Origin of the sequence: Shewanella algicola, assembly GCF_014648035.1 — a bacterium.
Lineage (GTDB): Bacteria > Pseudomonadota > Gammaproteobacteria > Enterobacterales > Shewanellaceae > Shewanella > Shewanella algicola.
The window spans coordinates 57,672-103,696 of record NZ_BMQI01000011.1 but is presented as its reverse complement, the minus strand read 5'-3'; the positions used below and the strand labels follow the sequence as shown (position 1 = coordinate 103,696).

At 42.7% G+C, this 46,025-nt stretch carries 37 protein-coding genes and 1 pseudogene (1 of these 38 only partly in view); 23 read left to right on the top strand and 15 right to left on the bottom strand.

Going from position 1 to position 46,025, the window contains the following annotated elements:
• Positions 1–55: 55 nt before the first annotated feature.
• Both IEY42_RS06800 and cysK read right to left on the bottom strand, forming a co-directional pair.
• Positions 56–385: pseudogene (locus IEY42_RS06800) on the bottom strand (TonB-dependent receptor); the annotation flags it as partial.
• A 655-nt stretch (positions 386–1,040) separates the two neighbouring features.
• Positions 1,041–2,006: a cysteine synthase A gene (gene cysK, locus IEY42_RS06795; RefSeq protein WP_188924547.1), complete on the bottom strand. Its 966-nt coding sequence runs from the start codon at positions 2,004–2,006 to the stop codon at positions 1,041–1,043.
• Between the two features lie 387 nt (positions 2,007–2,393).
• On the opposite strand from cysK, the gene IEY42_RS06790 reads away from it, so the two are divergent.
• Both IEY42_RS06790 and IEY42_RS06785 read left to right on the top strand, forming a co-directional pair.
• The gene (locus IEY42_RS06790; RefSeq protein WP_188924546.1) at positions 2,394–3,515 is read left to right on the top strand and encodes a beta-ketoacyl-ACP synthase III; all 1,122 of its coding nucleotides are present in this window, start codon (positions 2,394–2,396) and stop codon (positions 3,513–3,515) included.
• 37 nt (positions 3,516–3,552) lie between these two features.
• Positions 3,553–4,782 carry a response regulator gene (locus IEY42_RS06785; protein WP_188924545.1) on the top strand — a complete coding sequence of 410 codons (1,230 nt, stop codon included), beginning with the start codon at positions 3,553–3,555 and terminating at the stop codon, positions 4,780–4,782.
• 64 nt (positions 4,783–4,846) lie between these two features.
• On the opposite strand, the gene IEY42_RS06780 is transcribed toward IEY42_RS06785, so the two are convergent.
• Positions 4,847–7,204: a carbohydrate binding family 9 domain-containing protein gene (locus tag IEY42_RS06780; protein WP_188924544.1), complete on the bottom strand. Its 2,358-nt coding sequence runs from the start codon at positions 7,202–7,204 to the stop codon at positions 4,847–4,849.
• A gap of 167 nt (positions 7,205–7,371) precedes the next feature.
• Positions 7,372–8,145, bottom strand: a complete 774-nt coding sequence (gene cysZ / locus IEY42_RS06775) for a sulfate transporter CysZ (protein WP_188924543.1) — start codon at positions 8,143–8,145, stop codon at positions 7,372–7,374.
• Between the two features lie 160 nt (positions 8,146–8,305).
• Here cysZ and IEY42_RS06770 point away from each other — a divergent pair, with 160 nt between their 5' ends.
• From IEY42_RS06770 to IEY42_RS06735, 8 genes are all read left to right on the top strand, one after another.
• On the top strand, positions 8,306–11,731 hold the full coding sequence (locus IEY42_RS06770) for a chromosome segregation protein SMC (protein ID WP_188924542.1): 3,426 nt from the start codon (positions 8,306–8,308) through the stop codon (positions 11,729–11,731).
• A 21-nt stretch (positions 11,732–11,752) separates the two neighbouring features.
• Entirely contained in the window at positions 11,753–12,808 is a 1,056-nt protein-coding gene (zipA, locus tag IEY42_RS06765; protein WP_188924541.1) for a cell division protein ZipA, read from the top strand.
• Positions 12,809–12,944: 136 nt separating this feature from the next.
• Positions 12,945–14,957 carry an NAD-dependent DNA ligase LigA gene (gene ligA / locus IEY42_RS06760; protein ID WP_373292798.1) on the top strand — a complete coding sequence of 671 codons (2,013 nt, stop codon included), beginning with the start codon at positions 12,945–12,947 and terminating at the stop codon, positions 14,955–14,957.
• 54 nt (positions 14,958–15,011) lie between these two features.
• On the top strand, positions 15,012–15,512 hold the full coding sequence (locus IEY42_RS06755; protein ID WP_188924539.1) for a DUF2919 domain-containing protein: 501 nt from the start codon (positions 15,012–15,014) through the stop codon (positions 15,510–15,512).
• A gap of 71 nt (positions 15,513–15,583) precedes the next feature.
• Positions 15,584–16,795: an HD-GYP domain-containing protein gene (locus tag IEY42_RS06750; protein ID WP_188924538.1), complete on the top strand. Its 1,212-nt coding sequence runs from the start codon at positions 15,584–15,586 to the stop codon at positions 16,793–16,795.
• The gene (locus IEY42_RS06745) at positions 16,792–17,598 is read left to right on the top strand and encodes a Rossmann-fold NAD(P)-binding domain-containing protein (protein WP_188924537.1); all 807 of its coding nucleotides are present in this window, start codon (positions 16,792–16,794) and stop codon (positions 17,596–17,598) included. Before IEY42_RS06750 ends, IEY42_RS06745 begins: the two co-directional genes overlap by 4 nt.
• A gap of 50 nt (positions 17,599–17,648) precedes the next feature.
• On the top strand, positions 17,649–17,882 hold the full coding sequence (locus tag IEY42_RS06740) for an RNA-binding S4 domain-containing protein (RefSeq protein ID WP_188920148.1): 234 nt from the start codon (positions 17,649–17,651) through the stop codon (positions 17,880–17,882).
• Between the two features lie 11 nt (positions 17,883–17,893).
• Complete coding sequence (locus IEY42_RS06735) at positions 17,894–18,283, top strand: ribonuclease E inhibitor RraB (RefSeq protein ID WP_188924536.1); 390 nt, start codon at positions 17,894–17,896, stop codon at positions 18,281–18,283.
• A gap of 96 nt (positions 18,284–18,379) precedes the next feature.
• Here the strand turns inward: IEY42_RS06735 and IEY42_RS06730 are convergent, their stop codons facing one another.
• Positions 18,380–18,577, bottom strand: a complete 198-nt coding sequence (locus tag IEY42_RS06730; protein ID WP_188924535.1) for a hypothetical protein — start codon at positions 18,575–18,577, stop codon at positions 18,380–18,382.
• Positions 18,578–18,671: 94 nt separating this feature from the next.
• On the opposite strand from IEY42_RS06730, the gene IEY42_RS06725 reads away from it, so the two are divergent.
• Positions 18,672–18,878, top strand: a complete 207-nt coding sequence (locus IEY42_RS06725; RefSeq protein ID WP_188924534.1) for a hypothetical protein — start codon at positions 18,672–18,674, stop codon at positions 18,876–18,878.
• Positions 18,879–18,924: 46 nt separating this feature from the next.
• On the opposite strand, the gene IEY42_RS06720 is transcribed toward IEY42_RS06725, so the two are convergent.
• On the bottom strand, positions 18,925–19,602 hold the full coding sequence (locus tag IEY42_RS06720) for an SDR family NAD(P)-dependent oxidoreductase (RefSeq protein WP_188924533.1): 678 nt from the start codon (positions 19,600–19,602) through the stop codon (positions 18,925–18,927).
• Positions 19,603–19,808: 206 nt separating this feature from the next.
• Here IEY42_RS06720 and IEY42_RS06715 point away from each other — a divergent pair, with 206 nt between their 5' ends.
• The 5 genes from IEY42_RS06715 (at position 19,809) to IEY42_RS06695 (ending at position 27,985) form a co-directional block, all read left to right on the top strand.
• Positions 19,809–20,570 carry a TSUP family transporter gene (locus IEY42_RS06715; RefSeq protein WP_188924532.1) on the top strand — a complete coding sequence of 254 codons (762 nt, stop codon included), beginning with the start codon at positions 19,809–19,811 and terminating at the stop codon, positions 20,568–20,570.
• 80 nt (positions 20,571–20,650) lie between these two features.
• On the top strand, positions 20,651–21,994 hold the full coding sequence (gene sbcD / locus IEY42_RS06710) for an exonuclease subunit SbcD (RefSeq protein WP_188924531.1): 1,344 nt from the start codon (positions 20,651–20,653) through the stop codon (positions 21,992–21,994).
• Positions 21,991–25,683 (top strand): AAA family ATPase, encoded by a 3,693-nt coding sequence (locus tag IEY42_RS06705; RefSeq protein WP_188924530.1) that lies wholly within the window; start codon positions 21,991–21,993, stop codon positions 25,681–25,683. Before sbcD ends, IEY42_RS06705 begins: the two co-directional genes overlap by 4 nt.
• Positions 25,684–26,011: 328 nt before the next feature.
• Positions 26,012–27,286: a peptidoglycan DD-metalloendopeptidase family protein gene (locus IEY42_RS06700; protein ID WP_188924529.1), complete on the top strand. Its 1,275-nt coding sequence runs from the start codon at positions 26,012–26,014 to the stop codon at positions 27,284–27,286.
• Positions 27,287–27,568: 282 nt separating this feature from the next.
• Complete coding sequence (locus IEY42_RS06695; protein ID WP_188924528.1) at positions 27,569–27,985, top strand: VOC family protein; 417 nt, start codon at positions 27,569–27,571, stop codon at positions 27,983–27,985.
• Positions 27,986–28,095: 110 nt separating this feature from the next.
• Here the strand turns inward: IEY42_RS06695 and IEY42_RS06690 are convergent, their stop codons facing one another.
• On the bottom strand, positions 28,096–29,367 hold the full coding sequence (locus IEY42_RS06690) for an MFS transporter (RefSeq protein ID WP_188924527.1): 1,272 nt from the start codon (positions 29,365–29,367) through the stop codon (positions 28,096–28,098).
• Between the two features lie 372 nt (positions 29,368–29,739).
• On the opposite strand from IEY42_RS06690, the gene IEY42_RS06685 reads away from it, so the two are divergent.
• Positions 29,740–30,114, top strand: coding sequence for a VOC family protein (locus tag IEY42_RS06685; protein ID WP_188924526.1), 375 nt, complete (start codon positions 29,740–29,742; stop codon positions 30,112–30,114).
• Between the two features lie 118 nt (positions 30,115–30,232).
• On the opposite strand, the gene IEY42_RS06680 is transcribed toward IEY42_RS06685, so the two are convergent.
• From IEY42_RS06680 to IEY42_RS06665, 4 genes are all read right to left on the bottom strand, one after another.
• Entirely contained in the window at positions 30,233–30,892 is a 660-nt protein-coding gene (locus tag IEY42_RS06680; protein ID WP_188924525.1) for a nitroreductase family protein, read from the bottom strand.
• 323 nt (positions 30,893–31,215) lie between these two features.
• Entirely contained in the window at positions 31,216–31,770 is a 555-nt protein-coding gene (locus IEY42_RS06675) for a YgjP-like metallopeptidase domain-containing protein (RefSeq protein ID WP_229779951.1), read from the bottom strand.
• A gap of 176 nt (positions 31,771–31,946) precedes the next feature.
• The gene (locus tag IEY42_RS06670) at positions 31,947–32,384 is read right to left on the bottom strand and encodes a DUF3010 family protein (RefSeq protein WP_160054323.1); all 438 of its coding nucleotides are present in this window, start codon (positions 32,382–32,384) and stop codon (positions 31,947–31,949) included.
• Between the two features lie 114 nt (positions 32,385–32,498).
• On the bottom strand, positions 32,499–33,854 hold the full coding sequence (locus IEY42_RS06665; protein ID WP_188924524.1) for a DEAD/DEAH box helicase: 1,356 nt from the start codon (positions 33,852–33,854) through the stop codon (positions 32,499–32,501).
• A 191-nt stretch (positions 33,855–34,045) separates the two neighbouring features.
• Between IEY42_RS06665 and rssA the strand changes: the two genes are divergently transcribed.
• The 3 genes from rssA (at position 34,046) to nrdG (ending at position 37,818) form a co-directional block, all read left to right on the top strand.
• Positions 34,046–34,990 carry a patatin-like phospholipase RssA gene (gene rssA / locus IEY42_RS06660; protein ID WP_188924523.1) on the top strand — a complete coding sequence of 315 codons (945 nt, stop codon included), beginning with the start codon at positions 34,046–34,048 and terminating at the stop codon, positions 34,988–34,990.
• A gap of 240 nt (positions 34,991–35,230) precedes the next feature.
• The gene (nrdD, locus tag IEY42_RS06655; RefSeq protein WP_188924522.1) at positions 35,231–37,348 is read left to right on the top strand and encodes an anaerobic ribonucleoside-triphosphate reductase; all 2,118 of its coding nucleotides are present in this window, start codon (positions 35,231–35,233) and stop codon (positions 37,346–37,348) included.
• On the top strand, positions 37,348–37,818 hold the full coding sequence (gene nrdG / locus IEY42_RS06650) for an anaerobic ribonucleoside-triphosphate reductase-activating protein (RefSeq protein WP_188924521.1): 471 nt from the start codon (positions 37,348–37,350) through the stop codon (positions 37,816–37,818). The genes nrdD and nrdG overlap by 1 nt, the downstream gene beginning before the upstream one ends.
• Here the strand turns inward: nrdG and IEY42_RS06645 are convergent.
• Positions 37,805–39,043: an NADH:flavin oxidoreductase/NADH oxidase family protein gene (locus IEY42_RS06645; protein ID WP_188924520.1), complete on the bottom strand. Its 1,239-nt coding sequence runs from the start codon at positions 39,041–39,043 to the stop codon at positions 37,805–37,807. The two genes, nrdG and IEY42_RS06645, sit on opposite strands and share 14 nt — an antisense overlap.
• 346 nt (positions 39,044–39,389) lie before the next feature.
• Positions 39,390–41,840 carry a TonB-dependent receptor gene (locus tag IEY42_RS06640; protein WP_188924519.1) on the bottom strand — a complete coding sequence of 817 codons (2,451 nt, stop codon included), beginning with the start codon at positions 41,838–41,840 and terminating at the stop codon, positions 39,390–39,392.
• 473 nt (positions 41,841–42,313) lie between these two features.
• On the opposite strand from IEY42_RS06640, the gene IEY42_RS06635 reads away from it, so the two are divergent.
• The 3 genes from IEY42_RS06635 (at position 42,314) to IEY42_RS06625 (ending at position 44,239) form a co-directional block, all read left to right on the top strand.
• On the top strand, positions 42,314–42,670 hold the full coding sequence (locus tag IEY42_RS06635; RefSeq protein WP_188924518.1) for a YibL family ribosome-associated protein: 357 nt from the start codon (positions 42,314–42,316) through the stop codon (positions 42,668–42,670).
• Positions 42,671–42,707: 37 nt separating this feature from the next.
• Positions 42,708–43,316 carry a GTP cyclohydrolase II gene (gene ribA / locus IEY42_RS06630; RefSeq protein ID WP_188924517.1) on the top strand — a complete coding sequence of 203 codons (609 nt, stop codon included), beginning with the start codon at positions 42,708–42,710 and terminating at the stop codon, positions 43,314–43,316.
• Positions 43,317–43,438: 122 nt separating this feature from the next.
• Positions 43,439–44,239: a hypothetical protein gene (locus IEY42_RS06625; RefSeq protein ID WP_229779948.1), complete on the top strand. Its 801-nt coding sequence runs from the start codon at positions 43,439–43,441 to the stop codon at positions 44,237–44,239.
• Between the two features lie 134 nt (positions 44,240–44,373).
• Here the strand turns inward: IEY42_RS06625 and IEY42_RS06620 are convergent, their stop codons facing one another.
• Together IEY42_RS06620 and IEY42_RS06615 are read right to left on the bottom strand one after the other, a co-directional pair.
• Positions 44,374–44,733, bottom strand: a complete 360-nt coding sequence (locus IEY42_RS06620) for a VF530 family protein (RefSeq protein ID WP_229779947.1) — start codon at positions 44,731–44,733, stop codon at positions 44,374–44,376.
• 108 nt (positions 44,734–44,841) lie between these two features.
• Positions 44,842–46,025 carry the 3' portion of a carbon starvation CstA family protein gene (locus IEY42_RS06615; protein WP_188924515.1) on the bottom strand. 277 nt of this gene lie beyond the right edge of the window, so 1,184 of the gene's 1,461 nt are visible here — the last part of the coding sequence; its start codon lies off the right edge, out of view — the gene reads right to left on this strand; it ends in the stop codon at positions 44,842–44,844.

Genomic DNA, 46,025 nt, shown 5'->3' with positions numbered 1-46,025 from the left:
GAACTTGAGCTGTTAGATAGCACTAATATCGTGTTTGCTTAACCAGATCTGAGGTTAAATCAAGTAAGTTAAGGCCAGAAGTACCAATTGAATTACCTGAGTTAGCGAGCGAGAATGTACTGCCTAAGGCGGGTAATTGGTTTAGCGCTTCACCAATGTTAGTCACACCTGTAGATAATAATTCGTCACCGCTAATCACAGTTACAGGTGTTGGGGCAATGGCTCCTTCACGAATAATACGTGAACCCGTAACTGAAATACGTTCAACATTTGATTCAACAGCTGCTTCTTCAGCAAAAGTATTGATTGATGTGGTGGCCGATAAGGCTGCACCACTCATTAACGCAACGCGCACCGCATTGGCTAATTTTGAATTAACTTGCATTTATCACTCCCAGAAATGTTTTTTATTATGGTGCCTATGTCGTCAATATTTGACTTGCTGTATTGACGTAGCATTACACAAGCATGTGTATAACCATAAAGTGCTTAAAATACAACAGAGGGATTTTTGATTTGTAACTAATTAAGCATTAACGTAAGTTGTTATTTATATTCACAAATAAAAAACAACTGTACGACTTTAATGCAAATTTTTCAGCGGTCAAATTTACAAAAGCTGAACTTGTTAACTGAGTGTTTAAAATAGGGTGGCATGAGATGTTTTTTGGCGTTGTATTAAGTATACAATGTTATTGTATTGTGTTTTTTATATAGAATTTTTTATGATGAAAAAAAGTAAAGATGTGGATTATTTTGATATAAATCATGTTTTGTTATTTATTTAAATGAGATTCATTATTTTAAGTCAATTAGCATAACGGACAGTAAAATATATTTACAATTATGTTAAGTTGAATTTATATTCACTTTTGGTGACTGGTTAGCTTACCGGTTCAGCACTCTTTTACGGTAAGAACATATTAATCCGTTTAATAAACAGAGTGACAATATGGTTAACGTCTTGGATAAAAAATGCCAGCAAAGATGCTGGCATTTTGTTGTCGACCTGATATTGGCTTACATCAGTCGAGTATTATTTATTGTACGTTTTCGCTGTCACTAAACTCACCCGCAAACAACGCAGATGATAAGTAACGCTCTGCAGCTGATGGCAATATCACAACAATGGTTTTGTCAGCAAACTCAGGTAATGCAGCGATACGGTTAGCCGCGACAACAGCAGCACCAGAAGAAATACCCACTAAGATACCTTCTTCTTTCATTAAACGGCGTGCCATTTCAATTGAATCTTCGTTACTCACCGCTTCAACACGGTCGATAATCGACAAATCTAAGTTACCAGGAATAAAACCTGCACCGATACCTTGGATTTTATGTGGACCGGGTTGAATAGGTTGTCCAGCTAACGCTTGGGCGATAACCGGTGAATCTACTGGCTCAACAGCGACAGAAGTAATGGTTTTACCCTGTGCTTTTAAGTAACGGCTCACACCTGTTAACGTGCCGCCTGTTCCCACACCGGCAACAAATACATCAACTTCACCATCGGTATCATTCCAAATTTCTGGACCAGTGGTTTTTTCATGTATTTCAGGGTTAGCTGGGTTACTGAATTGGCCCAGTACTAAATACTTTTCTGGTGCTGACTGGCGAATTTCTTCAGCTTTATCAATGGCACCTTTCATGCCTTTAGCGCCTTCAGTCAACACTAAGTTAGCACCTAACGCCTTAAGCAGTTTACGGCGCTCTAAACTCATGGTGTTTGGCATGGTTAAGGTGAGCTTGTAACCTCGTGCCGCAGCAACATAAGCAAGCGCAATACCAGTGTTACCTGATGTTGGTTCAATAAGCTCGATATCTTTAGTTAACAAACCTTTCTTTTCAGCATCCCAAATCATGTTAGCGCCAATACGACACTTAACACTGAAGCTTGGGTTGCGAGCTTCAACTTTTGCTAACACGTTGCCGTTACTTACACGGTTTAAACGGACGAGAGGGGTATTACCTAAAGTATATGAATTATCTTCGAAAATTTTGCTCATGGATTATTTGCTCCTATGGTTGCATTGTCTAATCATAATCGGCTGTACAATATTTAGAAGTGAAAGTTTGTTCTTCTTTATTCCTTTTAGTTATTAGCGATTATGTTGTTATACTAAAATGACGGTTTTAGGGGCCGGATTCAACGTTTAGAGCAAATAAACGCCTGTTGATGGTCTGACCATTATGCAAATTTAATTTAGTATGACGAAAACAAAATATAAAATACTAGAATAGCTGCAATAAGTTAATTTGCTCAGCTGAAATGCAATAAGACTGATCTTGAGGGTTATGACGACAATTAAGGTCATAATGGTTAACTCAGATCATGGGAACGTTTTTTGTTGATGGGCATTAACTCACTCACTTACTAATAATGGTAGAGCAAAATGAATAAAGTTGTGATTTCAGGTAGCGGTTTATATACCCCTCCTTATAGCGTGTCTAACGATGAATTAGTGACCTGTTATAACAGTTACGTAGAGCAATTTAACCAACAGCATGCTGCAGATATTGAAGCAGGTAATACTACTGCTTTAGCTTACTCATCAAGTGAGTTTATCGAAAAGGCCTCGGGCATTAAAAGTCGTTATGTCATGGTTAAAGACGGTATTTTAGACACCGACGTGATGATGCCATTAATTGCCGATAAACCGTCAGAAGCGTTATCGATGCAAGCTGAAATGGGCATTGATGCCGCAACACAAGCGTTAGCGCAAGCGAACCTTACCGCTGAAGATATTGATTTAGTCATCGTCGCGTGTGCTTATACCCAAAGGGCTTACCCAGCGATTGCTATTGAAATCCAACAAGCGATGGGCACCAAAGGTTTTGCTTATGACATGTTAGTGGCTTGCTCGTCTGCCACTTTTGCGATTGTGAATGCCGTTAATGCCATCCGTGGTGGTACCGCCAATCGTGTTTTAGTCATTAACCCTGAGTTAACTTCGCCGCAAATCAATTTCCGCGATCGTGATAGCCACTTTATCTTTGGTGATGTAGCGACAGCCGTTGTGGTTGAGCGCGCTGAGCTTTCAACCTCAACAAATGCGTTTAGCGTGTTATCGACGCGTTGTGTTACAGATTACTCCAGTAATATCCGCAGTAACTTTGGTTTTGTAAACCGCTGCGATCCTGCGCAAGCTAACAGTGCTGATAAATTATTTCATCAGCAAGGCCGTAAAGTGTTTAAAGAGTTACTGCCAATGATTTACCAACATTTAGATGCTCAATTTACTGACGAGCAGATAAAACCTGATGAATTTAAGCGTTTATGGTTACACCAAGCCAACATAAACATGAATTTATTTGTAGTGAAGAAGCTTCTTGGTGATAATGTTGAACCATCACAAGCACCTATCGTACTGGATGAATATGCGAATACTGCATCAGCAGGGTCAGTCATTGCATTCCATAAACATAACCAAGACTTCAAAACCGGTGATTTAGGTTTACTGTGTTCATTTGGTGCAGGTTATTCGATAGGTAGCATCGTATTAGAGAAGTGTTAAGTGGCCATGTTAGGCCACCGAAATTAAGGTGAATATATTGCGTATATTGATTGTTGAAGACAGTACAACCGTATCTAAAATCTTAAAACATTTGATTATGCAAGAACTGAGCTACCAGGTAGACGTTGCTCCAGATATGTCCAGCGCTTTGACATTATTGGAGCAACACAATTACTTTGTCGTGGTGGCCGATTTAAATTTACCCGATGCGTCTAATGGTGACATTGTGCGTCTGGTATTATCGTCATACAAGACTCCTTGTATTGTGTTAACCAGTAACTTAGACGCGAGCCAACGTCGCGATATTCTTAAGCTGGGTATTGTTGATTACATCCCTAAAGATAACCGTTACAGCTATCAATATGTGGTTAAGCTGATTGATAGGCTGTATCGCAATCAGCAGGTGAAAGTGTTGGTTGCTGACGATTCAGTCGTGAGCCGTAAGTTTGTGCGTATGTTGCTAGAGCATCATTTGTTCCAAGTGATTGAAGCCAATGATGGCGAAGAAGCATTAGCTGTATTAGCGCGCGAGCCTGATATTCAACTGCTGATCACCGACTACAATATGCCAAAAATCGATGGCGTTGAGTTAATTTTACGAATACGCGAAAGTTATAATCGTGAAGACATCGCCATTATTGGCTTATCTAATGACAATGACGAAAGTTTATCTGCCAAGTTTATTAAAAATGGTGCGGATGATTTCTTGCAAAAGCCTTTTGTGCATGAAGAGTTTCATTGCCGGGTGCTTAACACATTAGACTCGCTCGACATGATGCGTAACTTGTGGGCTAAAGCAAACCGTGACTATTTAACGAAAGCCTACACGCGACGTTACTTTTTTACTGAGCACAACGGTAAAGAGGGTGAGGTTGGCACCTTGTCTGTAGCATTAATTGATTTGGATTTTTTCAAAAAAATTAATGACACCCATGGCCATGATGTGGGAGACCAAGTGTTAGTTGAATTTGCTCAGCGCCTCGAAAATGCATTTGGCGCTAATTTTACCGTTGCACGCTTTGGTGGCGAAGAGTTTGTAGTGGCGTTTAAAGGGTTAGACAGCACAAAAACCACCACCCTAATGAACAAGTTTCGCGACCAATGTGAAGCGAATCCTATTAGTACTACTGCTGGTGATTTATCGGTGTCGTTTAGCTGTGGCGTGGCGACCAAACATAATGAGTCGTTAGATCATGCATTACACCGCGCAGATGAACTGCTTTACCAAGCCAAAAGGGCTGGGCGAAATCAGGTCATTAGTCAATAAAGCAAATTTAATGACAATATTATGCCGTTGAATGGAACCATCAACGGCATTTTTATTGCCTGCGTTATAACAACCAGGCGTAACTCATTTTCATAAAGAAGGTTTTGTCATTTTGAGTCAGCGAATCTATGTCATCATTTGCAACAAAAGCATCTGAATAACCAAGATAAAATACACTTTGTGGGTTTAGTTTATAACCATAAAGCAACTCATTACCTAGGTCTTCATAAAGGCTATTTGGATTTTGGTATAAATACAGGCTAGGGTCGCGCTCAATGCGGGTATAAACACTGCTTAAACGAATAAAACTATTCAGTGTCAGTTGCCAGTTTAATCTTAAATCACTGAGGTTTGCCGTAAATAACCTGCCATCGTCAACATCTAATGTTTGGTAACGATGTGAAATGTCGAGTACTAATGACTCGGTTATTTTCCACTCAACACCTGGATTGAACATATTGACTGATGCAGGGCGGTTATTGGCATAATCAATATCATCGCCAAAATACATGTCGAGTTCTAACTTGAGTGAACCCATTGGGGTAAAATTAGTGTAAAACCAACCTAAGGTTTCTTCAAACATGGTGGTGTTACCGTTAATGGCAATATCGCTTGGATCATGGCGTCTACCGACTCGCTCGCGCTCAATAATTCCTGCGGCAATGTAACTTTGTAACCCACCTTCAAACTCAATAAACAGCTCAGTTTCTTGCTCTAGGCGTTCATGATGTTGACTATGGGTAATATCCCAATCACCACCTAATTCAATTCGGTTAAAGAAGTGCTCGTCTGGATACCAGGTATAGCCGCCGCCCACCACAAATTTGGCTAAATCAACTTTATCAATAAAGCCTAAGTCGGCCCTAAAGTCTCGGCCAATAGATTCATATTGGCTAGACACATACCAGTTTCGACGTTGATGTTCATAAGCGATATTGTACATACCGTCATTAAATTCGCCGTCTTTTTGGGTGCGCAGTACTCGTTCGTTAATCTCGCACTCGCCAATGTCACAATCATCCGCGACTTGAGCGCAATCGTCGCTACCGCAAAACTGATTAAAAAACTCATCTGGATACTGGGTAACCGAGTGCGCATATTGCGCGGTAAAGGTATCTTGTTTGGTCGGTTGGTATTTAATGTCGCCACTGAGAAGGTAGTTATGATAATCATCGGCTTGCTTTAAGGTTAGCAAACCGCCCACCGAAAACTGCTTACTGGGATCAAAACGATACCGACTGGCAACGTTATGGCTAGTATCCTCTATTACCGCAATATCAGAGCTTAAATTGCCCGGTACCAAAAATTGACTTTGAATGTCATTGGCGGCCAACACGGCAAAAGTATGGTCATCGGTTTTACTGGTGAGCTTTACACCATAATCTGGCGAGCCAATATTACGGGTATGGAGTAAATCTAATTGGGTATCAAAATAGTCTTTATTGTCTAAAAAGAAGGCGCGTTTTTCAGGAAAAAATAGGGCGAAAGTGTTGTTAACATCTAATTGGCCGGCATCTGCCTCAACCTGAGAAAAATCAGGGTTAATGGTGGCATTTAATAAGGTGGTTGGCGTGATCCCCCAGCGTAAATCTAAACCTGCTTCAACATTGGTATCATCTGTCCATGGACCTGTAGGCGCTACATCACGTTGACTATTTTGATTGGCGACCAGTGAGGGGGTTAATTGCAGGTCTTTACCTTGAGTTGCACCAGCAAGGCCAGAAGCTGTACCGAGTTGACAAAGTTGACATGACACATTGCGATCAATTTGGTGAGTCGACAGACGATGAGTTTCGTTTCTTGGATAAAAACGCACTAACTCTATTCCCCATGTTTGCACAGAGTGGCGATCATCAAAATTAAATAAGCGCAGTGGCAGTTGGACTTCAACTTGATAACCTTGGTCGGTTATTTTACCTCTGCTATACCAAATACCATCCCAGGCATCACTTTCTTGACCTGTGAGCTCATTTTCAATCGAATCGCTTTGTACCCCATAGGCATTGATAAAAAACTGATAAGCCAAGCGGGCATTGTTAAAGGTATCGAGTTTAATGCCCACCATATCGTCGCCCCATGCATTATCTCTTTCTCTTAAATTGGCGCGGATATTTTCTGGTGCAGGGTCGTGGGCAATAAAAGCTAAATACAAGCTGGTGTTCGAGGCAAACACTTTGGCATAAGTATTAACCGGGGCGGCGGTATTTTCAGCGGGTGAGGTTTCATATTGCAACATCACTTGCGCAGCGTGTTGCCAGGCCGGTTCATTAATGTCGCCATCAACATCAACATCAACTTCTTCATCAATGGTGGGTATATCTAAATGAAATTGTTGGCTCGAACCCGCATAAACGCATGGAGATAATAGGCTTGATATAAGGCTTACCGCAAATAGCGCACGAAAATAGTTAATCACAATCATGGTTTCTCGTTATTGTTATTTTGCCTATTGTCGCAAAAAATAGTGCTAATGGCAGGTCTGACTTGTAAATAAAATATCAATAAATTGTTACGGGGTGTTTGTTGCGGAGGGAGGTGTTTTGATAAAAAGCCCGCTCATTTGAGCAGGCTAGTGTCTATAGGTATCGATTACTCTGGGGCAATCGTTGGGTGTTTATAGGCTTCGCGATATTTATCTACCCACATTGATGTGGCACCACAAATGGCCACAGGCATCACAATAAAATTAACAATTGGGATCATCGAGAACAATGTCACCGCCGCGCCAAAACTGAAGCTTGAGCCTTTAGTATTTTTTAGGGCAAACTTCATGTCATTAAAAGCAACCTTGTGGTTATCAAATGGGTAATCACAATATTGAATTGCCATCATCCACGCGGTAAATAAAAACCACAATATAGGTGCGGCAGTTTGGCCAATGACAGGCACCCAAAATAACACCAAAAATAGTAGCGCTCTGGGTAAGTAGTATTTCAATTTAGTCCATTCACGGCCAAGGATCCGTGGTAAATCTTTGACCATATCGATTGATGTGCCAGTATTTAAGCTTTTACCTGTGAGGTGCTGCTCTACCTTTTCAGCAAGTAAGCCGTTAAAGGGGGCGGCTAACCAATTCATTACTGAGCTGAATATAAACGACATCACCACAAGCATGGTTAACACTGCTAATGGCCATAAAAAAAAGTGCAACCAACTAAGGTAGTCAGGAAGTTGACCATTCATCCAATCAAACAGCACTGTCAGTTGGCCCACAGCAAGATACATTGCCCCTGCAAAAAGGATTAAATTGATCATTAAAGGGATAAACACAAACGAGCGTAAACCCGGTTGTTTAATCAATTGAAAGCCTTGAATAAAATAATTAACACCGCTCTTCTTTATGCTCTGAGAGTTATTTATCATCTAACGCACCTATTTTGTGACTCATGCCACTAATTTTGACCAGCCAACGGTAATAAAACAAGCGTAAAACTGTATCAAAAGGATAAAAATCGTTACAAAATGCGGCTCAATTGCTAAAGTGAGCTGCTTTTTCCTTTTAATGCGTACCTGAACTGGCAACATGAGATTAAAACAAATAAAACTTGCTGGATTTAAGTCGTTTGTAGACCCAACTAAAATCCCTTTTGATAATGCGTTATCAGCAATTATTGGTCCAAACGGTTGCGGTAAATCAAATGTGATTGATGCCGTGCGTTGGGTGCTGGGAGAAAGTAGCGCCAAAAATTTACGTGGCGATTCGATGACCGATGTTATTTTTAATGGTTCATCTGCCCGTAAACCAATTTCAGTAGCCGGTGTAGAACTGGTATTTGAAAACTCCCAAGGTCGCTTAGCTGGACAATATGCCAGTTACCAAGAAATCTCCGTTAAACGCCAGGTAAACCGCGACAGTGAATCAACCTATTTTTTAAATGGTCAAAAGTGTCGACGTAAAGACATTACTGACCTCTTTATGGGCACCGGCCTTGGGCCGCGCAGCTATGCCATTATTGAACAGGGGACCATTTCTCGCTTAATCGAATCTAAGCCGCAAGAATTAAGGGTGTTTATCGAAGAGGCCGCGGGCATTTCTCGTTATAAAGAACGTCGCCGAGAAACCGAAAACCGCATTCGACATACCCGAGAAAATCTTGAACGCTTAAATGACATTAGAGTTGAATTAGGCGCGCAACTCGACAAGTTATCTCAACAAGCTAAAGCGGCTTTACAGTACCGCGAGCTTAAAACGAACGAGCGCTTATTACACAGCCAGTTACTCGTGATCCGCTATCAAGAATTATTAAGCCAAACAGACAAACTTGATCAAGAGTCAAGCGTGCTTGAAACACAAGCCGAACAGTTGCAAACAACCACCCGACATAGCGAAACCACAGTCACTCAACTAAAACAGCAGCTTGAAGAGCTAAGTGACGCTGAACATAAATTAGTTGAGCGGTACTATCTTGCCGGCAACAATATCACTAAATTTGAGCAGCAACTTAAGCATCAGCAGCAACAAGATACGCAGTTACAACAACAAATCAGTGCGCTTCAACAACAAATTGCCACTGGTGAGCGCACCATTGCTAATTTAAATGACAGTTATCAGCAGCTCGCTACCCAAGCTGATGATTTAGCACCGCAAACTGAACAAGCGCAAAGTGAACTCGATCTCATTGACGAGCAGTTATCAATCGTTGAAGACGCCTGTGATGAGCAACAAATTCAACTCACCCAATACGCAGAAACCTTAGCCTCGACTAAGATGCAGTTGGCGCTATCACAATCGAGTTTGGCGCATCAACAACAAAGTTTGCAGCAAGATGAACGTCAAAAACAACAACTGAATCAAGAACTGACAGCGCTCAATCAACAAGACAATCAAACCCAGTTGCTTGAGGCTGAAACCCAATTAACTTCATTAGATCAAACGCTCAGCGAAACCGTTGAGCAACAGCAAACCTTAGAGCAACAAGTCAGCGCGCTGCAACATTCGGTTGAACAGCATCGTGAGGCGTATCAAAGCCTAAAGCAAACCATGACTCATCGACATTCACGATTGCAGTTAATTGATGAGTTACTCGCCGGACATACTCAAGCAGAAGGCTTGCAATTATGGCAAGTGGTTGATGTACAGCCAGGTTGGGAGAAAGCCGTTGATATGGTCTTACAAGGGCTGAGCCAATTGCCTGTGCTGACACAAGCCCAAGGCATGCCAACACCCAGTCGCATTGGTTTTACTCAAGGAGAACTACTAAGCAACCAAGCGTTCAATACTCAAGTCAACCTCGCACCGTGGTTGAAATCAGTTATTTGGGCAAAGAATTTAGATGAAGCAAGCCAGCGGCTGCCTCAAATTGCAGATGATCAATACATTGCCACCCAAGAGGGCTATCTAGTTGGCCATGGGTTTGTGTTAAATCATACTCAATCAGGTCAGTCTGCCATTGTGTTAAGTCAAGAACGCTGCGAACTCAGTTCAGAGCTAGAATCGCTAGCGCATCAACTTAACGCTGCACAGCAGCAGCTCACCGAATACACGCAAAAAGCCGCGGCAGATCAGCTTACTCTCGGCCAAGTGCAACAACGCAGTCATCAATTACAAATACAACAAACTAAGTTGCAATCAACCTTAGTCAGTTTGCAACAACAACGTGATGATAAACAGCAAAAGCAACAACAATGTCATGATTTACTCTCCAAACTTGAACTAACGTATCACGACAAGCAAATGCAGATAGAAGCGTATGAAGCACAAATCAGCAGCCAAGAGCAAGCAATGTCAGATGCCATTAATCAACACGAAGTGGCACAACATGCATGGCAAAATAGCCAAGCTAAATTACGAGAAACCAAAACAAAACGGCTTGAGGCAGTCAGTAAGCTGACACAACAGCAAACTACAGTGCAACAACATGCCACTCAACAAGCTCTTGCCCAGCAACAATTACAACAACAAGCTGAAAAACAGGCCGAATATTCAACCCAGTACACTCAGCTGCAAAAAATGTTGCAAGACAACCAACATCAACGTGGCGAGCACCAAATTGCCCAATTATCGGTCCAACTAACGCAAGCCCTTGAGCAGCAGCAAGCCCTGCAGCAACAACTGCAACAAAATAGGGCCCAACAAGCCGAGTTGCAAATCAGTTTTGATAGCTCAGTATTGATGCAAAAACAACAGCTTGTAGCGTTACAAGACTTGACTCAAAAGATAAGCGCGTTAAAGTTACGTCGTGAGGGTTTAAAAGGGCAAGCAAATGCACAACTGCAATTACTGCAAGAGCAGCAAATTCAGTTACAACAAGTGATTGCCGACATGCCTGAACACGCAACGTCAAGTGTGTGGGCAGAGCAGCTCGAAAAGGTCAAACAAAAAATTAGTCGTTTAGGCGCTATTAACCTCGCGGCAATTGAAGAATTTGAAACTCAACGTGAGCGCAAAGCCTATTTAGACAGTCAAGATGATGACTTAAATAAAGGCTTAATCACGTTAGAAGATGCCATTAGAAAAATAGACAAAGAAACCAAAACCCGCTTCAAAGCAACATTTGAAGCGGTCAATCGCGATTTAGGGCAGTTGTTCCCTAAAGTGTTTGGCGGTGGTCGAGCTTATTTAGCGCTCACCGATGATGACTTGCTCGAAACTGGCGTCACCATCATGGCCCAACCGCCAGGTAAGAAGAATAGCACCATACATTTACTTAGTGGTGGAGAAAAAGCGTTAACCGCTTTATCATTAGTCTTTGCTATTTTTAGACTAAATCCAGCACCTTTTTGTATGTTAGATGAAGTTGATGCACCTTTGGATGACGCAAACGTCGAACGTTTTTGCCGCTTATTGCAGGAAATGTCACAAAGCGTGCAGTTTATCTATATCAGTCACAATAAAATAACGATGGAAATGGCTGATCAACTCATTGGCGTTACTATGCATGAACCAGGCGTTTCAAGGATAGTCGCAGTGGATATTGAAGCCGCAGTTGCCTTAGCCGACGCGGTATAAATTTGAAAGACAGGGATACTAATGAAAGATCTACAATTGGTGTTGTTTATATTAGGCGCGATCGCAATTATTGCGGTGTTAGTGCACGGTTTTTGGTCAATTAGAAAACAACAACCTAAATCAATGAAGCAAAGTCCGATGGCCGGATTTTACAAAAACCAAGCTCAACGTCGAGATTCAGAAGGTTTCGATGCTGATGGTATTGGGAAAGTGCGAGTACGCAAAGCTGATGAAGTTGAAGAAACGGTAATGAAGCCGATCTTAAAAACCAACCTAAGCCAAAAGCCAGCCGAGTCAAAATCAAGTGATACCTCACTGCAAGATGCATTGAAACAAACATCTGCTAAAGCCGAGCAGCCGACTCAACAACCATTATTTGCTGACGATCAGGTGCCCGACGTGACGCCATCGGCTCAAGCCTCGTTAAGCACTCCGAAAAAGATTTTCAATCCGTCAACCAGTACCGCTAAATTAGAAAGCTATACTGGCAAGCCATTGCCAACCAAGCCTGAGCCCACAAAAACAGAGTCGCCAAAAAATGAGCCTGTTAAAGTTGAACCGCTCATTCTTGACGAGGTGCCACAAGCAGTTGAAGCTGAACCACAAGTACAGCCGTCAGTTGCTGCAGAAGTTAAAGCCGAACCTGCGCCGCAAATCGATGAGCCAATTGAGCCAACCGATGTGTTAGTGCTGCATGTTGTGGCAAAACAGGGCGAGCAAATTCAAGGCGCTGAATTACTGCCAAGCTTGTTATCGCTTAACTTTAAGTTTGGTGACATGGATATTTTCCATCGTCATATTGATAATGCGGGCACGGGGAAAGTGCTGTTCTCTCTGGCTAACATGTTAAAGCCTGGAGTGTTTGACCCAGACAACATGGAGCAATTTGTTACCCAAGGCGTGGTGATGTTTATGACGTTACCGGCATATGGCGACCCATTAATGAACTTCACCATTATGCTTAATTCGGCATATCAAATTGCTGATGATTTAGGTGCAGAGCTGCTTGACGGCCAACGTCAGCCTTGGTCTGATGCCACTAAAAAAGACTATATAAGACGTGTGAATGCAGCCTAAGAGAAGCTCAATATAGTATTGAACATTACCGCTTTAAGGCCGCAGCAGCGGCCTTAATTGTTTTATTCACATCGGCAATAGCGGTCTATGCTATTTGATGAAAAATTTAAGTTAACCTTGTATGACGGATACCCAAATGCACCCAATTCAAACCGAAATGGATCAACTGACTCAGACCATCAATCAACACAACATTCGCTATTATGTTGATGATGCGCCCTCGATCCCCGACGCTGAATACGACAGATTGATGCAACGTTTGATTAAACTTGAAGGTGAATATCCACAATATACGTTGCCAGATTCGCCAAGTAAAAGAGTGGGGGGGATGGCATTACAAAAATTTGATCAAATTACTCACCTAAAACCCATGCTCAGTTTAGATAATGCCTTTGAGCAAAGTGATTTTGACGCATTTAACAAGCGAATTACCGATAAAGTCGATCAAGTAGATTATGTTTGCGAACCTAAACTTGACGGCTTAGCAGTATCGATTACTTATCGCAGCGGTGTGCTTGAGCGAGCGGCGACACGCGGCGATGGTTCTGTAGGTGAAGACATTACTGAAAACGTCCGAACTATTCGCTCAATTCCGCTTAAATTGCGTGGCGAAGGATTTCCAGATCTGGTTGAAGTTCGCGGTGAAGTCTTCATGCCTAAAGCGGCATTTGAGGCACTAAATCAACGTCAAATGAGCAAAGGCGACAAAGTATTTGTTAATCCTCGAAACGCCGCAGCAGGCAGTTTACGCCAGTTAGACAGTAAAATTACCGCTTCGCGCGCTTTAGGGTTTTACGCTTATGCTCTTGGGGTTGTCGAGGGTGAATCGCAACCGATGCAATTGACCCATTTTGGCCAGTTAACCCAACTTAAGCAGTGGGGCTTACCGATGAGCCCAGAAGTGAAAGTGTGCGATTCTGTTGAAAAAGTTTTTGCTTATTATCAAGATATTATGACTCGTCGTAGTCAACTTGAGTATGAAATCGACGGTGTAGTGATTAAGGTTAACGACATCACTAAGCAGCAATCGTTAGGCTTTGTTGCCAAAGCCCCGCGTTGGGCCATTGCCTATAAGTTTCCGGCACAAGAAGAAATGACCTTGCTTGAGTCTGTTGACTTTCAAGTGGGCCGCACTGGTGCTGTAACACCTGTAGCTCGGTTAAAGCCTGTGTTTGTGGGTGGTGTAACCGTTTCTAATGCCACGCTACATAATGCTGATGAAATTGCTCGCCTTGGAGTTAAAATTGGCGACACCGTGATTATTCGCCGTGCTGGAGACGTTATACCGCAAATTGTTGCCATTGTGGCAGAGCAGCGCCCAGATGATGCTCAAGATATTGTGTTTCCGCAACATTGCCCAGTGTGTCAAAGCGTGGTTGAACGTTTAGAAGGCGAAGCCGTTGCGCGTTGCAGTGGAGGTTTGTTTTGTGAAGCCCAACGCAAAGAAGCCATCAAGCATTTTGCATCACGTAAAGCGCTAAATATTGATGGCATGGGGGATAAAATTGTTGAACAATTAATTGATAAAGAATTAGTAAAGACCCCTGCGGATTTATTTTCGCTCACAGCCTCAGCTATCACCATGCTAGATCGTATGGCAATGAAGTCGGCCACCAATATCGTTAACGCAATTAAGCAAGCCAAAACCACGACCTTAGCGCGATTTTTATATAGTTTAGGTATTCGGGAAGTTGGCGAGGCTACCGCGGCTAACTTAGCGCAGCATTTTGCTGAGTTTGAACGGATCCGCACGGCCAGTGTTGAACAATTACTTGAGGTGAGCGACGTGGGCGAGGTGGTGGCTAAACACATAAGCCAGTTTTTTGCACAACCGCACAATATTGAAGTCATTGAACAATTACTTGCCGCGGGCATTACCTGGCCAGCGATAGAGCAAGCAGATGAATCACAATTAAGCCTTAAAGGCCAAACGTGGGTGTTAACGGGGACATTAACGCAGCTTAACCGTAATGATGCCAAAGCGCAGTTACAAGCCTTGGGCGCCAAAGTGGCAGGCAGCGTCTCTAAAAATACCGATTGTGTGGTCGCTGGTGAAGCCGCTGGGTCAAAGTTAGCTAAAGCTCAAGAGCTTGGTGTTAAAGTGATTGATGAGCAAGGATTATTAGACTTACTCAGTGCAAGCCATTAATCTGGTAGTAATGACGATGGAACTGATGTCTATGGCCGCCGATAAGAGTATATTGTGAATTTTAGTCATATTACCTGGCTCGATGATCGCGGTCATATCAAGCCGCCGCTGTTTTTGTATTTAATATTGGTGTTTTTAGCTCGTGGGTGGTGTATTTTTATTGCTTCACTCACCCAGTTTAATGACCGTTCAGGACTTGTGCGGCTGTTTTATCCAGAAAAATCCGACTTCATTTTGGCATTAGTGGCTGGTGTGGGGGCGGTGATTATTTATGGATTGATTATCGCTGAACGTAAGCGTAGTTGGCTAATGTTAAGGCCATTTTTTAGTAAAAGCATCTGGTTTTTATGGGGTTTACTTATTTTAGATGGGATATTTTTACTGCAACGAATCGTGCATGATGACTATTTATTTAAACTGGGGTATTCGCTAGATGCACTTTTTTTATTTTGGTCTGTTATTTATGTACTAAAATCTAAGAGGTTACATTACTACTTTGCCGATTGGACTGTCGACGATAGTGAACAGTCTGAGACGACAGAAAAGGGTAATTAACCATAACGGCATTATCGCCCTAATGATATTCTCATTTCAGCCTAATCGGCTATTGTGAAAGGATCGCGACTTTGGCAAAAACAGAATTAACCCAAATACCTGTTTCGCAAATGGTTATCGGTTTAACCGTTAAGGTGCCTTTGTCGTGGACTAGCCATCCATTTTTCCGCAGTAAAGTAAAGCTAGAACAACAAGTGCAAATCGAGATGATTAAAGGCCTTGATGTTGAGTTTGTTTATGTTATCGATGGCCATGATTTATTACCTGAGATAGAAGAGACCATTGAAGAAAACCTTGTACAAGAAGAGCAAGTCAAAGAGATTGATTACCGCCCATTAGCTAAAAAAAGTATGCGAGTCAGTCAGCAACGGTTTGTTAAGGCTGTTAACGACAGCCGAACTGTGTTTGGTAAAGTGTTAAGCGACCCTGAAGGCGCCTACCGTGAAGCCGCCACCTTAGTTGAAGATTTAGTTGAAAACTTGTACGAAAGCGAAACGCCGCATTTAACCCTCGTGGGCAGTGGCGAAGCTGACGTGAGTGTGACTCAACATGGTATTTCAGTTGCCGTTTTATCTATGATGATTGCCCATGCATTATCTCTCACCAAAAAAGAAATACGCGATATTGCCCTGGGCAGTTTGTTTCATGACATTGGTAAATTAAAAGTACCTGAGGACATTCGGCGCAAACGCGGTGAGTTAACCGATGTCGAAGCTAACTTTTTAAAAATGCACCCTAATTTTGGCTACGATATGTTAAAGCGTACCGGATTATTTCCTGAAGCGATGCTTGATATCGTATTACACCACCATGAGTTTATTGACGGTAGCGGTTTTCCTCACCAATTAACTGAAGATAAAATCGTTATCACAACTCAAGTTGTATCATTAGCTAATGATTACGAAATCTTGCTTAATCAATATCGCACACCACAAGTTGCCCTAGGTATCTTATTTAAAAATCACAGTAAAAAGCACAGTGATAAACTGATTTCAGTGTTGGTCAAAATTCTGGGTATTTATCCACCGGGCACCGTTGTGCGCTTGACCGATGACACCATTGCCAAAGTGATGATGACGACCTCTGATGTAAAACAACCGCATGTGTGGTCTTGCGATGCGACTGGCGCAGAGCCTAGTTTTCGTTTTTTACTCAGTGAGGATGTGCAAGTTAAAGAAGTCATTAAGCTCGATGAGCTATCAGAAGGCGCAGTTAAAACACTGCAAGCCAATAACCCGATTAGCTTCTATTTTAATCATTTTAATCACCAAGAGAATCAATGAAAACAATAACACTTATTGGATGTGGCTGGTTTGGTCTGCCTTTGGCGAAATACCTTATAAACCAGGGGTTTCAAGTTAAAGCGTCTAAACGTCAGGTTGATGATTTAGTCTCGTTACCTCAATTGGGCATTAAAGCCTACCAGCTAGATTTAGCCAATGTTAGCGATGACGTCAAAAGCTCTTCGCTGTTTGATGCCGACGCCATTGTGATTAATATTCCTCCTAGGCTTCGTCGCGGCGATTCTGACTACATTGCCTATTTAACTGAACTTAAATCTTTAATGGGAAAGCGGCTGTATCAAAAGGTCATTTTTATCAGCACAACGGGAGTGTATCCCTCTGCTGATCAAACCGTAACCGAAGCTGACGCTAGTGCATTTAGTGATACCAGCACAACATTGTTGCAAGCGGAAGCCATGTTTGCAGCAATGCCCAATAGCTGTATTGTACGATTTTCAGGTTTAATTGGTCCTAAGCGCCATCCTGGACGATTTTTTGCGGGTAAAACCGATGTGAGCGGCGCGAATGTGGCGGTCAATTTGGTGCACTTAGAAGATTGTATTGCTGCTGTTAGCTTGATTTTATCGAGCCCTAACACCTTGCCGACTTATAATCTGGCCGCGCCTGTTCATCCTACGCGCGGTGAGTTTTATGTGAAAGCTGCTGAGCATCTTGGCTTAACGCCCCCTGAATTTAATCAACAACAACAGCCCAATAAAGTGATTGATGGTCAGTTAATTTGTCGCCATTTAGGCTATGAATATCGTCAACCTAATCCGCTTAAAATGCTTGATGCTTGCTAAACTTGCATAGGCTATAATAGCCGGCATATTTTGAATAAAAGGCAATTATTGTGACGACTCAAACTCAAGCGTTTGCATTACTTCCAGGTGATGAATACGTAGAACTGTACAAAGTGTTAAAAGTACAAGGCCTAGTAAATGGCGGCGGGGATGCAAAGCATGTTATCACTGAAGGTCAAGTGACCGTCAATGGTGAAATTGACACCCGTAAGCGTAAAAAATGCGTGGTTGGCGATGTTATTTCGTTTAACGGTGCAAATATTGAAATAGTTGCGGCGCAATAAAGGACAAATACATGCAATTTCCAGATGATGATAATGGCCAAATGCTGGCTGCAATGGCTGAAGCCGGTATTGACTTAACCCAGGCACTTGAAGTGGACTTCTTCTTGGTGTTTGACGATCAGCGCGATGCAGAATCAGCGATGGAAGCGTTAACGCAAACTGAGTTACAAGGTGAATTAGAGCTTAATTTTGACGAAGAAAGCACCAAGTGGGAAGTGATTGTTTGCTTACAAATGGTGCCAGAATATACTGCACTTGTTGCCAAAGAAACTGAGCTAAACAGCTTTGCCCAAGAGTTTGACGGCATTTCTGATGGTTGGGGCGTTATGCAGCACCAACATGGCGACGATGAGTTTGCTGACGATGATGATCACGAATGCAATGAGCATTGCCACCACTAAACCAGTTTAAGTTTATGGTGAAATAAGCCGTTAATGCTGAGCATTCTCGGCTTTTTTATTGCCAAAAAAAGTAAGGGTTGGCAATAATTCAACACGCTATTCTTTGATTTCGTCAATCACTTCTTTAGTTTCTTGGCCAATGGCTTTTACCGTGTCGCGGGTGCCATGGCCAATTGCAGTGGTGACGTTTTTGGTTGTGTGACCGATTTCTTTACCTGTTTGTTTTAATTCTGCACATGCTGGTAAGCACAGCATCATACCCAGCGCTAAGATTAAGATAATTTTGTTATGCATTGTAGTAACCTGTTAATCAGTGAATGTTAACCATGTCATCAGTTTATTGAAAGAGAAGCCGCTCGATGATGACCGAGTCAAATAAGGGAATATTATGGATGTTAATGCCACAAAAATAGGTCAAATTATCTTTGTTCTCACCATCATTGTGGTGTTTTTTACCTTAAAATTTGCCAAAGGTAAAACGACAAACTTACCCTTGATTGGTTTTTATGCCATTTTGCTCAATGTTATTTTTGCACCAGCAGGTTGGGTATTTTGCTGGTACTGGTCAACAAAGCCACTGTTACCTAAAAAATAACGCCTGCCAATATCGCAAACTATTATTGTGCAATATTAGCATGAGGTTAACCACGGTTAATGGTTAAATCGGATATATAGCCGTGCTCCGTCGCTACTAAAGCATTTTTGAGCATTTGTGCTGCTTCATCGGCCGTCATAAAACTTGATGTGTCGATGTCTTTGCCGCTAGTAGACCAAAAGTCGGTTGCCATGCCACCAGGATAAACCGCAATCAACTTCATTGGGCTGCCTTTTAGTTCTAACCTTAACGATTCAACTAAGCCTTTCACTGCCCACTTTACCGCACAGTAAGTCGACTCATGTGCTTTGCCGGCAAGAGCTGCAGTAGACATGACCACCACCACATTGACTTTTTGATCGCGATAACGGCTCACCAGTTCGCGTAATACCAAAATACTAGAGGTCAGATTATTGTGGATGAGCTGGTTTATAGCTTGTGGGTCTTGCTGTTCAATCGGCCCAAAATAGCCACTGCCAGCACAATGAATTACCGTGGTCGGCGGCGAAGATAATTGAGAAAACAATTGACTTACCTCTTCAGCGACACATAAATCAGCAGCTTGTATCGAGACATTAGCTTGTTCTGTTGGGTTGAGCTTAGCCATAACCGCAGTCAATTTTTGCTCGCTACGACCGCTAATGAGCAGTTGGCATTTGTCTGCTGCATATTGTTGGGTAAGGGCTGCACCTAGGCCGCTGCTGGCGCCAGTAATCACTATCATAATAAACCTTTAGGCAAATTTTCACTAAGCTGGTCACTATACCAATGCAGAGCTAAACCGCAATCATCGCGTGAGTTAATGGCGGGTTAAGCGTTATTTCAGTAAAGGTGAATAAATTACCGGAACGCTTTGTATTTTGTCGTTAAAGATTGTCTAATAACGCCTTGCTCATTGTCCTTCTGACGTCGCTATTAACGAGAACCTCCATGTTTGAACTCACACTCCAACTCGCGCTGATTTTATTTGCTGTTGCTTTAATTGCCGGATTTATTGATTCAATAGCCGGCGGTGGTGGCCTTTTGACCATTCCGGCATTAATGTGGGCCGGCTTACCTCCAGCAGCGGCGCTTGGTACTAATAAACTTCAAGCCTGTGGTGGCAGTTTTTTTGCCAGCTTGTACTTTGTTCGCAAAGGCATGGTGGATTTACGCAGCATGAAGCTGTCGCTAATGTGCGCTTTTATTGGCGCGGCTATTGGTACTATCTTTGTGCAGATGATTGACGCTGAATTACTTGAGTTAGTCTTGCCATTTTTAATTTTAGCGATTGGTTGTTATTTTTTATTTTCTAAAAAGATCAGTGAAGATGATCGCCAGCAAGTGTTAACCCCAAGTGTGTTTGCCTTTACTGCAGCGTTAGGAGTTGGGTTGTATGATGGTTTTTTTGGTCCAGGTACCGGGAGCTTTTTTGCATTGGCTTTTGTGTCGCTGGCCGGTTTTGGTTTAGCCAAAGCCACAGCGCATGCTAAGTTACTTAATTTTGCGACCAACATCGCCTCACTGATTTTCTTTTTAATTGGTGGTCAAGTCGTTATCGTTTTAGGGCTAATTATGCTGGTGGGGCAATCTATTGGTGCCACACTGGGCTCACGTTTAGTGGTCACTAAAGGTGTTAAAGTTATTAAGCCTTTGGTGGTGGTGATGTCATTTGGCATGAGCCTCAAATTATTATGGTCGCAATATATGTAAGTATGGTCATGTGACGGTATTTATGATTAAACCCGCCAATAGCCTTGGCGGTGGGTAATACTTAGAATTAAAGGGATGTTATGCTCATTATTCACACATCTGATTGGCATTTAGGCCAATATTTTTACGGTAAGAGCCGCGCGGCTGAGCATCAGGCCTTTATGCACTGGTTGCTAAGCCAAATTGAGCAACATCAAGTCGATGCACTCATAATTGCCGGCGATGTTTTCGATACCGGCACTCCACCAAGCTATGCCCGTGCCTTATATAATCAATTTGTGGTGCAAATTCAACAAAGTGGCTGTCAGTTGATTATTTTAGGCGGCAACCATGATTCCGTCTCAACTCTTAACGAATCAAGACATCTTTTAGCTTGCCTGAATACCACCGTAATTCCTGGCGCATTTGACAGTGTTAATGAACACGTTATGCCGCTCAAAAATCGTCAAGGTGAGGTGGGCGCTATTTTGTGTGGGCTGCCCTATTTGCGACCACGAGATATGGTACTGAGCGAATCGGGAGAATCGTCGGGAGATAAACAGCGTAAGCTTGGCGAAGCCATAAGCGATTTATACCAGAGCTGTTTTGAGCAAGCTTGTGCGTTAAATACCACATTACCCAGCCCCGTTGCCATCGTCGCAACCGGACATTTAACTACAGTCGGCGCCAGTACATCAGAGTCAGTGCGTGATATTTACATCGGCAGTTTAGATGCTTTTAATGCCGCTCATTTTCCGCCAGCCGATTACATTGCCCTTGGCCATATTCACCGCCCACAAGTGGTGGCTAAGTCTGAACACATTCGTTATAGCGGTTCACCCATTCCTTTGAGTTTCGATGAATTATCAAGCCAACATGAAACTAATAAATCAGTATTTTTAGTTGAATTTACTGAAGGTAAACTCAATTCAGTCACGCCTCTCATGGTGCCGCTGTTTCAGCCCATGCAAGTATTAAAAGGCGATTTAGCCAGTATTGAGCAACAACTGAGTGCTTTTGATGACAAACACCACGCAGAACAAGCAACCTGGTTAAGTATTGAAGTGTCCCAGCAAGATTATTTATCTGACTTACAGTCACGAATTGCTGATTTAACTCAAGACAAAGCCGTCGAAGTGCTACAGCTAAAACGGGCCCGAAGCCAACGTCAGCAGCACATTAAACAACTGGACAACGAAACCCTATCAGAGTTGAGTGTCAGCCAGGTGTTTGCCCGCCGTTTAGCGCAAGAGCAATTTGACACAGAAGTACAACAAGCACAGCTCAGTAGGATTAACCAATGCTTTGAGCAAGTGGTCGCCGAGGTTGAGGCTGAGCGTAATCATCAGGAAACCGCAGCAAGCCATGTGCTGCAAGAGGCAAACAGTTCAGCAATCGATAAAAATAATCAACTGGATAACGCGCAAGAAGGTGAACAAGGATGAAGATTTTAAGCCTGCGTTTTAAAAACATTAACTCACTTAAAAATGAGTGGAAAATTGATTTTACCCAATCACCATTTGCTGAAAACGGCCTGTTTGCCATTACTGGCCCAACAGGTTCAGGTAAAACCACCATTTTAGATGCCATTTGTTTAGCGCTGTATCATCGCACGCCGAGATTAAATAACATTTCAAAAACCACCAACGAGCTCATGACTCGCGGCACGGCAGAATGTTTAGCTGAGGTTGAGTTTGAAGTAAAAGGCGTGGCTTATCGTGCCTTTTGGAGTCAGCGTCGCTCACGAGATAAAGCCGACGGCAATTTGCAGGATGCACAGGTTGAGCTGGCTAAGTTAAGCGACGGTAAAATTCTTGCCAGCCAAATTAAACGTAAAACCGAATTAGTCGAACAAATAACAGGGCTGGATTTTGCCCGTTTTACAAAGTCGATGATGTTATCGCAAGGGCAGTTTGCCGCCTTTTTAAATGCCGATGCCAATGACCGTGCCGAATTATTAGAAGAACTGACCGGCACCGAGATTTATGGCTTAATTTCAGCGCGAGTGCACCAACACTTTAGTGAAGCAAAAACCAATTTAAAGGTATTAGAAGCCAAGCTTGGCAGTGTTGAATTACTCGATGATGAGCAGCGTGAAGCGCAGCAACAACACGTTGAGCAACTCAATCAAACCTTGAAAGCCCAGCAGCAACAGTTAACCCAATTAACAGGATATTTAACCTGGGCGGATAATGTCCAACACACTCAAACAGCGTTAAGCAATGCTAATGAGCAGCAACAGCAAGCGCTTGAGCGCCAGCAACAACATGGCTCTGAACTGACACAATTGGCTCACAGTGAGCCCGCTCAGCTCATTGCCCCTTTGTTTGAGCAACAACAAAAAGCACAACAAAAAGTCACAGCCTTGGCCACGCAAATGACTCAGCTTGATGAGCAGGCGCAGATGGCACAATCTGAGTTACAGACTCATCAGCAACAACATGGTCAACATCAGCAACAGCTTGAGCACATAACCCAAGCGCATAAAGCCTTATTGATCTTAATTGACCAACAAGTATTGCCACTTGATCAACAGATTCACCAGGTTAATTATCAACTATCGCAACTGTCATCCAGTTTTCAACAAACTCAGTCACAACAACAAAAAGTGCAACAACAACAGCAGCAATTGCTCACCCAGCAGCAATCACTAGGTGCTGATAAACAAAAAATTGAACAACAACTCAATGCGCTGCCACAAGGTCAGGATATCGCTAAAGCCTTCGGCGTGTGGCAATCGCAATATGCCCAGGCGCAGCAATTAACAGAGCAACTGGCACAGCTTGAACAGCAATCCAAGCAGCATCAACTCAATACTGAGCAAACTCAAGCATCTTTAAACCAATTGAGCCCACAAATTACCCAAGCTCAATTGGTTCTCACTCAAGCGAACGCTCAGCAAACTCAAAGCCAGCAAGCTTTGGCTAACGTGTTGGCTGGTGAAGATGAGCCGCAGATCAGCGCGCAGTATCAACAATGTGTTGATCAACAAGCAGGGCGTTATCAACTGACTCAACTGTTCACTCAATTTGTCCGCTCGGAGCAGCAATGCCAGCAATTGAGTCAGCAGTCGGCCCAGTTTGACAGTGAGCTGCAAGCTATCGCGCAATCATTAACAGCGGTTAGAACTCAGTGGAGCGATAAAAACCAACAAGTTAAAGATGTACAAACCTTATTGCAGCAAGAGCAGCAAATCGCTAACTTGACTTTAGAGCGAGCTAAATTAAAAGCGGGTGAGCCGTGTGCATTATGTGGTGCGACAGAGCATCCATTAGTTGAGCATTATGAAGCGCTTAATGTGTCTGCCACTGAGCAGCGGGCACAGCAATTACAAACCGAGCTAGACAGCATTAAAAAGCAGGGTGAGGAGCTGAAAAACCAGCAAACTGCACTGCAAGTCAAGTTTGATAACAGCACCGCACAGCACAATCAAGCACAAGCAGAATTACACAGTATTGAGCAACAATGGCAACAGCAAACTCATGCCTTGTCGGTGGGTTTATCTCTAGACACTCAACAACAAGCAGCGTTAGATGATTATATTGCCGCCGCCGAAGCGCAGCAGCAACAATTAGCCACAAAGCTTACTCAGCTCAACCAATGTCAAAAAACCTTGCATCAACATCAGCAACAATGCGTTCAAGCTGAGCAAGCGGTGAGCCAACTGGTTAATCAGCAAGGTTTGCTGACACAACAACTTGAAAATACCAAACAAAGTTTTGTGGCACTGCAGCAGCGAATTGACACCTTAACCCAACAACAAACTGACATGGTTAATCTGCTGACAACGCAAATTAGCGCCAATGGATTGAGTGCACCCACTCTCCATGACGCCAAGCAGTGGTTAGCAGCATTACAACAACAGTTAACGGATTGGGCCAACGCACAACAACAAGCCATCGATAACCAACAACAACTGACAATCACCAGCGAAAAAATCGCCAGTAACCAACAACAGTTAGGTGAGCTTAATACCCAGTTAACTGCGCAGCAGCAACTGGTTGATCAAGTACAAAGCCAACTTGAAAACTTACAAGCCAAGCGTCAAAGCCTGTTTGCAGACAAAGTGGTCGATGATGAAAAACAATCAAGTCTGCACACGTTAGAGCAAGCCCAGCAACAAGTGGCACTTGCACAACAACAGTTACAAGCGGCAGACAAAAAACGTGCCGAGTTACAGGTTCAGCAGCAAGGTGTGACTAGCCAAAAAGCAGATGCAGTACAAGAGTTACAACAACTGCAAACACAGTGGCAAGATGCGTTACAACGCAGTCCATTCACCGATGAAACAGCGTTTAATGCAGCGTTACTGACACCGCAAGCACGTGAAAAGTTGCAACTCCTTAAACAACAACTCGATAACGATATCGTCAAAGCAAACACCTTGGTTGAACAAGCGTTAGCACGGCAAACTGAGCTGACTCACATTGGTGAACAGCATGAATATGATGTTAGTCAATATGAGGTTATTGCGCACAGGCACCAAACCCTTGATGTTGAGATACCGCAACATAAACAAACACTGTGGCGCTTAAGTCACGAACTAGAACAAGACGCCAGCAAAAGAGCAGGGCAGCAACAACTGTTAGTTGAACAAGCTAAAATGCAGCAAGAGTACGATGATTTAGCTTACTTACATTCGTTAATTGGATCACAAAAAGGTGATAAGTTCCGTAAATTTGCCCAAGGGCTCACTTTAGATCATTTAGTCGCTTTGGCTAACCGACAACTAGAGCGCCTGCAAGGGCGCTACTTATTGGAGCGAAAAGAGTCTGACGCGCTAGAACTGCAAGTGCTTGATACATGGCAAGGCGATGCAGTGCGTGATACCCGAACCTTGTCGGGCGGTGAGAGCTTTTTAGTGAGTTTAGCCCTTGCATTGGCGCTTTCTGACCTTGTGAGTCATAAAACGAGCATTGACTCACTGTTTTTAGATGAAGGCTTTGGTACGTTAGACAGTCAAACCCTAGATACCGCACTCGATGCTTTAGATAATCTTAATGCATCGGGCAAAATGATCGGGGTGATTAGCCATATTGAAGCGATGAAAGAGCGGATCAGTGTGCAAGTAAAAGTGAATAAGATGAACGGGCTCGGTATCAGCAAATTACAAAGTGAATTTGCTGTTACATGATAGCGATCGGCCTCAAACTCCCATGATTGCTGCAATCAAGTTCAAACTAATTATGAATTAAATGACATTTTATATTTGTAATATGATTTTTTTTTGATATAAAAGAGCGTTGATATGCAGTTTGAGTGCAAAAGTCGGTGTTTTAAGCAGTTTTTACCGGACGACGTAGCATCAAATATTGGGGCATATTTTTAATAAAAACGATGTGATGGCATAGGGTTAGTTCGTGCTATGCCTATTTCGCAATAACAATTTGCAGTAAAAGAAAAACAATAAATATAAAGCGTCATCTTTTAGGGTGGATTAGACATTGCTAACGAGTAAAATTATGGGCTTTCAAAGGCCAGATGTAAGTTCACTGAACTTACCGAACTTGCACAAGAAGTTATTGCTAGCAAGTGTGTTTGTGGTTGGTGCTGCCATGCTATGGCCAACACAACAAGAGTTTTCATCTCAACGAATCCCTGTTGCTATTGATATAGATTCATTATTACCGCACATAGCACAACAATCTCAGGCGCCCACCATCGCTCAACAAGTTACGCCAATATTAGACCGCGTGATTGAACGAGGTGACACCTTAAGCCACTTGTTTGAGCTTGCCGGTATTGATCAACGTACCATGTATAAAGTGCTAGAGGCCGACCTAGAAGTGCTGGCTCTTGATACGTTACTGCCAGGCAACCGCATCCAGTTTTGGGACAATGCCAACGGCGAGCTTGAAAAACTTGAACTGTATTTTAATCCTGCTCATCAAGTGGTGTTTACTCGCTTTGAAGATGGCAGTTATGAAGTGAACGATATCCACATAGATGGTATTTGGCAAAATCGTATTGTCGGTGGTGAAATTAACGGATCATTTTATGTTTCTGCTAAAAATGCAGGCTTAAGTGCTGCTGAAATTCAAAAAGTTGAATCTTTATTAAAGTCGAAACTCAATTTTTCTCGTGAGTTACGTGCCGGTGATACCTTCTCTGTGCTGGTTAACGATCAATTTGTTGAAGGTGAACCAACGGGCGTGACCTCTATTGAAGGTATTCGTATTAACACTGGCCGTCGTGATGTCACCGCATTCCAAAATATCGACGGTAATTATTACGATGTGAACGGCCAGAGTTTGGCGCCAGCGTTTCAGCGTATCCCACTTAATAAAAAGTACCGTTTAAGCTCGCGCTTTAACCCTAATCGTAAACACCCAATCACAGGTCGTGTTCGTCCTCATAACGGCACCGATTTTGCCACCCCTATTGGCACTAAAGTGGTTGCGCCAGGAGACGGTGTTGTCACCATGGTGACAAAACATGCGTTTGCGGGTAATTATATTGTGATTGAACATGACAACAAGGTGCGCACTCGCTACCTGCATTTGTCGAGATTTTTAGTCAAGAAAGGCCAGCGTGTCACTCGCGGTCAAGTGATTGCTTTATCGGGTAACACCGGCGCATCGACAGGACCACATTTACATTATGAGTTTATTGTAAATGGTCGCCCAGTTGATGCGATGAAAGCCAATATTGCCGAAGCCAAAGTGTTGCCTAAAAAGCAATTACAAGAGTTTCAGGCGCTAGTACGCAGCCGCACAATGATGATGGACCTGGGTTAATGAACGCTCAATAACTCTGCTGTTTATTGGCATGATGAAAACAACATAAAAATGCAGCCTATGAGCTGCATTTTTTATGACTGTTTGTCACACTGCCGTCATCGGTTCGGTATTGGTATCGACAAAAGCCAGAGTGCGATTTATGTTAGGGAACAAAGAACAAGCAAAAGCAGAACCCAAATATAGTGGCAACCCTTGTGGGCTAACATTGTCGCAATAGCAGAACTGTTCTTGTGTGAATATTTCAATACTCGTCCCTAAAGGGCAACGTTAGGTAATACAATGAAGCAGAATATTGTTCATATTGCACTCGTGGTAAAAGATTACGATGATGCAATCGATTTTTACGTAAACAAATTAAACTTTGAGCTTATCGAAGACACTTATCAGCCCGAACAAGATAAACGTTGGGTGGTTGTCGCGCCGCCAAACTCACATGGCACTGCGATATTACTGGCTAAGGCCTCCAAGCCTGAGCAGTACGATTTTATAGGTAATCAAACGGGCGGCCGCGTGTTCATCTTTTTGAATACCGATGATTTTTGGCGCGATTACAAGCGGATGAAATCGGTAGGTATTCACTTTGTACGTGAGCCACAAGAACAAGACTACGGCACCGTTGCGGTATTTGAAGATTTATACGGCAACTTATGGGATTTACTTCAGCTAAATCCTGATCATCCAATGGCAAAAAGATAGGTATCAACTGATATCGGCAAATAACCTGTAATGCTACTCATCCATTGTTCTTGCAACAATATGATTCATACATTGTCATTTAACTCAGTTTGCGGGTTTATCAGCTGCATTTATTGCCTAACATTAACTGCATCTGCATCAGCTTCTGTCCTTGGGTCCATTTCATAAGCCGTTGGGCTGGCCATATCTGTCACAGCGCGAAAGCTTTCTTTGGTTTCGAGCGTTGATGGGATTGTGTGACTACGGCGTCTCAATAACACGATAACAAAAAAGGTCGCGAGGCATATACCGGTAAAGGCATATAACCCTTGAGCACCAATTAGCCCCATAGCAAGTGATGCGATTGGCGCCCCGATTGCAGACGATAGGCCAAGTGTGATGAGCATGGCACTGCTTATTTCAACAAAGTCTTCTGAGGTTGCATTGTCGTTAGCGTGAGCTAAGCATATTGCGTACAACGTCATACAGGTTCCTCCCCAAAAAAAGGCCGAAATAGCGGCCGGCCAACCGCCAAAGGTACTGACAACATAGGGAAGTCCGATAAATAACATTGACACCAAAGCACCGGCTAGCGCGGTAAACATCAGCACACTTCGTCGATCAAAACGGTCAGAAAACTTACCTAAAGGCACCTGAAAACAAGCTCCACCAAACACGGTAGCGGATAAGAATGCGCCTAATTGAATACTGTCAAAACCATTATCTTTCGCATAAATAGGGGCCAAAGACCAAAATGCACCAGTAACAAACCCAGCAACTACGGCGCCAATCAGCGCGACATGAGAGTGTTTCCACACTTTGGCCATATTTAAGTTCACTTGTTTAACGACCTCGGGTGCAGATGAACGAGTCAACGACACTGGGATTATCGCAATGGATATGAATATAGCTGCTAAACCCAACAACATGGATTCCCTTGCACTGCCTAAGTTAAATAGCTGCTGACCACACATGACCATTACTAAATTTAATGTGGTGTAAATAGACCGTATTGAACCTCGGTTACTTGCTGATGATGTGCCGTTTAACCAACTTTCAATAATCATATATAAGCCAGAAATCACCACACCGATAAGAAAGCGTAACAACAGCCAGCTATAAAATTCAGGTAAAAGAGGGAACACTAAAATGACAACAGAATAGCTTGTTGCGAGTACGGCAAAGCTGCGTATATGGCCCACCCGCTTCAGCATGTAAGGGGTGGCTATGCAACCTGAGACAAAGCCTAAAAAATAGCCCGAGCCCGTTAATGCCACTTGCGTGTCGCTGAACCCTGATTCACTCGCTGCAATAGGCAGCAAAGTGAGCAATAAACCGTGGCCAAGCAATAAGAAGGCATTAGACAAGAGTAGAGATGAAATTGGGATTAACGCATTTAACATGTTACTCCAAAGGCTCGTATGTCTATGCACAGGCATACGGTGAGCCAATATTGGTAATATTTATTTCAGTTTTTTTATGCGGACTTTAATCCTGTGTGTGGCCGATGTAGATGCTATTGTTGTGCAACTCGACTATGACTAGCGTGCTAATGAGCGACTGTTGCAGTTAGATGAGCTTATCAGCATCATTAAGGTTGGAAGATTTATGCCAACTATTGGGATTGTTTTTTATTCAATATTATCAGATGATTAGTTTTTGAGTGTCACGATGAGATTAACTTCATAGCACCAACTCGGTAGGCATTTAATCAATGTTGCACTTATATTTAACAAACTTGAATATCACAAAGTGCCAAACAATTAGGGGAAGCGATGAATCTCAATCAAGTGACATTACCTGTGTCGAACATGGATAAGGCGGTGGCGTTTTATCAAGCTTTGGGGTTTACCTTAATCGTTGATACGCCACATTATACGCGCTTTGAATGCCCGATGGGGCAGAGTACTTTTTCGTTATCACTAGAGCCTGAGCCGACAATGAATGGCGCGGTGATTTACTTTGAGCATGCTGAGTTAGACCGCTGGGTAGATGACTTGCTAACAAAAGGGATTGAGTTTGCTCAGTTACCCACAGATGAAGCCTATTTATGGCGTGAGGCGATATTGTTTGACCCAAGTGGTAATAAAGTTAAGCTTTATTGGGCGGGGGAGAATCGCTTAAATCCGCCTTGGCGAGTTAATTCATAAACCGGAGCGAGCCGCTGACAGAGTTTACTATACTGCGTTGTGGTTAGGTGTAATGACGTTATCGTAATGTTAATGAGGGTTAAGCGATGTGCTGTCACATTAACCCCATCATAATCAGTTATAACTCGATGAAGATATCTTCAAGTGCTAAACGTGCTTTAGGTAGACCGTGATTATAATCTTCGCCATCCATGTGATAACCTATGGCTAAGGCCACGTCACATATATAACCCTCTAATTCGTGTTCAAACTCTTTACCAATTAAGGTGGCATCGACACCTTCCATCGGGGTTGAATCAATCCCTAAACGTGCCAGTACATGCAAAGTATTACCTAAGGCTATGTAGGTTTGTGCTTTAGTCCAGTAACCGTTATAACCACTTTCATCAGTATTTACCTCTGCAAAGGTAAACCCACCATTGAGCATATTATCAAACATCTCTGCCGGTAAATGGCCTGAGCTGACTTCGATATCCACTACTTTTTTGTACTGTTCTTTAGTAAAACGAGGATTGTAAGCAAATAAAATAATATGTGATGCCGCTTTTGCATGGTGTTGGTTAAATTGATACATGTTGGCATAAGTGTCATGAAAACGCTGCTTGGCTTCATCACTTTCTATAATGATAAATTTCCATGGTTGTGCATTAATTGAAGAGGCAGATAAACGCATTGCTTCTTTTAGCACGTCCATATCTTCAACAGATATACGTTTGCTTGGGTCATATTTTTTTGCAGTATAGCGGTTGTTTAGATCTTGAATGATTTGATGAGACATGTTTTTCTCCACATTAATATTTAAGCACACACACTTTGATGTTTTATAAACGAATTGTGATAGCGAACTAAAGCCTGTAGCTTTCTAAGTTGTGTGGATAATAAAGGTCATCACGCCGAATAGATATATTCATATCGTCCAATTATTATGGATAAATAGGTCCACAATAAGCTGTCTTACGACACAACAATAAGGGCATTTATAACCAAATGTTAAGCGAAGATGTCACTCATTAGGGTTTAGTGTGCAAATAAGCGATAGGGGTTAGTGTGAGCCGGGCAGGCGGTTTTACAAGGTGTGAAGGTGTGCTCAATACGCGAGACTTAAGTGTAAGGCGATTGTCCCACTTCTTCGGCGACCAGCCATACTCGCATATCAAACTCATACTGGTGATAGTCTGGCAGCATAAAAGTGCACAATTGATAAAAGGCTTTGTTGTGGTCTTTTTCACGAAGGTGGGCGAGTTCATGTACCACCACCATTTGCAGCAGTTCAAACGGGATGTGCTTTAAGCGTGAAGAGATACGAATTTCATTTTTAGCTTTGACTTTATTTCCTTGGCGTCGATTGACATAAGAATGTAATCCGAGTGCGTGGTGGCTGACATTAATTTTTTCATCAAAAATCACTTTTGCTAATGGATCTGATTGACGCATATAGGTGTTTTTTAACTCTATCGCCATATCATATAACGCTTTGTCAGTACGGATATCGTGCACGCGTGGGTAGCGACTTAAAAAGTGAGCACCTAATGCGTTGCTATCAACAAGCTGACCAATTTGCGCGACAACTTCAGGTCGGTAACCGCTTAAATAACGTAAAGCACTTTGTTCACTCTGACGCTGTTTAATGTCGGCGCTGGTAATGAGCTTGCTCATATCTGTTTTGGGCTTTAATGCCAGACTAGCAGATTTAAGCGGCATTTTTGGCGGAGCTTGGCGGCTTTTGGGTTTACTGTCTGACATGTTGGCAACTTGCGTGCAAATGTGAAGTGAGTGGTAATGACATGATTATGGCGTTACTGACTATTGCAGTAACGCCCTAATGTGGCAGTTTACGCTTTACCAAAAATAATGCGGTTGTGTTGTACATAAGCCACATCAAATGCGTTTTGTTGCACACGCTTAAGATCTAACGATTCAAAATCAACCTGCGGTGGGTTACGCTTTAACTGCTCTTTGATTGCAACAGGTGAGATAAGGTTGACCGGAAGGTCGGTAATTTGGATTGCCGCTTCTAATTTAAAGCTGGTGGCACTGCCGGCTAATTTACCTTTTTGTTCACGTTCAATAATGACAATTTGATCGACTTTATAATCTTCCATCAGTTTGTGAAAGGCGAAGTGAAACTCACGGATTGATTCCGTTTCATTTGAGTTTGATATGCTAAAAGACACTTTACGACATGCTGGTACGTTATAAGTTTCGCCTTCATAAGTCAGCATGCTGATAATGGCTTCGCCACCTTTTAATTCTACACCACAAATTTTCATGTTAATCCTTACTGTTTTGTTACTGCACATCAGTTTTACTGACGTGTCGTTATTCATTGAGTTGCGCAAATGAGGGTGCACACCCCTTTATATTGTTTGCTTAAAAGACGTTATTTAGTCTTCTGAGCTGTTGTCTTCTTCAATAATCTGAATTGGTTTGACTTTACGGCGCATTGGCGCGTCACCCACGTCAACACCAGTAATAAAGCGTTTATCACGCTTAGGTGCTGCTTTGGCCTTTTTAGCCTTATTGGTTTTATTGCCTGCAGCGACCTTGCTTTTGCTGGTGGCGGTTTTACCGGTTGTTGGCTTATCTTTTAAGCCGCTAAATTTAGCTTTCATGCCCTCAATAACCGTGAGGTCAAAGTTTTTACGTAAAAATAGCTGCACTTTTTTAAAGCTGTCCCAATCTTTGGGGCCAACAAATGATATCGCATCACCTTTAGCGCCAGCACGGCCCGTACGGCCAATGCGGTGTACGTATTCTTCAGCAAATTTTGGCATGTCAAAGTTAATCACTAATGACACGTTAACTAAATCAAGACCGCGAGATGCCACATCGGTGGTAACCAGTATTTGCGACTGACCACGGGCAAATTGATCCATAATTTGGTTACGAGCCGATTGTTTTAAGTCGCCGCTCAGCGCTGAAGTTGCAAAACCTTGTGATGCCAGTAATGTGGCCAAACGGTCAGTGTCAGCACGTGTCGCAGTAAAGATGATGACCTGCTTGTGCTGTTCTTGTTTAAGAATGTGTTGTAACAGCGCTTGTTTGTGGTCTAAGTGATCCGCAAGGATAATACGCTGGACAATATCTTTGTGCTCAGTATACGACTCACCAATGGCCACATGGCTTGGGGATTTAAGCAAAGTGGCAGCAATTTCGTTAATGCTGTCATGATCTAGGGTGGCAGAGAACATTAATGTCTGGCGACGCTTATGATCGGCTGCATCATTAATGGCTTTTAACTGCGGTGCAAACCCTAAGTCGAGCATACGGTCGGCTTCATCAAGAACCAGCAACTCAAGACCATTTAAATACAGGTGACGTTGTTGTAAGTGATCGGCAATACGACCTGGTGTGGCCACAATAAAATGTGGGTCACGTGCCAGAGCTTTAGCCTGGTCGTTAAAGTTTTCGCCGCCTAATACACTTATCGCTTTGTATTGGGTGTTGGCCACCAATAAACGCAGTTGGCCATATACCTGTTGAGCTAATTCGCGAGTGGGTAATAATACCAATACCCGCGGGTCTTTTTTAGACAAGGCGCGAGTCGAGATAACGCGTTGCATAGCGGGTAATAAAAACGCTAAAGTTTTACCTGAACCCGTTTTAGACGAGGCCATTAAATCTTTACCAGATAAGGCAATGGGCAGTGCTTGCGCTTGAACATCGGTAGGCGTGGTAATGCCAAGGTGCTTTAAACTGTCAAGCAGGCGCTTGTCCAATTGAAAATCGGTAAATTGCAAAGGTAAATCCCCTAAAAAATGATAGCCACGGATTATAGCCGTTTCACAGTGCTATAGCCAACAAGAGTCGCTTTAGTTATGCTATTTTTTGACAGTCATCATTTGTATGTTAAATCGATAGGAAGATTGGTTTTTCCAGAAACGATTATTGTTGAGTGATGGGAATCATAGTGTGTTTGGAAGGAATAAATATGACAAAGCCGACTGTAGGATTAGCATTAGGCAGCGGTGCCGCAAAAGGCTGGGCGCATATTGGGGTCTTAAATGGATTAGCCTCGTTAGATATTTATCCAGATAAAATCGCCGGTTGTTCTGTGGGCGCATTGGTAGGGGCTGCTTATGCTAATGAGCATTTAGATGAACTTGAAACCTGGGTCAGTGGTTTTTCTAGCTGGGATGTACTCGGGTTAATGGATTTAGGCTGGCGTAAAGGCGGCTTAATTAGTGGCGAAAAAGTGTTTGATGTTTTAGCGGGCCGTATTGGTAGCCTTGATATTGAAAAACTTAAACGTCCCTTTGCAGCAGTGGCAACAGACTTATATTCTGGACAGGAAATTTGGTTCAGAGAAGGAGACTTACGCCATGCCGTGCGAGCATCATGCTCGATGCCGGGTTTTTTACCCCCAGTACAACAAGACAACCGTTGGTTAGTCGATGGCGCTGTGGTTAATCCTGTGCCGGTGTCTTTGTGCCGTGCTATGGGGGTCGATATTGTTATTGCCGTTGATTTAAACGGTCATCGCCGTGGCCATATGCACATGTTGCCAGAACAAATTAAAAGTCGCGAGCCTAAACCATCAGAGCCGATTACAGAAAAAAAGCAGTTAGAGTCGGGTTTTATGGACCTATGGGGTAAAGGCAAAGATTACATGAGCGGCTTAACCGATAAGTTTTCCCTTGGCGGCAGTAAAACACACCCTGGGATGATTGCTGTAATGTCGCAATCAATGGACATTCTTGAGCAGCGCCATAAACGTTCACGGTTAATGGGCGAGCCACCTGATATTTGTATTGTGCCCGATGTTGCTGATATCGGCACCATGGAATTTCATCGTGCTAAAGAAGCGATTGAAGCAGGTGAAGCCGCAGTACATGACATTGCCCATTTATTAGAAGCAACATTATTTAAGCGATAATAAGTCGTAACAGGTTACACATTATCCATGGTATCCAGATGTAGCCTGTTGCGGAGCAATTTTAGCATTTTTATCTAAAGAAAATTCACTATTCCTGTTATACCCACCAGTCTGCTTTCTTATGATCTGGATCAAAGAAGCTTATCTCGATATAGCGCCTAATACACAGCATATAGTGTTAATTGATACTGCCGCGCCGATATATGGTGTTTATGCGGCATTCAGAAAAAGGTGGATTGTATGCTTGTTGTGGTGAAAAGGGACGGATGCCGTACTGCGTTTGACGCGAGTCGTATTAAAGATGCGGTAGTGGCTGCAATGGATTCTGCCGGGCAAGCAGACCATCAATATGCGTTGGAACTGGCTGAAACTGTACAAGCGCAAATGGCTGATAAAGCCCAGGTAGATATTCATGACTTACAAGATGCCGTTGAAGTCTTGTTAATGTCAGGTCCATTTAAATCAGTCGCACGTCATTATATTGAATACCGCCACGACCGTGACAAACACCGTGAAGCACAAAGCAAATTAAATTGCGCTATTCGTGGTTTAGTTGAGCAATCAGACAGTGCCATTTTAAACGAAAATGCCAATAAAGACGCTAAGGTCATTCCCACTCAACGTGACTTGTTAGCCGGCATTGTGGCTAAGCACTATGCTAAAACGCATTTATTGCCTAAAGATGTCGTCGCTGCCCACGAAAAGGGTGAAATCCATTACCACGATTTAGACTACGCACCTTTTTTCCCAATGTTTAACTGCATGTTAATTGACTTAGCTGGCATGTTAACTCACGGCTTTAAAATGGGTAATGCTGAAATTGAAACACCTAAATCAATTTCGACTGCAACAGCGGTCACGGCCCAAATTATTGCTCAGGTAGCAAGCCATATTTATGGTGGCACAACCATTAATCGTATTGATGAAGTGTTAGCTGAGTTTGTCCAAAAGAGTTATCAAAAACACCTTGAAGTGGCAAAAAAATGGCAGGTAGCTGACGAAAAAGGGTTTGCGATGACGCAAACTGAGAAAGAGTGTCACGATGCCTTCCAGTCTTTAGAGTATGAGGTTAACACCTTACATACCGCAAACGGACAAACGCCATTTGTGACCTTTGGTTTTGGCCTAGGTACCTCGTGGGAGTCACGTTTAATTCAGCAGTCAATGCTCACCGTACGTATGGCCGGTCTAGGTAAAAACCGCAAAACAGCCGTGTTCCCTAAATTGGTGTTTGGCATTAAAGATGGCGTGAATCATAAAGCGACTGACATTAATTACGACATTAAAAAAATGGCGCTTACTTGCTCAAGCATGCGCATGTATCCTGATATTTTAAATTATGACCAAGTGGTTAAAGTGACTGGTTCATTTAAAACACCAATGGGGTGTCGCTCATTTTTGGGTGCCTATGAAGAAGACGGTCAATTAATCCACGAAGGGCGTAACAATCTAGGTGTAGTGAGCTTAAACTTACCGCGTATCGCCTTAGAAGCCGGTAACGATGAACAACGTTTTTATCAGTTATTGGATCAACGTTTATTAATCGCTCGAAAAGCGCTCGATACTCGTATTGCGCGTTTAGAAGGGGTTAAAGCGCGTGTTGCCCCGATTTTATATATGGAAGGTGCATGTGGCGTGCGCTTAAATGCTGATGATGATGTGAGCGAAATCTTTAAAAATGGCCGCGCATCGATTTCATTAGGCTTTATTGGTTTACATGAAACCATCAATGCCATTTATGGCCACGACAAGCATGTGTTTGATGATGCGGCACTTCGCGATAAAGCAGTGGCGATTATCAGTAAACTTAAGCAAGCGACTGAATCTTGGAAACAAGAAACCGGTTATGGCTTTAGCTTATATAGTACACCAAGCGAAAACTTATGTAGCCGTTTTTGCCAACTTGATACCGCGCAGTTTGGTGTGGTTGCTGGCGTGACCGACAAAGGGTATTACACCAACAGCTTCCATTTAGATGTTGAGAAAAAAGTTAATCCGTTCGATAAGATTGATTTTGAACAACCTTATCCGGCCATCGCTAATGGTGGGTTTATTTGCTACGGCGAATACCCCAATATGCAACATAACATTGAAGCATTAGAAAACGTGTGGGATTACAGCTACAGCCGAGTGCCTTATTACGGTACCAATACCCCCATTGACGAATGTTACGATTGTGGCTTTATTGGTGAGTTTAATTGTACCAGCAAAGGTTTTGTGTGCCCTAAGTGTGGCAACCATGAACCCAGCCGAGTGTCGGTTACCCGCCGAGTATGTGGTTATTTGGGCAGTCCAGATGCAAGGCCATTTAACTTTGGTAAACAAGAAGAAGTTAAACGCAGAGTGAAACATTTGTAATGCATTACAGTGCTTATCACAGTGTTGATGTTATTAATGGCGAAGGTACCCGCTGTACATTATTTGTTAGCGGGTGCGAACATGCGTGTAAAGGGTGTTATAACCAAAGCACCTGGCGTGTTGATTCGGGTCATGTATTTACTCAAGCACTTGAAGACCAAATCATTGCTGATTTAACTGACACTCGCATTTCACGTCGTGGTTTGTCGTTAAGTGGCGGCGATCCGCTGCACCCTGCTAATGTTGAAACCATTTTACATTTAGTTAAGCGGGTTAAGCGTGAATGTCCAGACAAAGACATTTGGCTGTGGAGCGGTTATCAGCTTGATGAGTTAAGTGAGGCGCAACAAGCTGTGGTTGCATTGGTTGATGTATTGATTGACGGTAAGTTTGAGCAAGAAAATGCTGATCCCGCGCTATTGTGGCGCGGAAGCAGCAATCAGATAATCCACCGATTTACCCGTGAGTGATCCCAAGCTGATGGCGATAACGCTTAGTGCGTTGTTTGGTATTAAATTGATCAACGACTAAGCACCACAACGGCGAATCATTAGTTTGTGGCGCTTGCCCCTGGCTCATGCGTCTTAATTGTCGTTTAACCATCGCCATTGTGGCTAATCCCGCCAGCGTCTTATTTTGCCAATCTACCCGAGGTAATTGTGGGCTATATTCTGGCTGCGTTTGCCATAAGCTTGCTAGGGTAGGGTAAAATGCCAATGCACTGGCAACACCGCACATCACAAAACCAGCATCGAGTACTTGCTCGGCAATGGCTTTACGGCTAATTCCACCCGTTAACATCAATGGAATCGTCGACTTGGCCACTAATTGGCTGGTCAAACTGAGAAAGTAAGCTTCACGGGCGAGGGTTCGTTCATCAGCACTTCTGCCTTGCATGGCCGGTGCTTCATAACTGCCGCCAGATAATTCCACCATATCAACTTGATATTGCGCCAGCATAGCAATGACTTTTTCGGCATCATCAATATCAAAGCCGCCACGTTGAAAGTCAGCTGAATTAAGCTTAACTGCGATATCAAATTTATCACCGCAGTGCTGTCTGACTTGCTTAACGACCTCAAGTAGTAATTTTGATCTATTTTCAAGACTGCCACCCCATTCATCGCTGCGCTTATTGGTGAGCGGTGATAAAAATTGCGCTAATAGATATCCGTGGGCTGCGTGGATCTGCACACCATCAAATCCCGCTTGCTGAGCTAAGCTTGCGGTGGTGACAAATCGACTGATGACATCATTGATTTGCTCATGAGTCATGGCTTTAGGTTGTGAAAACATCGACGAATGTTTGCCCAAATCTAGCGCGATAGCCGACGGCGCTAGGTTCTTACCGCCCATGGCTTTGAACACCTGCCTACCAGGGTGATTAAGTTGCATCCATACTCGGGCGTTGTTTTGTTTGGCAATACTGGCCCACTGTGTAAATGGTGCTAAATCACTATCGGCTTCTAATGCGACGCCTCCTGGGCCTGTCATGGCATAACGGTCAACCATGACATTACCGGTAATCATTAAACCCACGCCACCTTTTGCCCACGCATCATAAAGTGCAAACAGCGCGCTATCAGGCTGTTGTTTTGCATTGGCGAGGTTTTCTTCCATGGCGGCTTTGGCAATGCGATTAGGGATAACGCTACCGTTGGGTAAGGTGTATGAGTTAAATAATCTGTCGGTCATTTAATGCTGTCCTTAAATAAGGGGATTAGATTATCCCTCTTTATTGATTAACCTGAGCTCGGGATAAGGGATGAACTTATGCTTTTAAAAATCAACATGTTATCATTACTAACTTTCAAGCTTGTCATTTGTTCTGCTAACAAAGCGAATTGACGCGTCAATAGCTAGTCTATTGTAAATCGATTCAACGCAGTTAGTAGGGCAAAGGACTGTTTGAAAGGCGTTTATTATCCCGAGCTCAGGTTGATTAATGCCCGTCATCATAAAGTAATACCACCATAAACAAAAACACTGCCAAGCACAGTAACGTGCAGGCAGTGTGTTGTGTGGTGTTGAGTGGTTTTGATTAGATACGGTAGGTTACCGTTAATTTCGCATTACGCTCTTCACCTGGTAAACCACCTAGGAACATGGCTTTTTCGTAATATGATTTGTTGAGTAAGTTATTAATATTTAGTTGAACTTTATAACGTTCCACATCATAACTAATGGCTGTGTCAAATACGGTGTAACTTGGCACATAACCGTCTGGAATACCAAATGAGCTTGAGTTAGTGCTACGCTGGCCGACATATTCAGCGCCTAAACTAATAGAAACCGGTGCGGGGAGGTCAAGCTCAGCAGCATAAGTGACCCAAGTGCTTGCAGTGACGTAGGGTACCCCTTTTTGACGTTGCCCATAGCCACTACTATTTGGGTTTTGGTTGTCTCGTGCATCTTGATATACTGCGTTTGCGTTAACTTGCCATTGATCGTTCAAATAGGCATTGAGATCTAATTCAACCCCTTTAGTATCTTCGCTACCATCATAGAAATAGGGGTCAATGTCTGTGGTTGTCTGGCTGCTGTCATAATCTGGATTCGAATAAGCCACGTTTGTGCGTGATGTTTTAAAAAATACCAATGACGCCAGTAATTGATCGTCAAATGCCTTTGTACGCAAACCAATATCGCTGCTGATTGATTCAGAATCATCTCTGTCAGCCTCACTGCCTGTTACATCACCGAGCACACTGTAGGCTGTACGTCCCTTCGAGTGATTGACGAAAATTGAAATATCGTCAGTTGGCATATAAGTTAATCCTAAGTTGAAGGTTATGCCATTATCCGTGGTATCTGCTTCCGGTTGCGGCTCAGCTAAACTACTGCTGTAACGTGAATCAACACCTAAATGTTGGTAAGTTTGTTTTATCTCATTAAATGCGACGCCAATACGGCTAGTCAATCCACCACCTAAATAACCAACATGTTGTACACCTACACCCCAAGCGGCTACGGTTTTATTGTAATTACTGGTCAATAATGGATCGTAGTCTTCAAAATCGCCTTCACCCCAATTAGGATCTCTAATGTCGTAGATATAAGGAAGTGAACCTTGATATGTTACGTCGCCATTGTTGTCCGTTAATACATAATCAGCATCCCAAATTGAATATTGCTGAAAACGAATGGTACGATCTTCAAAGTTGGCATTCACCAACAATTCGTTTTCAATGTTGCCAATATCAAAGTTGTATCGTAAATCGGCAAAGTATTGCCATGATTCTTCATCTGCAGAGACTTTACGGTATTCCTGACGACGAGCAGCATAAGGATAGAGTACGTCGTCTTCAACAAGTGGCGCACGAGGATCGTCGTTAATGACACCGTTTCTTTCCCAATAAACATAGTTGTAGGCGCCTGTTTGGCGAGCAAAACTGGTGTCATAGTTACGGTATTGCAACTGCTGATTTAAGAATAGATTATCCGTTAAATAAATATTATGGGTTAATTTGAAGCGAAGTTCTTCGCCTTCGTTATCTTTAGCCATAGGCGAAATTAAGCCATTATGCCCAAAGTCATAGGGGGGTTGCCCATCTGTGTTACTAAGAGAATCTGCGAGTTGTTGACGCTGTTCATCTGAGAGTTGCACCCCATTACCATTAGGATCATTAACCAGATCTTTCCCGCTAACTTGGTCTGCTGTTTTCCCATCGACAGAGTCAGCGTTATAGATTCGGATAGGATGACCGATGGAGTCAACAGGAATTGAATCGTTGATGTAAGCGACAGATAGCATGATATTTTGATCATCGCTTAAGTCAAACTTCAACGAACCATACACTTCATCTCTATCGGTTCCGAGGTCACGATATCCATCACTACGCGCACTTTTGGCGACAACCCTATAGGCGACATCATCACTGACGGCTCCAGTGCTGTCAGCCATAAATGAATAAGTGTCCCATTGGCCCACCTCTGCCTCAAATAGGTGTTGACTGACAAACTCTGGTTTTTTTTCTATTAAATTGATTACGCCGCCAGCACTGCCAATACCGTAAAGTCCAGTAGCAGGGCCTTTTAAGACTTCAACTGAACTGACGTTAGTTAACGATCTTGTAGGGTTAAACGTATTGCTTAAACCGGCACCGCCATACATTCCGTCATAAGTGTAATTAGCGCCTAAACCTCGAATAATTAAATTATCACCTATACCATAGTTGTTACCAGCTTGGGTTACACCACTGATATTACGTATTAAATCTTGCATATTGCTCACGCCTTGTGAGTCAATTAACGATTCATCGACAATCACGACCGCTGCAGGTGTTTCCATGAGTGACATGTCGGATTTGGTTGCAAGTCCTGAATTCTTGACCACTTGATTTTGACGACCATAAACCGTAATCCGTTCATAATCATCAGATGAGATTTGGGGTTCTGCGATGATGTCATCGGGTGACTTATCTTGAGCATAAACAGGAAATAACGCACTGTGACATGCGATAGTGAGCAGTGATAAACGAAGCGATTTCATAGATGCGACCTTTATATAAATTAATGGCGCGAATGATAATGATTATCATAAAGATTGCAATGGTATTTGTGTTTAAATGTAAAAATTTACATTTAAACACAAAGGCTTGTATGAAAAACAACCAAATGGTTGTGAGGGGTAACAATACACCGTTAAGGTAAGCGTTATTAACGTTGAGTCGATATTACTCCACCATTAATCAGAGTTGTTAAGTGAATGACATTATCTAAGTAAAAATCGTTATTAAAGCTCAATCTAGCAACATAAATTGTCGTTTAGGTTATTTCTGTTTGGGAATGAGCGATTAGGATGCAGCCAGAATATGAGGAAAATTGTTATTTGACTCAGATAACCATGGTTTGGTTGTCGCATATTGAGTGGTTTTGGGTATATAATCTGCGTCCGAAAAGGTGTTGTATTGGCACAATGAAGTCGCCTTTCACCAAACACACCAAAGTATTTAAGGTATTCAAATGAATTTAAAGCAAGAACTGCAAACATTAAATGATAAATTAGACAAGTTTCGTCGCAAGCTTGTTGCGGCTGAACAACGCGGTGATACTGCGGTTATCATGCAGTTTAAGAAAGAAATTACCACTGTAACTAAGCGTATTGCCAGCATTAAAGGTCAGCAAACGCGCCAGTTAAGCAAAGAAGGTACTGCGTTAAAAACGCTTGGTTTTAAGCGCACATTAACGAAAGCTGAACAAGCTGATATGGGCAAGTTAAATAAGTCTGTTAAAGGCTTGGTTGTTGTGCATCCTTTGACGGCATTAGGTCGTGAAATGGGCATTTCAGAAGTCACTGGTTTTGCTCCAGCTAAATTTTAATTAAATCATTTACAGTTAGTTGTCGTAAGGTTAATTCATGTCGATAAAATATATCGCAACATCCAAATTACCCACTCCCTGGGGCGTGTTTGATATGCACGGTTTCGAAGAAACCGCTACAGGTAAAGAACATGTTGCGCTGACATTTGGTCAAATTGACTCTAATCAAGCTATATTGGGCCGGATTCATTCAGAGTGTTTAACGGGTGATGCTTTATTCAGTTTACGCTGTGATTGTGGTTTCCAATTACAATCTGCGATGCAAAGTATTGCTGAAAAAGGCCAAGGCTTTTTACTGTATTTACGTCAAGAAGGCCGCGGTATTGGTTTGCTTAACAAAATTCGTGCTTACGAGTTACAAGATGCAGGTGCCAATACGGTTGAAGCCAATGTGCGTTTAGGCTTTGAGGCTGACATGCGTAAATACGACATGATAGCACCTATGCTTAAACAAATTGGCGTTGAAAAAGTCAACTTAATGACTAATAACCCGCGTAAAGTGATGGCCATGCAAGATGTGGGCATTGAAGTGGTTGAGCGTATCCCATTACAAGTGGGTAAAAATCGTTACAATGAGTCATATTTAAAAACCAAGTCGACTGAGCTTGGTCATATGATGTCTGAACATCATTTCAACGATGAATAAGCAGATCGAATAATAACGATATGGTGATAAATCAAAGGCGACATCATAGTCTTGTGGGTTTATTATCGTGTCGTTTTTTCCGTTTATCTTGGCTTGTTTGTGCGCTCGTTTTACCTTCCATCTTGACGACATATTATGCTTTCGCAGAAGAGATTACCTCCGAACCTGATGCATCACACTATGCTTTTGCCAATTATTTAGGTAGCGGTATCTATCGCACCTCTGGGCAAAGCGCTGCGGTGGTGAATATTCCTTTAGGCTTTGATCTTGAGGAGTCAGACGAGCACCTTTTGAAGTTACGCTTAACGGCATCATTGGGTTTTTTTGATTATTCCTTTAATGACTTACCTGGTGGCAGCTTTCCTAAAAGCGTCGGTACGTTAACCCTGACTCCAGGCATAGAATATCATTGGCTGGTCGACGACCAATTGACGTTAGAGTCTTACGTTGATTTGGGATACGGGCATAACTTTTCGACCCATAGCCATGTGGGTATTTACTCTACTGGCTTGTCGAGTTTGTACCGTTTCGGCTCCTCTGAATATAGCCATGTGTGGGTTAATCGTCTTTACTACGCCGGCTATAAGAGTAATCAAAACGACAACACAGAGGGGTATTCGGTACTAAAAACCGGTATTGATTTAGCTTTGAATTACGACTGGCAATGGGATGATATTCGGGTTGAACCGAGAATGTTTGTCGCAGGGCACTGGTACTTTAACCAACTAAAATTTGTCACACCCGTCGGTAAAAATATCCTAACGTCATACACTTATGAAATCGGTTCGACTTTAGCTTTCTCTAAGCCCATTAATTTTTCGGCTATTGGTTTAGACAGTATTGAAATTGATCATTTCGGATTAAGTTATCAAGTGGGCGGCGGTTTAAAAGTATGGCGTTTGATTTTTGAGTTCCCGTTATAGGCCATTTCAACGGGGGGCGTTAAATTATTAACACTTTAATCATTTACACTGTAAGAATTGGTATTAAAGACATCAATAGTTGAAACGTAAACTTAAAAAAGTGCTGAATATTCAGCACTTTTTTTATTTATCGATTATCCGTTGCCCCAAATATCGGCATTAACAGGCTTACCCGAGGTATCGGTTGATTTTTTGGTTTGGGCTTTAACCGTTTGAGGCTTTTTCGCCGCGGCGTGTGGAGCTACTGGCCTGCGAGAGTCATCTTTAGGGGGCGGTAATGGTAGCTTATTGGCTTTAAGGTACAAGTATTCAACTTTGTCACGTGCCCAAGGGGTTTTACGTAAAAACTTTAAGCTCGACTTAACACTTGGGTTTTCTTTAAAACACATAATGTTAATTCTAGAAGCTAATTCTTCCCAACCATATTTTTCAACAAGTTCGGTGACGATAGTTTCCAGCTTAATGCCGTGAAGAGGGTTGTTTGCTTGTGTCATGGACCGTTTGAGCTAATTAAGTTTGTCAATATTATACCTGTATAATAACGAAAGTGATATCCACACAAAAACGGCAGCCTCGGCTGCCGTTTTATCATGAGGGGAAGATTATTGTTCGTTTGCTAGAGTGATGTTGTCTTCATCATCTGAATCAATATCACCTTTACCTTTGGTTTTAATGATAATCAGTGCGGCAACAATTGCTGTGGTCACAATACCTGCCACTGTCGATACTGTCATGGGTAAGCCTGCACCTAAGGTTGATGAGTTCAACATAAAGCTAATCACAACACAGGTCATAAACATCGCTGGTACAGTACAAATCCAGTGGAACTTATTATGACGAAGTAAGTAAGCCGCTGCCGTCCAAAGCATCAGTACTGCAGTAGTTTGGTTAGCGACACCAAAGTAGCGCCAGATAATACCGAAGTCGACTTGAGTTAATACCGCACCGATAGCAAATAATGGAATGGCTAACAAAAGACGTTTTGGTAACTGAACCTGTTTGATGTTAAAGAACTCAGCCAAGATTAAGCGTGCAGAGCGAAATGCGGTATCGCCAGAGGTAATCGGCAGTACGATAACACCCAAAATTGCTAAGAAGCCACCAAATGCGCCAAGTAACCCGTTAGATGCTTCGTATACTACGTTGGCAGGGTTACCCGCCATACCGGCATTAAGGCCTTCAACACCACCAAAGAATGATAATGCAATAGCACACCAGATTAACGCGATAACACCTTCACCAATCATGGCACCAAAAAACACAAAGCGCCCATTTGATTCGTTTTCAACACAACGCGCCATTAATGGCGATTGAGTTGCATGGAACCCTGATACTGCACCACATGCAATGGTAATGAACAGCGCTGGCCATAATGGCATGTCGTTAGGATTAAGGTTGGTAAAGAAATCACCCATAACAAAACCAGGTAACATGGTGTGCTCAGATGACAGCATTAACGCAATGGTTAAGCCCACTGACATAAACACTAATAACGCGCCAAAGAATGGGTAAAAACGACCGATGATTTTATCGATTGGTACGATGGTCGCGATTAAGTAGTAGCTGAAAATGACACCTACAAAGATAGCTGCATCGTATCCAGTTAATTTGCTTAGTAAGCCTGCAGGCGCTGAAATAAAGACCACACCCACTAACAGTAATAAGATAATCGCAAACAGATTCATAAAGTGTTTAGCGTTTTTTCCTAAGTATTTACCGGCTAAATTAGGTACCGATTGGCCATTGTTACGCACCGATAGCATACCTGAGAAGTAATCGTGGACTG

Excerpts from the sequence above, each read along its gene's own strand:
- cysK (WP_188924547.1), bottom strand. The coding sequence starts at position 2,006 with ATGAGCAAAATTTTCGAAGATAATTCATATACTTTAGGTAATACCCCT.
- IEY42_RS06790 (WP_188924546.1), top strand. The coding sequence starts at position 2,394 with ATGAATAAAGTTGTGATTTCAGGTAGCGGTTTATATACCCCTCCTTAT.
- IEY42_RS06780 (WP_188924544.1), bottom strand. The coding sequence starts at position 7,204 with ATGATTGTGATTAACTATTTTCGTGCGCTATTTGCGGTAAGCCTTATA.
- cysZ (WP_188924543.1), bottom strand. The coding sequence starts at position 8,145 with ATGATAAATAACTCTCAGAGCATAAAGAAGAGCGGTGTTAATTATTTT.
- IEY42_RS06770 (WP_188924542.1), top strand. The coding sequence starts at position 8,306 with ATGAGATTAAAACAAATAAAACTTGCTGGATTTAAGTCGTTTGTAGAC.
- zipA (WP_188924541.1), top strand. The coding sequence starts at position 11,753 with ATGAAAGATCTACAATTGGTGTTGTTTATATTAGGCGCGATCGCAATT.
- ligA (WP_373292798.1), top strand. The coding sequence starts at position 12,945 with ATGCACCCAATTCAAACCGAAATGGATCAACTGACTCAGACCATCAAT.
- IEY42_RS06745 (WP_188924537.1), top strand. The coding sequence starts at position 16,792 with ATGAAAACAATAACACTTATTGGATGTGGCTGGTTTGGTCTGCCTTTG.
- IEY42_RS06735 (WP_188924536.1), top strand. The coding sequence starts at position 17,894 with ATGCAATTTCCAGATGATGATAATGGCCAAATGCTGGCTGCAATGGCT.
- IEY42_RS06730 (WP_188924535.1), bottom strand. The coding sequence starts at position 18,577 with ATGCATAACAAAATTATCTTAATCTTAGCGCTGGGTATGATGCTGTGC.
- IEY42_RS06725 (WP_188924534.1), top strand. The coding sequence starts at position 18,672 with ATGGATGTTAATGCCACAAAAATAGGTCAAATTATCTTTGTTCTCACC.
- IEY42_RS06720 (WP_188924533.1), bottom strand. The coding sequence starts at position 19,602 with ATGATAGTGATTACTGGCGCCAGCAGCGGCCTAGGTGCAGCCCTTACC.
- IEY42_RS06715 (WP_188924532.1), top strand. The coding sequence starts at position 19,809 with ATGTTTGAACTCACACTCCAACTCGCGCTGATTTTATTTGCTGTTGCT.
- sbcD (WP_188924531.1), top strand. The coding sequence starts at position 20,651 with ATGCTCATTATTCACACATCTGATTGGCATTTAGGCCAATATTTTTAC.
- IEY42_RS06705 (WP_188924530.1), top strand. The coding sequence starts at position 21,991 with ATGAAGATTTTAAGCCTGCGTTTTAAAAACATTAACTCACTTAAAAAT.
- IEY42_RS06700 (WP_188924529.1), top strand. The coding sequence starts at position 26,012 with ATGGGCTTTCAAAGGCCAGATGTAAGTTCACTGAACTTACCGAACTTG.
- IEY42_RS06695 (WP_188924528.1), top strand. The coding sequence starts at position 27,569 with ATGAAGCAGAATATTGTTCATATTGCACTCGTGGTAAAAGATTACGAT.
- IEY42_RS06690 (WP_188924527.1), bottom strand. The coding sequence starts at position 29,367 with ATGTTAAATGCGTTAATCCCAATTTCATCTCTACTCTTGTCTAATGCC.
- IEY42_RS06685 (WP_188924526.1), top strand. The coding sequence starts at position 29,740 with ATGAATCTCAATCAAGTGACATTACCTGTGTCGAACATGGATAAGGCG.
- IEY42_RS06680 (WP_188924525.1), bottom strand. The coding sequence starts at position 30,892 with ATGTCTCATCAAATCATTCAAGATCTAAACAACCGCTATACTGCAAAA.
- IEY42_RS06675 (WP_229779951.1), bottom strand. The coding sequence starts at position 31,770 with ATGAGCAAGCTCATTACCAGCGCCGACATTAAACAGCGTCAGAGTGAA.
- IEY42_RS06670 (WP_160054323.1), bottom strand. The coding sequence starts at position 32,384 with ATGAAAATTTGTGGTGTAGAATTAAAAGGTGGCGAAGCCATTATCAGC.
- rssA (WP_188924523.1), top strand. The coding sequence starts at position 34,046 with ATGACAAAGCCGACTGTAGGATTAGCATTAGGCAGCGGTGCCGCAAAA.
- nrdD (WP_188924522.1), top strand. The coding sequence starts at position 35,231 with ATGCTTGTTGTGGTGAAAAGGGACGGATGCCGTACTGCGTTTGACGCG.
- nrdG (WP_188924521.1), top strand. The coding sequence starts at position 37,348 with ATGCATTACAGTGCTTATCACAGTGTTGATGTTATTAATGGCGAAGGT.
- IEY42_RS06645 (WP_188924520.1), bottom strand. The coding sequence starts at position 39,043 with ATGACCGACAGATTATTTAACTCATACACCTTACCCAACGGTAGCGTT.
- IEY42_RS06640 (WP_188924519.1), bottom strand. The coding sequence starts at position 41,840 with ATGAAATCGCTTCGTTTATCACTGCTCACTATCGCATGTCACAGTGCG.
- IEY42_RS06635 (WP_188924518.1), top strand. The coding sequence starts at position 42,314 with ATGAATTTAAAGCAAGAACTGCAAACATTAAATGATAAATTAGACAAG.
- ribA (WP_188924517.1), top strand. The coding sequence starts at position 42,708 with ATGTCGATAAAATATATCGCAACATCCAAATTACCCACTCCCTGGGGC.
- IEY42_RS06620 (WP_229779947.1), bottom strand. The coding sequence starts at position 44,733 with ATGACACAAGCAAACAACCCTCTTCACGGCATTAAGCTGGAAACTATC.